The following is a 57671-nucleotide window of genomic DNA, read 5'->3' as shown; positions in this document are numbered from 1 at the left end:
CTCCAGCGCCGCAGTCAGTCGCGCGGCGATCCGCGCCTCCAGCTCGTCCATGCCTGCACCGTACGTGCAGCCCACCCTCACCGGTACGCCCGCTGACCGCGCGTACCCTTGTGCACGGCGGTCAGTTGTAGCGGCTGGCCGCCGCCCCTGACCGCTACCAGGGACGTGATAAGCCGTGGCCGCCGACTTCGCCGAGCAGCTCCGCCGGCTCCGCAAGGAGCGCGGCCTCTCGCTGCGCGAGCTCGCCCGCGAGGCGCTGCAGAACCACAACTACATCCACCAGCTGGAGCAGGGCAAGAGGACCGCGCCCGGCCCCGACGTCGTCGAGCGCCTCGACCGCGCCCTCGACGCGGGCGGCCGGCTCATCTCCGCCGCCAGGGGTGCGGACAGCATCCGCACCCTCGACGACGAGCCGGACGCCGAGATCGAGGCCCTGGAGCTGGTCCGCCGGGTGACCGCCTCCGACGTGAGCCCGGAGACGCTCGACCAGCTTGAGCGCGCCGCCGACCGCATGGCGATGGCCTACGCCACCACCCCACCCGATCGGCTGCTGCCGCGCGTCCGCCGCCACCTCACGTACGCCAGCTCGCTGCTCGACGCCCGCAAGACCCTCGCCCAGCACCGGCGCCTCATCGTGGTCGGCGGCTGGCTGTCGCTGCTGCGCGCCACCCTGCACATCGACCTGCGCCAGGCCGACGCCGCCGACGCTCACCTCGACACGGCTACGTCGTTGGCTGGGCAGGCCGAACACACCGAGATCGCCGCGTGGGCGCTGGAGACGCAGGCGTGGGACGTCCTGACCTCCGGCGACTACCGGCGGGCGCTGTCGCTGTCGCAGCGGGCGCAGGCCACCGCGCCGGCGGGCAGCTCCGCCTACATGCAGGCGACCGCCCAGGAGGGCAGGGCATGGGCGCGCCTCGGCGACCGGGTGCAGACCGGCAAGGTGCTCACCCGCCTGGAGCGCATGGCCGGCAAGCGACCGGAGCCCGACCGGCCCGAGCACCACTATCAGTACGACCCGGCGAAGGCGCACTCGTACGCGGCGACGACCCTCGCGTGGGCCGGTGACCCTGCGGCCGCCCGCGTCGCACGCGAGGTGCTCGCCGAGCTTGAGGTCGACGGTGCTCGCCCCCGCCGGATCGCGTCTGCCCGCCTGGACCTCAGCCTGGCGCTGCTGACCAGCGGCTCGGCCGACGAGGCAGCCGCTGAGGCGCAGGCCGCGATCGGCACCGGCCGGATCGTCCCGTCGAACTGGTGGCGTGCCACCGAGGTGCTGACCGCCGTCGAGGACGCGGGGGCGCCTGAAGCCGCAGACCTCCGCGAGGTCTACGAGCTACACCGCCCGACCGCTGGCTGATCCTTGTCCGCCAGCCAGCGGACAGCGAGCGTGATCAGCGGACAGCGCCTTACTTCACTCGGCGTGCTCACTCGATAACGATCGAGGCAACGGCGGCGGTCGAGCTTCCAGCAGGGCCCGGCCGCCGCCGCTGCGAGGGGCGGCTACTCACCGACGAGATCCTCGCCCATCGGCAGGAGGGGCGCAGATGAGCGGACAGCGGTTCAAGGTCAACGACATGGTGACGCTGGAAAACCCACGCCTCACCGACCCGTACTTCATCCAGTTCCAGCGAACGGTACGGGTCCTCGATGTCATCCCCGGCGAGGACGGCGACCAGCTGCGGGTGTTCCACCGGCCGGCGCCCAACAACCCGCAGGAGTACGTGATGCCGGCCGACCGGTTCAAGCCGGCCCGGAAGGTCGCGCGGTGAGCGCGCTACCCAAGCGCGGCGACCGGATCACCATCGAGTGGCCCGGCGGCCCGCACAACTTCGTGATCAAGTTCGAGAAGCAGGTCACGGCCGAGCCACCACCCAGCCCCGGCCCGAACGGCGACGGCTGGGCCGGCTGGGTCTTTCTCCAAGGCCAGCAGCTGGAGCCGGATCAGCCCGGCCAGGAGTACTGGCGGGACCTGTTCGGCGACGACGCCGGCCCGACCCGGGTGTTCTTCGCCGAGCCGGCCGAGGACGGCACCTGGCGGATGCTGCCGATGGTGTCGGCGCGCCCGGCCTAGAGCACGCTGGCTGACGTCAGCTTGCAGGTGATCGAGCCGCTCGACGCGTCGAGGTTCGTGAGTTCCTCGGAGCGCGCGGTGTCGCCGGGAGCGATGTCCCGCACGTACGCGGTGTCGGTGTCCACGCGGGCGCCGGCAGAGTCGCGGAACTCGATGCCGATCTTGGCGGTGACCTTCTGCTTGCTGTTGTTCTTGACCGTGATCCCGACGCGGGCGTTGCCGAACTGGCTGGCGTTGCAGCTGGTCAGGTTGACGTCGAGGTCGTCGCCATCAGGGCCGGGGTTGATCATCGGCAGCAGGAAGAGGACGGCGATGCCGGCGACGACGATCCCGACGATGGTCATGGCGCCGGGGAAGGTCTGCCAGAACGTCGGCTTCGGCTTGGGCGCCGGCGGCGGGGTCGGGTATCCGGTCGGCGGCACGTTGTACGGCTGGCCTGGGACGTGGGGCGCGGTCATGTCGATGATCCTTTCGGGACTTGGGGCGGTGCGCCCGCGAGGGCGAGTGTGGTCTCCGGCCAGCGATCTAGCAACGCTGCGTCCCCGATCCGATACGTACGGGTGAGCGTGACGCGTAGATCGGCTGGTCTACCTAGGACGCTTGAGGATCGGTCAGACCGTGAACCCGACGTGTTTTCGCATTCACGCCCTGTTAGCTAGATCCCTTGCGCGTTGCGTGCGAACTGCGGGTTTCACCGAAGCCCCCCGGTTGGAGATACAGGAGAGACGGAGGAACCCTGTTGGAACCGCAGCAAGACAAGGCAGTGATCTTTACGCCCGCCGGCGGCGACGTCGCCCGGCATGTGGCGACGTGCCTGGAGGCATGTGAGCGCGAGGGCATCGATGTCGTCGGCGTCGCACCGCCGGGCGACTGGGTAGCCTGCGCCCGGCTGTTCGCCGAGCGGCAGGCCAACGTCATGGTCGTCGTCCGCCGCGACCACATCCCGGATGACGCCCCGCGGATCCTGGTCGTCAACGAGCTCGGGCCGCAGGACGCGCGGCGGCGCCACCGCAACGCTGGGGCGGGGCGCCCGCGCGACCGCCGCCCGAACCGGCTCTAGCCGGCCACCGGCAGTCCGGCCACCGCGCGCTCCATGCCGGCCCGGCCGGGCTGCACGTAGATCTGGGTGGTACTCGGGCTAGCGTGGCCGAGAAGCTCCTGGGCGGCGAGGATGTCGTTGCCGGACGCCTTGTACGCCTCGGTACCGAACCACTTCCGTAGCCGGTGCATGTGCACCCCGGGTAGGCCGAGCGTGTGGTGCAGGTACCAGTTGCCGGTGTTGCTGACGTGCTGCCGGGTGGCCCGCTGGCCGTTGGCGCGCCGGCACACCAGGCCAGCCTCCGCCTGGACGGCGGCCCAGATGGCGGGGTGGGTGGGGACGGCCCGGACCTTGGCGCCCTTGCCGTTGATCAGCATCTCGTGCTCGGTGATGTCGGCGCGCTTGAGTCCGGCCACCTCGACGCAACGCAGCCCGGCGTACGCGGCGACCAGGAACCACCTTCGATAGGGCATGGCGGCGCGGGCCAGGACGTCGAACAGGGTGGCGGTCTCGACCGGCCGCACCCGAGTGCCGCCCGGGTCGGCGAGCCGGGGCAGGAGGGCGGCCGGGTTGAAGTCGAGGACGGGGTCGGCCGGGTCGCACAGGAAGGCGAAGTAGCCGCGGGCGATGGTCGCGTAGTGCGCCCGGGTACGCCGGTCGCGGGGAGTCCCGTCCGGGGCGGGCTGACTGATCCACGCCTGGAGCTCTTCGGCGCACGCCCGGTTGAGCCCGGCGGGCAGCTCGGCATCCATGCGGGCGAGGATCTCTTCGTAGTGTTCGACGGTGCTCTCGGCGCGGTCGAGGTCGTCGTCGAGGTGGGTGAGGTAGTCGCCGAGCAGGGGGTTTGATCTGGTCCCTGCCGTGGTGGTAGTTGTCGTAGTCACGGTCGCAGGCTCCTTCTGCGTCCTGGCCCCTGGGCTGGTGTGAGCGCACCGTTTGCCTGGGGGCCGTCTCTGTCTGGGCAGTCGATGGTTGTCGCGTGGCACGCCGGGCCACGATCGGGTGACTCACCGATGGGCGTCGCTTGATCGGCTTCCGCCGGAGGTACCTGCACGGTGTGATTACGCGGCAACCGGCCGTGAGGGTGGGCGGATGCTGACCGGGCGGCGGCGCTTCGGATCAACCGGCGACTTGGGGTGGGCCGAATCGCGGCGGGTCGTGACGGCCGGGCGATCGGGCGTCGTCCGGACGACGTGCCCGGGTCGGGCGAACTCCGGGCTGGATGAATGACAGATCAGCCGGTTCCTCAGGACCGATAGGTGCAGGTAGCGTCCGCGACGTGCGCCACCTCCGATCGATCCTGTACGCCCTCGTCCTCGCTCCCGCCGTGTGGGTGCTGTGCGGGCTCGGGCTCGGCGGGGCGCGTTCGGATCCCGGGTGGCTGCTGCTCGCCGGCGCGGCCTACGCCTTCCTGCTTCTGTCGCCCATCTCCCCCGCCGGCCCCGTGCTGGCCGGCGGTCTCTTTCTCGCGCTGAGCGCGTGGTCGGCGCTTCTTCCCGATTCGTACGGTTCGGGGGTGCTGTTCAGGCCCGGGTACGCGGTGGCGGCCCTGCTCGCGATCCCGCTGCTGGGGACGGCGCTCAACGGGCGACGTTGGGCGCGCCACGAGCCGTTCACATTCCCCTTCCTGGGTACGGTGGGCCGCTCACCCAGCGCCTCCACTCCCGCGGGAACCTTCGCCCCGCCGGCCGCCCACCCTTACGCCGCCACGAACCCCTCCGCCGGTCATCCCCACGCCGCCGGCTACCCACCTTCAGCCGGCGTCCCCGCCGGCACGCCCACCGAGGGCGACGAGCCAACCACCTTCTTCCCGGCGCAGCCGAACGCCACCTTCCAGACGCCCGGCGCCTTCCAGCGACCCGCTGCATTCCAGGGCCCGACCACCACACCGCGGCCGAACGCATCCCATCCACCTGCCGCGTCGCCGTCGCCCACCACGTCGCCGCCGCCCACCACGTCGCCGCCGCCCACCACGTCGGAGCGATCCGCCCCGATGCAGCCTGCCTCGCCAGAGCGGCCAACCGACTCGGCGAGGCGGCCGGCCAGGCAGGGCCAGCCGAACGACCCGGCCCAGCGACCTCCCGGAACCGGGGTCCGCCCGTTCGTCACGGCCGGCAAGAAGGACGAACCGACCGACCGAGTCGTCGCCGTGCAGGAGCCGCCAGGTGCCGCGGCGACCAGCAAGGACGCAGACGACCCCACCCTCGCGGCACACGCTGATGAACCAACCCTCGCGGCGGACCCGGGCGAACCGACCGCGGTGATCACCGGCGAAGAGCCCACAGCCAGCCAGCCGGAGCGAATCTTCGTCACGCATCCAAACGGTGTCTCCGAGGAACACCCCGCCGAGGAGTTGACGGCTTCCCACCAGCCCACCGACCAACCGACCGCCGCCGAGGCGGGCGAACCCGCGAGTGGTCAAGCCGAACAACCGGTCCCCGCGGCCGGGGTGGGCGACTCCGCCGGCGCCGAGGGCGAGACGCCGGCCGAGGAGGATGACGCGGAGACCGTCATACCGGCCGCGTTGGCCACTGAGAAGGACGGCGAGAAGACGCAGGTCATCCGGGCTCCGAAGGATCGGGAGGTGGGTGCCGGGCCGACTCGGGACTTCCGGGGTGGGGGCAAGACCTACCTGGACGGGCCCGGGGAGCAGACGCAGGTGATCTACCTGCTGGAGCCGACCAACGCGGAGCATGCCGCTCAGCAGGCGGCCAAGGCCCGCGTCGCTGAGCAGGAAGCTCGGGATCGGGCTGCTCAGGAACGGGCACGGCAGGCGTTCCGGGATCGCGCGGCTCTCGAACGGGCGCGGCAGGCGTTCAACGAACGAGCAGCCGCCGAAGCCCGCAGCGTCGGCGAGGAAACGCAGATCATCAAACTCCCCTTCCTGGGCAAGCAAGGCCCCGCAGACCGGGACCACGGCAGTGAGGATCTCGGCGGCGAAGGTCGAGATCGCGGAGATCAAGGCAGCGAAAACGACGGTAAGACGGCGGTGCCGGTCACGCCGGGTGATGATGACCAGACGACATCACTGGGCCCGCGGGGCAGTGACGACCAGACGGCGTCACTCGTCGCACCAGGCGATGACGACAAGACGACTCTGCTCACCGCGCCCGGCGACGACGGTCAGACAACAACATTGATCAGGCCGGACAGCGACGACCAGACCACGCCGCAGGGTGGACGCGGGAGCAGCGAAGGGACAACGTCCGTCGTCACACCAAGCGACGACGACAAGACGACCCTGCTCGCGACGGCCGGGACTGACGACAGGACGACGTCGTCGATCACTCCAGGTGATGATGACCAGACGACATCATTGGGCACGCGGGGCAGTGACGAGCAGACAACCTTGCTTGTCACGCCGGGGAGTGATGAGGATGAGCAGACGACACCGCTGAGCAGGGTTGATGACGGCGGGGGCGAGAACACCACGCTCTTGCGGCACGCGACGGTTATGCCGGCGCTGGTTGATGGGGTGGGTGGGGAGCGGCGGGCTCGGTCCATCGTGGATCAGGAGCGGCCCGATCCGGCGGCCGATCCGACCACGCGACTGATCCCGGTGCAGCGGGACCCGGTACCAAACCAGCAGCGGGGGCCGGCGCAAGACCAGCAGCGAGGGCTGGCGCGAGACGAAAAGCATGAACCGGCGGGAGACCGAGAGCGGGACCCGGCGCAGGACAGAGACCGGGACCAGCAGGGGGAATCGGAGCGAGACCTGGAGCGTCAGCAACCAGCGCGTCCGCGCAGCCTGATGGACATGGAACGGCCGGCCGACGAAGGATGAGCAGGTCAGATCGCTTCTCGTCGGCTCAGCGAGACCGGCCGGTCAGGGAGGGCGCGGCCAGAAGCCCGGCCGATCAGGGTGGCGCAGTCAGAGGCACGCCGCGGTCAAAGGCCGAGGCAAAGAGGCCGGCTAGCGCCAGTCGGCCCAAGAACGGATCGGTGGGCCCACCCGGCTGCCCCAGACGAGGCCCCAACGGATTCGGACGACGCCCCATGACCAGCCGGTGTCTGTGACATCTCCGCCCCACAGCATGGCCGATCACCCCACCAATCTGTTAGAGCGGCAGCCGGTCCCGCGGTCACGTCGCCCGATCGCGACCGCGGAACCGACCGGTCGAAGGCCGGGACGCCCGCACGACGTCAGGCCGGTGGCCCGCCAGCCACCGGCCTCCCCCGCAACCGGGGGCCCTGGTCCGGGGCCCGGAACGGGGGACCGGGCCGGTGAACCTGGGCCCCTGGGGGTCGGGTGTCGGCCCGTCCAGGGTGTTCGTTGAGCCTTGCCGTTTTCTTGACGCCGACCGGCCTCAGTAGACTCGGCCCGATGCTGGAGGTTCGGCTCCTGGGCGCGGTCGAGATCGTGATCGCGGGTGAGCCTGTCGAGATGCGGCGCCCGCAGTCACGCGCGGTGCTGGCGGCGCTTGCCGTCGATCTGGGTCGGCCCGTGTCCGCGGCCACCCTGATCGACCGGGTCTGGGATGACGAACCGCCGAAGGGCGCCCAGAGTGTGCTCTATTCCCACATCACCCGGCTGCGGGCCGCGCTGCAGACCGAAGACACCGCGAATCCGCTGGTACGCCGCCCGGCCGGCTATGTCCTCGACCTTGATCCGGACGCGATCGACCTGCACCGGTTCCGCCGCCTGACCACCTTGCCGGCCTCGACGGCCGAGTTGCGGGAAGCGCTCGACCTGTGGCGCGGTGAGCCGCTGGCGGGCATCCGGGGGCGCTGGGCCGACAACGTCCGGGTGACGTGGCGTCAGCAGCGGCTGGACGCCGCGGTGGCCTGGGCGTCGGCGGCGGGCAACGATGCCTCGGTGGTGCCGGGGATCCGGGCCCTGTTGGACGAATATCCGCTGGCCGAGCCGCTGGCGGCGGCGCTGATGCGGGTGCTGGCGGCGACCGGGCGTACGGCGGAGGCGTTGGCGGGTTTCGCCGAGCTCAAGGTGCGGCTGCGTGACGAGCTGGGCGCCGACCCGGGCGCCGAACTGCAGAAGATCCATGTGGCGACGCTGCAGGCCGGCGGGGCCGCGACCGAGACCCGGGCACCGATCCGCCAGCTGCCGACCCCGGTGGCCGGTTTCACGGGCCGGGAAACCGCTCTCGCGACCCTCGACTCCATGATCGACGAACCGGCCCGGACCGCGGTCATCTCGGCCATCTCCGGTACGGCGGGCATCGGGAAGACCGCCTTGGCCGTGTACTGGGCGCAGCGGGTGGCCGAGCGGTTCCCGGACGGTCAGCTCTACGTGAACCTGAACGGCTTCGACCCGGGTGGGCAGGCGCTCGACCCGACCGTGGCGCTGCGGCAGTTCTTGGGGGCGCTGGGTACGAAGGCCGAGCAGATTCCGGACGACCGCGCCTCGATGGCCGCCCTCTACCGCAGCCTGCTGGCCGGGCGGCGGATGCTGGTGCTGCTCGACAACGCTCGCGACCCCGAGCAGGTGCGCCCGCTGCTGCCCGGCGCGTCGTCCACGTTCACGGTGGTGACCAGCCGCAACTGGCTGACGTCGCTGGTCGCGGCCGAGGGCGCCACCCCGGTGACGCTCGACCTGATGACCGCCGACGAGGCGCGGGGGCTGCTCGAGCGCCGGCTCGGCAAGGAGCGGGTGGCCGCCGAGCCGGAGGCGGTCGACCGCATCATCGAGCGGTGCGCCCGCCTTCCGCTGGCCTTGAGCATCGCCGCCGCCCGGGCGTTGCAGTCGGGGGCGCCGCTGCGGAGCCTGATCGACGAGCTGGAACAGCAGCCGTGGGACACCTTGGACGCCGGCGACCCGCTGACCCAGGTCCGGGTGGTGTTCTCCTGGTCCTACCGGGCGTTGAGCCGGCCGGCGGCGCGGCTCTTCCGGCTCCTGGGCCTGCATCCGGGCCCGGACATCTCGGTGGCCGCCGCCGACGCGCTGATCATGGGCGACGCCCAGCCGCTGCTGACCGAATTGTCCGCGGCGAGCCTCACCACCGAGCACCGCCCGGGCCGCTACATCCTGCACGACCTGTTGAGCGCCTACGCCGCCGAACTCAGCGAGACCGCCACGGAGCCGGCCGCGCCGAGCGAGATCGCCGGGGAGCAGGGTGAATTCAGTGAGATCGAGGGCGACGGCGAGACCAAGGGCGAGACCGAACAGCAGGTCCTGGCCCGCCTGCTCGACCACTACCTCGCCATCGCCTACGCGGCCGACAAGCAGCTCGACCCGGTCCGCGACCCGATCACGTTCCCGATCGACAAGGTGCATGAGGGCACACCGCCGAAGGACTGGTTCGAGCAGGAACATCGCGTCCTGCTGTCGCTGCAGGCCCGCGCCGCCGAGACCGGCCACCGGCGCGAGGCGTGGCAGCTGGCCTGGTGCCTGGACAACTTCCTGCACTTCAACGGCCTGTGGCACGACCGCGTGCACGCGTGGCAGGTGGCCGTCGACCACCCCGAGGACACGAACGCGGCCGCTCACGCGTACCTCAACCTGGGCCGGGTGGACAACCGCCTGAAGCGGCACGCGGACGCCGAGAACCACCTCGGCCGGGCCCTCGCGCTCTTCGAGGAACGCGGGGACGCGATCGGCCAGGCGCACGCCCACCGCGCCCTGAGCTGGGTGAGCGAGGCGCACGGCGATCTGCGGGGCGCGCTCGATCAGGACCGGCTGGCGCTCGCGTTGTTCGAGGAGGCCGGCAACCGGCAGGGCATGGCCGACGCGTTGAACTCGGTGGGCTGGGACCAGTGCCTGGTCGGCGAGCACGAGGCGGCGCTGGAGACCTGCGAGCGGGCCCGGACGATCCACCGCGCGATCGGCGACCGCTGGGGCGAGGCGTCCAGCCTGGACAGCCTCGGCTTCGCCAACCACCACCTGGGCCGGTACGCCGAGGCCGTGGACCGGTACGAGCAGACCCTCGCGGTGGTCCGTGACCTCGGCGACCGCTACTTCGAGGCGGACACGCTGACCCGGCTCGGCGAGACCCACCGCGCCGCCGGCGACGTGCCCGCGGCCCGGAAGGCCTGGCAGCGCGCGCTCGACATCCTCACCGAGCTGGGCCACGACGAGGCTGACGACGTCCGCACCAAGATCAACGACTTGCGTTAGAAAACGCGAGCGGGTTGCGCAACGTCCCGATCAGCTGGAGCGCCTCCGACGGGTCGGCCAGGTTGACCATCTGCTGGTTGTTGCGCAGCTGGAGCCGGTTGAGGCAGGACAGCGCGAACTCGGGCTGGAAGATGTCGTAGCGATCGGCCAGGTGCGGCACCGTCGCCAGGTAGTCGGCGACGCACTCGGACACCACCCGCCAGAAGTCGTCGGTCGGCAGGACCGGTTCGAGGCGTACGGCGAGGAAGCGGAAGAAGCAGTCGAACACGTCGGTGTAGATCGACAGCATCCGCATCTCGTAGGGAACGTCGGCCCGGATCCGGGCGGCGGATTCCGGCACCTCGGTGAAGTCGGACATCACCACGATCTCCTCGGCGATGTCCTTGAAGATCACCCGCTCGACCGCGTGGTCCTTCAGGACCATGATCACGTTCTCGCCGTGCGGCATGAACGCCAGGTCGTACGCGTAGATGCTGTGCAGCAACGGCGTCAGATAGGCGTCCAGGTAGCGCCGCAGCCAGACCGCCGGGTCGAGCCCGCTGCGCCGCACCAGCTCGGCCGCGAACGAGCCGCCGGCCCGGTCGACGTGCAGCAGCGAGGCCATGGTGGCGAGGCGACGCCCGGGCTCGAGGCCGGTGACCGGGCTCTCCCGCCACAGAGCGGCAAGCATTTTCCGGTACGGGGAGTAGCGATCGGTCGCGGCCTCGTAGGCGGCCGGGTGGTACCCGATGGCGGCCTGCTCCCGCAGGATCGTCAGGCCGGTTCCCTTGAGCACCTCGTCCGAGGAGATCAGGCCGGCCAGCCAGTCGTTGATGGCCGGCGTGGCCGCCATGTAGGCCGCCGACAGCCCGCGCGTGAAACCCATGTTGAGCACGCTGATCGCCGTCTTGACGTAGGGCCGCGCCGGCTGGGACAGGTTGAAGAAGGTGCGGATCGACTGCTGGGCCAGATGCTCGTCCGGACCTTCGCCGAGGTGGATGAGCCGGCCGGTGGCGAGCTCCGCGGCGAAGGTGACGGACAGTTTGTTGTCCCACTGCCACGGATGCACCGGGAACAGGTGGTAGTCGTCGGGAAGATCGCCGGCGAAGAAGGCGAGCTCGGGCGCCAGCAGGTCGGCGTAGGACGTGTCCTCGCACGAGGTGAACGTCGAGTGGTCGCGATGCGCCGCGAGCCAGACCAGCCGGACCGGCCGCGCGGCCTCCGGCGCGTACCGGTGGTAGTCCTCGAGGCCGAAGCCGAGCCGCCCGTTGTTGGCGACGAAGCACGGGTGCCCCTCGGTCATCGACGTCTCGATCGTCTGGAAGCCGGCGTCGACCAGCTCGGCGACCGGGATGTCGGGCTTGGCGTCCTTGAAGGCCATGCCGGCCAGGCTGGAGCTCAGCTCTTCGAGGTAGACCGGGAGCACGGCGTCACTGATCTCCAGCGCCTCCCGCGTGTCCAGCACGAACTGCAAGGCGTCGGGCACGGCCGCCGGGTGACGCACGATCGACCCGGGGTCGACGGTCCAGTGGTCGAGCGGGCCGTGCGTCGCGGCGAAGCGGTAGACCACCGGGCCGGCCACGATCTCGAACCGGCCGTTGGCGTAGCGAGGGGTGAACAGTCTCTCGTGGGTGAACTCGGCGATCGCCTTGGCGATGAGGCGGCGGTTCACCTCTTCCCAGGCTTCTTGGTGCAGATGTGAGATCACGCCGCCGCTCCGATCCGGGTCAGGAATTGTTCGCGGGTGCACGTACTCAGCAAGGCCTTCTTCTCCGGTTTCTGAATCTCGCGGACCACCTCGAAGCCGACCGCGGCGTTGAGCGCGTGCACCGCGGTGTTGCCGACGTCGGGCTCGACCACGACGCGACGCACCGCCGGATCGTCGAAGAGCCAGGCCATCACCGTGGTGATCACACCGAGGGTGAAGCCGTGCAGCGGTTGCGAGGCCGGCGCGCAGAGGAAATGCATCCCGACGTCCCCGTCGGCCGCGTCGAACAGTCCCGGCAGTTCCACGAACCGCGGGTCATAACGTTCGGCCAGGAAAGCCGGCGTCCCGTCCCGGAAACCGAGGAAGGCATCGTGATGGGGATCGTCGGCGATGCGGCGGTATTCGGTGGCGACGTCATCGACCGACGAGTCGAGCATCATCCAGTACGCCGCCTTGGGATGCGTGACCCACGAATGCAGCAGCTCGACATCGGCCTCCAGGGAAAGCGGCCGCAACGAGAAGGTGCCGAGATTCTCGTCAGCGCGGGCATAGGAACTCATGAGGCAACCCCGAATTCCTGGAAAGCGATGCTCTTCTCGATCGGATAGACCTCCCGGCCGAGCATCTCGCGGATGATCCACGAGTTCCGGTAGGCGCCCATGCCCAGGTCGGGCGAGGTCAGGCTGTGCGCGTGGGTGGCCGCGTTCTGCAGGAAGATCTCCCGGCCGTCGTGGTCGATCGAGTAGTTGCGGGCCACATCGAACCGGCCGTGCCCGTCCCAGCGGATCCGGTCGCGGATCGGCGCCAGGAACGCCGGCACGTCGTATTTGTAGCCGGTGGCCAGCACCAGTCCCTCGGTGTCCAGCGAATAGTCCCGGTCCTGCTCGACATGCCGCAATCCGAGCGTGTAGACGCCATCGGCATAGGCGGCGGTCAGCAGCTCGGAATTGGTGAGCAGCCGGGTCGGCACCGGCCCCTCGATGCTTTTCGCGTAGAGGGTGTCGTAGATGTCGTTGATCAGGTCGGCGTTGATCCCCTTGTACAACCCCTTCTGCCCGGCCTCGAGCTCGTAGCGGCGCTGCTCGGGCAGGGCGTGGAAGTAGTCGATGTAGTCCGGGGAGGTCATCTCGAGCGTGAGCTTGGTGTATTCCAGCGGGAAGAACCGCGGCGACCGGGTCACCCAGTTCAGCCGATAGCCGTAGGCGCCGATGTCACCGAGCAGGTCGGCGTAGATCTCGGCGGCGCTCTGCCCACTGCCGAGCACCGTGATGCTGCGCTTGGAGCGCAAGGCCTGACGGTGGTCCAGGTAGGACGAATTGTGCAGCAGGTCGCCGTCCAGGCCGCGGAGAGGCTCGGGTACGTACGGCGGGGTGCCCGTGCCGAGGACCAGCCGGCGCGCGCGGTGTTCGGTGCTTCCCACCCGTACCCGATAGCCCTGACCGTCGTGGGTGATCTCCGTGACGCGCTGCCCGAAGCGCAGGTTGGGCAGCTTGGCCGCGGCCCATCGGCAGTAGTCGCTGAACTCGCCGCGCAGCGGGTAGAAGCTCTCCCGGATGTAGAACGAGTACATCCGGCCGGACTCCTTGAGGTAGCTCAGGAAGGAGTACGGCGAGGTCGGGTCGGCCAGGGTGACCAGGTCGGCCAGGAACGGCGTCTGGAGCCGGGTGCCGTCCAGCATCATGCCCGGGTGCCAGCTCACGTCGGTGCGGGCCTCCAGGAACAGCCCATCCAGGTCTTCGATCGGCGCGGTCAGGCAGGCCAGGCCCAGGTTGTACGGGCCCAGCCCGATCGCGATGAAGTCGTACATGGATGCTCCCTTCAGCCGAGCAGGACCGGCGTCGTCCGGCTGGCGGCGTGCTCGGCGATCCGCTCCAGCACGTACTCGATGTCTTCCCTGGTGGTCAGCGGATTGAGCAGGGTGAACTTGAGGAACTGGCGGCCGTCCACGGTGGTGCCGGCGATGAGCGCCTCGCCGGAGGCGGCGAGCGCCTCCCGGGCGTACAGGTTGACCAGGTCGGCCCGGTCGGAGTCGGCGGGCAGGTAGCGGAACACCACCGTGCTCAGGTCGGACCGGGTGACCACCTCGAAGCGCGGGTCCTCGGCCAGCAGCTCGTACGCCTCGGCGGCCCGGTCGACGACCTCGTCGAAGAGCGCGCCGATCGCGTCCGCGCCCATGATCCGCAGCGTCATCCAGAGCTTCAGCGCGTCGAACCGGCGAGTGGTCTGCAGGCTCTTGTCGACCTGGTTCGGGATGCGCGCCTCGGCCATCCGCTTCGGGTTCAGGTAGTCGGCGTAGTAGGTGGCGTGCCGCAGGGTGGCGCCGTCCCGGACCAGCAGGGCGCTGCTGCTGACCGGCTGGAAGAACGACTTGTGGTAGTCGACGGTCACCGAGTCGGCCCGTTCGATGCCGGCCAGCAGGTGCCGCCGGGTGGGCGAGGCGAGCAGGCCGCAGCCGTACGCGGCGTCGACGTGCAGCCAGGTCTTGAAGGTCTCGCACAGGTCGGCGATGCGTGGCAGCGGGTCGATGGTGCCGAAGTCGGTGGTGCCGGCGGTGGCCACCACGGCCATCACGGTGTCACCGCGCCGGTGGCAGCGGACCAGTTCACCGGCCAGCGCGCTGACCGACATCCGGCGCTGGTCGTCGGTGGGCACCACGATCACCGCGTCCGCGTCCAGGCCGAGCAGCTTGGCCGCCTTCTGCACGCTGAAGTGAGCGGCGGCGGATGCGATGATCCTCTTCCGGCCCGGGCCGGCCTTTCCCCGGGCCGCTTCCCGGGCCTCTCCCCGAGCCTCTTCGCGGGCCTCTCCCCGGGCCTCTTCGCGGGCCAGGAGCAGGGCGTGCAGGTTCGACTGGGTGCCGCCGCTGGTGAAGACACCGTCCGCGGCCGGGCCGAACCCGATCCGGCCGGCCGTCCAGTCGATCAGCCGCCGCTCGATCAGCGTGCCGCCGGCGCTCTGGTCCCAGGTGTCCAGCGAGGAGTTGACCGCGCTCAGCACCGCCTCGCCGAGCAGCGCCGGGATCACCACCGGGCAGTTCAGGTGGGCCAGGTACCGCGGGTGGTGGAAGTACACCGCGTCGCGCAGGTAGACGTTCTCCAGCTCGTCCAGGGCCGCGGCCGGACTGCCGAGGGGACGGTCCAGGTCGACGCCGGCCACGTCGGCCGTCAGTTCCTCCGGCGTGACGCCGGTGAACGGCGCCGTGGTGCCGGCCACGCGGTACGCCACCCGGTCGACGCCCTGAACCACTACCTCTCGATAGACGTCGGCCGAGCCGTTGGTGAGCAGATGGTCGCGGGGATCACCCGGGATACTCATGGCGGGTCCTCAATGGTCGATTGTGGACGGTGGTGGCACGGGCGCCGGTGGCCGTGCCGCGTCGGGCTAGCCCAGGTTCCTCATCGAGCGGCCGTCCAGTAGGCCAGCGACCTGACCCGGTGCTTGTCGACCGCCAGGTCGCGCCGGATGTGCTTGGCGATCGCCCGGGTGCTGCCCGCCTCGCAGGCCACCCAGTAGAACGCGTCGTCGCGGCGCGGCAGCTCGGCGGTCACGGTCTCGACGAGCAGCTGCCCGTCGCGCTCGCGCGGCACCCAGGTGACCGCCTGGTCCGGACGGTTGCGCAGCGGCAGGGACTTCTCGTCGTCGTTGGCGTACTCCAGCCAGACCGTGGCCGGCAGCTCCGCGGACGCGTCGAAGATGCTGTTGACGGCCGGGATCGCGGTGGCGTCGCCGACCACGAGGAGATGGGCCGGGCTCGGGTCGGGCAGCTTCCAGTCGCTGCCCAGCAGGGTCGCCTCGATCGTGTCGCCCGGCTTCGCGGCCCGCGCCCACCCGGCCGCGGTGCTGTCGTGCAGCACGAACTCGAGATGGAACCGCCCGGTCGACGGGTCGGGGTCGACCAGCGTGAACGCCCGCTGATGGGGCTTGCCGTCGAGCTCGAACCAGAGCCGGAGCCACATCGTCGGGTGCACGTCGCAGGCCTGGAGGAGGTCACCGCCGTCGATGTGCAGGCGGTGATAGTGGTCGTTGACGGACTCGGCGCCGAGTACGGTCAACCGGAAGTCACGCCCGCCGAAGGCCTTGATGACAAGACCTTCCCAACCTTTCTTCACGCCACCCTCCCCAGCGACCGTTGCTTAGGTGAGGGTAACCTAACCATCTCGACAAGCAAGAGGACCATGACGAGCTTCATCAACCGCGACGAATGGGGTATCCCACACCTCGTCGCCGACTCCGTGCTCGACCTGGCGTTTCTTCAGGGCCGAGCGGCCGCGCGTGATCGGGCGTGGCAGATCGAGGTCGAGCGGCGGAGATCCGAGGGGCGCTTGGCCGAGTGGATCGGCGCGGCCGAGGTGGGGTGGGACCGCTTCGCCCGCCGGGTACGCCTGGACGACACCGCCCGGCGCTCGTTCGAGAAGCTCGACGACACCACGAAGCAGTGGCTCCGGTCCTACGTGGACGGTGTGAACAGCGAGCTGCCGGCGGCCGAGGCGCCGGAGTTCGTGGCGTACGGCGTGCGCCCGTCGCCGTGGCGACCCTGGACTCCGCTGGGCATCTTCCTGGTGCAGCACATCCTCTTCGGCACGTTCCCCAGCAAGATGTGGCGGGCCCACGTCGAGTCCACGATCGGCTCGCTCCCGGTCGTCGGTGATCCGTCGTCCGGCAGCAACGCGTGGGCCGTCGCCGGCTCGTACATCGCCGGCGACCCGCACCGGATCCTCGAACTACCCGGCGTCTACCAGCAGGTGCGGCTGACCTGCCCGGAGTTCGACGTGGCCGGTTTCGCCTTCCCGGGCGTCCCGGGGGTGCCCCACTTCGGCCACGCCGGGTCGGTGGCCTGGGCGATCACCAACGCGATGTCCGACTACCAGGACCTCTACCAGGAGGAGCTGCGCCGGTCGGCCGGCTCGGTGCAGGCCCGGTCGGCCTCCGGGTGGGAGGAGGTGTCGCGGCACGTCGAGACCATTGCGGTACGCGATGAGCCCGCCGTCGAGGTCGAGGTGATCGAGACGCCCCGCGGTCCGATCATCGACCGCGACCTGGCGCTGCGGGTGCCGGCCCGGGTCGAGTTCGACCTCGGCTTCGGCGCGCTGCTGCCGCTGCTCCGGGCCAAGACGGTCGACGACGTGGTGGCCGCGCTGGCGGGCTGGGTCGAGCCGGTCAACTCGGTGATCGCCATGGACTCCGGCGGCACGCTGGTCAGCTTCGTCGCCGGGAAGGTGCCGCTGCGCGACGATCGGGTGCGGCAGGTGCCGGTGCCGGCCTGGGAGCCGCGGTACGAATGGCAGGGTTACGCCCCGCTCCCCCGGTCGGTTCGCGAGGTGGTGGTCAACGCCAACGACGCGCGCCCCGGCGACACGGCCGAACTGGGCAACGACTTCGCGCCGCCGGCCCGGGCCGACCGCATCGCCGCGCTGCTCCTGGCCGCGACGCCACCGGCCGAGATCCACACCGATGTGCTGGCCGACCCCCGGCTCTTCGACGTGCTCGCCCGGGTGTCCGCCCACCCCGCGGCCCGCCGGCTGCTCGACTGGGACCGGCGGATGGACGCCGATTCGCTCGACGCGGGCCTCTTCGCCGCGTGGCGGCACGCGGCGACCCGGCTGATCGTGGCGTCGCTGCCGGCGTTGCTGACCGAGACCGGGTACGACCCGCTGTTCGCGCCGTGGCTCGACCCCTACCAGCGGGTCGGGCGAGCCCTGCCGACCCTGCTCACCGACGAGATCGCCGTCGCCGCCCTCGCCGGCCTTTCAGCACGGCCCTGGGGTGAGACGCACGTGCTCACACCAGTTGTCGTCGTTCCGGAGACCGCGCTCGACCAGGTCGTACCGCTGCCCGGCGACAACGACTGCGTGCGCTCCACCTCGAGCATGGTGGGCGTGACCGATGCCTGCTGGAAGGGGTCGGTCGCGCGGTACGTGTGGGACCTGTCTGATCGGTCGGCGTCGCGGTGGGTGGTGCCGTTCGGCGCCTCGGGCCGGCCGGGCGACCAGCACTTCGCCGACCAGCTGCCGCTCTGGGTGGCCGGCGACCTGGTGCCGGTCTTCCCCGATCAGCTGACGGTCGAGGAGACCCTCCAGCCGGCGGCGAACGCGGACGGCTCCAGCGGCGGCGAGTAGAGGAAGCCCTGGGCCCGCCGATAGCCCAGGTCGCGCAGCACCTCCGCCTGCTCCGTCGACTCCACGCCCTCGGCCACCGTGGTCAGGTCGAGGGCCCGGGCGATCTGGCTGACCGCGGTCGCCACCGCGGTCGGCCGGGAGTCGATGCCCAGCCGCTCGACGAACGACCGGTCCAGCTTGAGACCGGACATCGGGCAGGTGAGCAGCAGGCCCAGCGACGACGCGGCGGTGCCGAAGTCGTCCAGGGCCAGGTCGAGGCCGAGCCCGCGGAGGCCGTGCAGCGCGGCCAGGACCATCGGCTCGTCCAGCGTCGCCGACTCGGTGATCTCGATGACCAGGCGGTCGGGCGGGATGTCGTGCTCGGCCAGCAACGCCGCCACCTCGTCGACGAAGCCGGGCGCCTGGAGCTGGCGGCCGGCCACGTTCACGGCCATGGCCAGGTCCCGGGCCGCCGGATGGTCCCGCCGCCACTCGGCGAGCTGGCGGCACGCCTCGCGCAGGATCCACCGGCCCAGGCGCACGATCTCGCCCGTACGCTCCGCGGTCGGGATGAACTCGGCCGGCGAGATCTCGTCCCGGCCCGGCGGATGCCACCGGACCAGCGCCTCCGCGCCGGTCACGCGGCCGGTGGCCATCTCCACCACCGGCTGGTAGACCAGGCCGAACTGGTCGGTGCCGACCGCCTCCCGCAACCGGGTGCCGAGCTCGACCGTCTCCATGATGCGGGCGCCCATGTCGGCCGCGTACTGCTGGATGCCGCCCTTGCCGGCGTCCTTGGCCGCGTACATCGCGATGTCCGCGTTGCGCATCAGGCCCTCGGCGTCATCACCGGGCGCGGCCGGCGCGACCCCGATGCTGGCCTTGACCACGAGCATGTGGCCGTCGACCCGGGCGGGCTGCACCACGTCGGCCAGGATCCGGTCGGCCATCGCGGCCGCCTCCGGCTCGCTCACCCCGCGCAGCAGCACCGCGAACTCGTCGCCGCCCAGCCGGGACACCAGGTCCTCGGCCCGGACCGCGTTGCGCAGCCGATCGGCGACCGTGGTCAGCAACCCGTCGCCGACACCGTGGCCGAGGGTGTCGTTGACCGCCTTGAAGTCATCCAGGTCGATCAGCAGGACGGCCAGCCCGCGGGCCACGGCACGGGGGTCGGCCAGGTCGGCCGCCACCGCCTCGGCGAACGAGGTCCGGTTGGCCAGCCGGGTCAGGCCGTCCCGGGTGGCCTGCTCGTGCAGCATCGCCTGGTGGCCGCGCAGGTCGAGCAGGGTGGCGTCGAGCTTGTTGATCAGGTCGAAGTTGTCCAGGAAGGCGAGCAGCTGCCGGATCACCACGATCGCGGTCACCGCGATCACACCGACCACCCCGCCCCACGCCCGGTAGCCCAGGTCGCGCGGCATCACGGCGAGGAAGGTGGCGAAGGTCGCGGCGACGGCCAGGTACGGCAGCACGTTGTACGGCCGGCGCCGGTGCTCCCGGCGGAAGTCCGGCCGTACCCTCGTCTGCAGTTCCTGCACCCGGGGACCGACCGCGAACAGCGCCGCCGCCAGGATCCGCAGCGCCATCAGCACCGGATGCAGCCGGCCGTCGGATCCGAGGATCGGCACCGCGGTGGTGAGCGCCAGCAGGCCGGCGGCCACGATCATCGGGATCGAGCCGCCCTTGGTCATCGGCGCCGTCCCGCTGAGCACCATCCGCACCGCGGCGAACGCGGCCAGCAGCAGCACGCTGGCCGCGATCAGCGTGCTGATCAGCTCCAGCCCGGCCACGCTCTGCGAGTTGAGACTGAAACACCAGGCCATCACGCCGCCGCCGAGCAGCACGGCGAGGGCGTCCAGGTAGAACCGGAGCCGTTCGCCGCGCGAGCCGCCCGGCGACTTGTGGCTGAGCATCCGCCCGACCACCAGCGAACAACCGGCCAGGTACATGACGGTCGGCACCACACCGCCGTTGATCTCGGCCACCACCGGCCACCCGATCGACCGCACGAACTGGTAACCGTCCCCGATCAGGAACGCGACCGCGGTCCCCGACAGCGTGAGCATGTAGCTCCGGACGATCCGATCGACCCCCGGCACCCGAGCCGCCCGCAGGCAGAACCACCCGAGCAGCACATCCAGGGGCACCTGCGCACCCCAGATGAACCGGAGCTTGAAGACGGTGTCCCCGACATCGACCAGCGGCACCAGCGAGGCGAGCAACGCGAACCCGAGCGTCCCGGCCACGCCAGGATCCCGCAGCACCTTCCAGGCGCTACGCCACCACCCGCTGACCAGGCTCACGGCCGAAGAATCGGCACCGGCCCACCCGACTCAACGACTTCAGGGCAACTTCAGTTCGTCCCCCGCCCCGCGCCGATCCAGCTCCAGCTGCGCGAACCGCACATCCTCGGGCACCTTGAGCGGCGAGTACCCGTCACGATCCAGCCGCGACCCGAGCCGCACATCACACCGGCCCAGCAGGTAGAGCAGCCCGTTGAGCGGCTGCCCGAGCTGCCGCACCGGCCGAGGCGCCCCGTCCACCAGCACCGTCTTGTCCTCGGCATACACCGGCAGCTCGGCGATCATCCGCCGGATCGCCGCCACCCGGTCGCTACCGCCCAGCAACCTCTTGACGGCGTCCACCCGCAGGTAGAGGCGGTTGGTGCTGTACATCGCGTCGGCGACCCAGGCGCCTTCGGCCACGGCGAGCCGGCCGCCCCGGATCCGCAGGGCGCCACCGCGGTCGTACCGCCGGAGCTCCGCCGGAGCTCGTCGCGGCGAGCGGACGCCCCCGCTGATCCGACGACCAGCCCTCCGCGTCCGCGCGAACGGTCCCTTCACCCTCACCCGCCGAGTACGCCCACGGCACGGCATGCACCACCGCATCAACCGTCGCATGGCGCTCGAGATGGCCGATCGTCCCCGGGTCGAGCCGGAACAGCACATCATCGGCGTTGGCCATGACCAGATACTTGACGCCGGCGTCGGCCCACCGGTCGAACAGCCCGGAGATGATCGACGCGGTGAACAGGCCCATGCTCCCGTGTGGTTTCCGGCTCGGCACACCCCGCTCGTCCCGGACGATCGCGTCCACCCACCGCCGCGGGTCGCCGGCCAGCAGGTCCCGGTCCACCCGATAGACGCCGTGCTGCCGGAATAGATGCGTCGAGCTCCGGTACGGCTCGTCCAGCCCGTCCCACCAGGCGTGCAGGGCGTCGGCCCCGGTGGCCGAGCCCATCACCGCGACCGGCATCCGGGCGTCCCAGTGGCGGACGTTGGCCATCCGGATGTCCAGCGCGCTCACCGGCCGGCCGGCCAGCCGCAGCACCTTGGTCAGCGCCTTCTGCCGCCGGGGGTCGTGCTCCGGCAAGTCGTACCCGCCGAACCGGCCACCGGTGCCACCGGCCGGAACCAGCACCGCCACCTCGCCTCCGGCCAGCGCCTTCCGCCCTGCCAGCCGATCGGCGTCGTCCGGCGTGATGAGGGCGGCCCACGGCCGCGTCACGCTGGACAGTTCAAGAGGCTGGTGCCGAAACACGCTGTCCAGCAGCGCCAGCGTCACACCGTCGGCGTGGCCGTTGGCGCTCCCGAAAACCGGCGGCACGTACCGGAGGATCGTTTCGACGGTCTCCGCCAGGCTCAGCCCCCTGGTCACGTCGGACAGGTGACCGTTCGGCTCGCCGTGCCGGACCCGCGGGTCGGCCGCCACGATCAGCTCGATCTCGTCCTCGGTGAGACCAGCCGCGAGAAGTTCGGTGGCCAGCTGGTCCGGGCCGGCAGCAAGGCGTGGACCTCGGTCCGCCCGGCGAGCAGTCCATCGCTGCGCGGAGATCGGCGTTGACGAGAGCCTCAAGGCTTCCTCTCAATCCGGTGCCGTAGCTACTCAATGCCGTCCGGATCCGCTTCCTGGCCTCGAGCGGCAGTGGAGTCGTCCGCATCGGATCGAACAACCGGCGGCTCGCTGATCACCAATGTGATCGCCAGGCGTCCTGAACTCTCATCGCGCAATTTGCCCGCGACAAACGCCTTCAGCACGAATCTTCTGTTCCGCTCCTTCAAGAGCACGGGCAGGACGCCGAAGAACTTCACCAGCACGACACTGATGGCACTGATCAGGCTCGCCCACGGCATTGTCGCAAAGAGGATCTTGAATAGGTCCTCGGACACATCGGTCACCCGCCTCAGTGCGTCGCATCAGCGCATCCATGCGCAGCCGCGCCCCATGTGCAGAGTGTGGTGCTCATTCGCACATCAGTCAATCCTGAACGTTTGGCAAGACCCGAAGGGCTTGGTTTGCGCTAGCATGGGCAAATGTGCGGAAGTCCTGCACAACAGCACAGGAGCGGGGGCCAGACAATGCCCGAGGCGGACGGCCCGGATCTCCACGCCAGCCGGCTACGCACCGAGATTCGCGATCTCATCCGGAGCACCCGCCGAGACCGCAACATCAGTCAAGCCGAACTCGGTTCGATGCTCGGTTCCAATCGATTCTTGATCATCCGGATCGAGAAAGGCGAGCGGGACGTCACCCTGGATGAGGCAAGAAGCCTTGACCAAGCTCTTGATCTGGACAAGCTCGCCGACCTGGTCGCGCAACTGCACGAGGCCACTGGGGACACCGGCAATCAGCGTGATCATGTCGTGCGGGAACTACTGCAAACGCCTGCGCTGGAGTCGGTGACCATCGTCGTCGCCGATGATCTCAATGTTTTCGGCATCCTGTTCGACAAGGACGCCGAGGCGATGCGGCTCGACGCTCGTGAGATCCGTGTCGTGTTCCCCACCTTCGAGCGTGAGCGTGTGTTGTTCGGCGGCAGTCCGCTCTGGGGCTTCTGGGAGCAGCAGATCAAGCGCCTCGCCGCACTCCAGGCTTGGCGAAGCGGCCATGCCGGAGCGTTCCAGGTGTACGAATCAGACGAGGTGACCTGCTCGATCGTCACAGCCGACACCCGCACGGGCACTCAGACGGCGTTCTGGCCCTCAGTTCCTGTCGTCGGTCCCCGAGGAGCGATGCGGATCGAGGGAAGCCGGTTGCCCGTGGTGACGGCGGCCGACACCGAGACGATCGGACGCCTTCGAGCACATGTCGAGCACCTGCTGGCCGGGCGTGAACACCTGCGCACCAACGAAGCGCTGTGCCGGTTCGACAACAACTCGCCCGACCCGACCTTCACTCGCTACTTCGCGCAGGGAATAGACGAGGAAGAGGACGTGGCCGAGAACGAAGGACTCGCCGTCTCCCTGGTGCTGGCTACGGCGCGTTGCCCCCGCAAGCACTACGGCGTCGGCCGGCGGGTGGTCGTGTACAAGCGACCGAGCTCCCGGCACGACCGCGGCATGGTCTCCCTGTTCAGTAATCCGGTCGATGACTCCGACATCGATGCCGCGCGCGCGAAGCGACTGGGTCTGGCGCGGGAACGAGGGCGCTCCACCCGCGGCGCGCTGGCGGCCACCTTGGACACCGACACGTTCTTGTCGCCCGCCGGCGGCGTGATCCCCGACCTGGCCTTCCAGATCTCCGCGGCGCGAGAACTCGCGATGTTCGGGCTGGTCGTCGAGCCCGAGCGGCTGAGGGAGGTGAAGCTGCCGTCGGAGCTGAGGCTGGTTCGCAAACCGGACAAGAACGGTCAACGCCGTGCTGCGATCGCTCCGAAACTCTTCATTCTCGAATTGGAGCCGGCCGGTCCGACGACCGAGTTGGACGTGCTCTTCGACGCCGGCGACAGCGAGGTGGTCGGCATCGAGGACATCGCCGAAAGCGACCAGCTCAACGGCTTCCTGGCCGCGGCCAGGACCAACGGATTCCTGATCGACCTGTTGGAGAGGTTGGGGGTGGCGCGACGATGATGACTGCCGGTGCTCCAGGGACATGGTGGCGGTTCGGTGTATCGGCGCCCGGCCCGGCGACCTGGGGCGGGGCACGGCTGCTGCCCGGGCTCTACCGGCCGCTCGTGGTCTATCAGCCGGTGCTCGCGCTCACCGTGCTACGGCACGCTACGAACCGGCCCGAGATCGTGGTCGGCGTACGCGATCCCGGGTCGAACCGCTACCACCAGAACGTGGCCAGCGTGCCGACCCGGCGGGTGCCGCACGCGATCGCCCGGCACTGGCTGCGCGCGCTGCGGACCGGGCGACAGACGTCAGCCGCCACTCGGGCCGACCTCCGGGACGAGGTGGCCAACATCTTCAGCCGCAAGCTAGGTCTGGCCGACCGGCAGGAGCGCGCCGAGATCGGCTTCCATGTGGAGTCGCTGAGCGCCGCCCAGGGCATCAGCGTCATCGGTGAACACGAGGACGGGCGCCCGCGAACCGAGAGCCTGACCATGTTCAACGCGGTGGTCTGGGTCGAGAAGGGCGACGAGCACCTGCCGCCCGAGACGGCGTCCTACAGGCCTCTGGTCTGGGCCGACGTGGAAAACTTCGTGGCCATGTCGGAACACCGGGACACCGGCCGCCTGGAGAAGGGCTTCGAGCGCTCCTTCTTCTGCGCTTACGGCCTGTGCCTGGAGACCAGCGTCCGAGCCCTGCGCAAGATGCAACTCTGAAGGGGTGGACGTCGAGCACCTATCGGCTGACTGCCCTACGCCGCCAGAACGCGTGGCCCGCGCGTCTCCTGTGGCACCACTATCTCTCGGCGCGCCCCCGCCGCCGGTGACGCCGGTCAGCGCATTCGGGTCAGGGCGCCGCGCACCCGCTCCTGGGTTCGGCGGCGGGACTCGTTGGTGGCGCCCAGCACCAGCAGGACGGCGCCCAGGGGCACCAGGATCAGCCATGGGCCCCACGCGCCGACCAGGGTCGTCGCGAAGTGGACGGCCGCGATGACCGTGACCGCGCCGCCGACGACCACCGGGGCCTGCTGCTTGAACTGGGCGCCGACGATCAGGGTGCCGACCGCGCCGCAGAGGAGCAGGACCTCGCGCAGGGCGCCGCCGTCGGTGGTCAGGACGATGCCGACCGTGGGGACGAAGGCGGCCAGCAGCGCCGGGCCGTAGGCCGACCAGCTGCTCAGGTCGGGGCGGTTGCGGGCCTCGATGATGCCCACCACCAGGGCCAGGGCGGCGAACGGCAGGGTGTACGCCTCGGGCAGCACCACGTCGGACAGTGTCATGAACAGCCACCAGCCGACCACCTCGAAGATGACCGCCAGCCAGAACAGGTTGCGCCGCTGGCGGTGCGAGCGGTCGGGCCGGGTCGCGGTCAGGCCGAGCACCGCGCCCCAGGCGGCGAACAACGCGGCCAGGTGTTCCGGCGAGTCGAAGGCCAGCAGGCCGGCCAGGACGGCCGACGCGTAGCCGCTCCACTCGACGGTCAGCGCCTCGCGCCGATATTGCGGCAGCCCCAGGCGGGGCATCGACGCCTCGAGCATGAGCAGGCCGGCACCCACCGCCAGCACGCCGAACGACGCCCAGGCCCGCTCGAGGCCGGCCGCCGCCGCCGCGGTCAGCACGAAGCCCTGGCCCATCGACACGGTGAACAGCCAGCCCAGGATGCGGGCGTGGGCGGAACGCCCGGCGAGCGCCGCCACCAGGCCGACGCCCACCGCGGCGCCGAGCGTGAACAGCGTCAGCGGCTTGGTGGCCAGGCTGCCGGCGAGGCCGGCGCCCCCGGCCATCAGACCGATCACGAAGACCGCGACGCGGGTGGCCCGCAGCAGCGGGGCGCGGGTGGCGACCGGCGGCGGGGTGAGCGCCAGGCCCAGCATCGCCACCGTGAACACCACCAGCGCCGCGCTGGTCGAGGCCGGCCAGGCCAGGTCGAGACCGATCGGCGCCACCAGCAGGGTGATCGCCAGGCCGGGCAGGATCACCGGCACCGACTCGGCCGCCTTGCCGCCGAAGCCGAGCGCGGCCAGCGCCGCCGCCACGGTCAGCAGCAGGGCCGCCAGCACGCTGGTGCCGTCGACCCCGGCCGCCGGTGTGGTCAGTTCCGCCACCGGGCCCTGCCAGATGGCCGAGAGCTGGGCGAACGGGTCGGTCAGGGCGCCGGCCAGGGCCGGGCCCAGGGAGACCAGGGCGAGCAGGGTGGGCACGATGGCGACGATGACCGCGCCGGTGGCCGGGTCGACCAGCCAGCGGCCGCGCAGGCCGCTCGGGCGCAGTTCGGTCCAGCGGCGGCGCTCGACCCAGTAGCGGTCGGGCGAGATGGTCAGGCCGGGCGCCTGGGTGGCGCCGCGCATCAGCTCGGAGATCACCCCGAGCAGGGCGGCCGCGGCGGCGTAGAGGGCCGTCGGGTAGTCGGACGGGATGGAGGCGATCGCGGTCACCGTGGCCCCGGCCACCAGGCCGAACGTGGCCCAGGGCAGGTACTGCGGTATCCACTTGCCGGTCGCGCAGACCACGGCCAGGCTGAGCGCCGAGGCGGCCAGCGCGGCGGTCAGCACGATCTCGGCGTTGCGCCCCCCGCCGGCGGCCAGGGCGGCGAAGATGCCGGGCAGCGCGAGCAGCACCCCGAGGGTGGCCGCGCCGCCGATCAGCGCCCGGTGCCGTGGCATGCCGGTGTCGTCCCGGGCCTGCATGGTGGCGTCGGCGTCGGTCTCCTGGGCGGGCGGGAAGGCCGGGCCGCCGGTGCGGCTGAAGACCGCGACGAGCAGGCCGGTCAGCACGATCAGCAGCATGGCCATCGCGGTCGACCACGGCCGGGCCAGGCCGACCGCGGTGAAGTGCAGGGCCACGACAACGGCAACCGCGGTTCGGGCGTACGCGGCTCGCGGGTCCCAGGCGGTGACGGCGGCCACCGCGTACCCCAGCATCACCGCGCCGCCGACCAGCAAGGGTGACCACCAGGGCAGGCCGAAGGCCGCCGGCGCGCCGATCGTGGCCAGCGTCGCGCAGACCGCGCCCACGTCGTAGGAGAAGGGCGGCGGGAGCGCGGCCGCCGCGGCGATGGCCACGAACAGCAGCGCGAGCGGCGCCTGCCAGGCCATCTCGGGCACGTTGCCCGGGTAACCGCTCAGGTCGGCCGACCAGATCGAGCCGGGCGCGGCGAGGATGCGCAGCCCGGCGCTCAGGGCCAGCCAGGCGGCGATCAGCCCGACGACCAGGCCGGCCACGGCGAGACCCCGGACCGGGCCGCGGCGCCAGTCGTCCGGCAGCGCGCGTACGCCCAGAGCCACCGCGAGAATCACGATCCCGGCGACCACCAGCGGCGCGTTCGGGAACGCGAGCGCGGCGACCCGGGCGAGCGCGCCGCAGATCGCGACCGTGGCGCCCGCGGCGGCGATGTCCGGGCCGTCCAGCATCCGGTCGGCGCGGCGGCCGTTGTCCAGCGACTTGGCGAAGAAGAGCAGACCGGCCGAGGCGAGCAGGAGGGCGCCGACCCAGATGTCCGGCGCGGTGGCGCCCGGTGACAGCAGCGCGGCCAGCGCCATCGCGACCGCGCCCAGGCCGGCCCCGGCGGTCAGCGGGAGGCTGATCTCGCGGCGGGCCACCTGGAACACCGCGGCGTAGGTGAGCGTGCCGGCCACCGCGAGGAAACCGACGGCCAGCGCCGGCACCGTGACGTCCTCGGTGGGCGGCGGTCCCCCGCCCTGGTCGGCGACGGCGAGCACGGCGATGACCGCGGCCCCGGGCAGGGCCAGCGCGGCCGCGCCGGACGCCCAGTCGCCGATCACCCAGCTGTAGATCTTGGCCGGGATCTGGCGGGCGGCGATCGCCACCATCACCCCGGCGCCGGCGATCGCGGTCAGCACGGCCGCGGTCAGCCAGGTCGCGCTCAGCGCGGCGCCCGCCCCGAAGAGGCCGACCACCCCGGCCGCGCCGACGTGGAAGTAGGCCGCCCGCAGCGACGGCGCCCGCATGCCGTAGCCGCCGATGCCGATCGCGGCGATGACCAGCGGCCACGGCGCGGTCGACCAGGGCAGCCCGAAAGATGCGGGTACGGCCAGCGCGGTCAGCGCCACGCCGACGACGGCGCCCTCGTGCCGGTATTCCGCCGGAAGGGCCAGCGCGGCGGCGATGGTGAGCAGCAGCGCGCTGACCGCGAGCAGCCAGCCGGACGGGCCGGCGGCCTCGGCCAGGCGCCCGGCGTACGCGGCGGTGTCGGCGTTCCAGACCGGCCGCGCCGCCTGCACCGGGGCCAGCGCCGCCCGCAGCGCGTCGACCGCGACGAGCAGGCCGATCAGGGTGAGCGCGGCGGCCGAGGCAAGTTGCGGGCCGCGCCGGTCCTCGGCCGGCATCAGGCCGACCACGGCGCCGGTGCAGGCGACCGCGGCGGCGGCGACCATCAGCGTCCAGCCCGGGTCGGCGACCGCGGCGATCCGGGCGCTGGCCCCGATGACGGCCAGGGTGAGGACGGCGCCGGCGATGTTGCGGGCGGTGATGTTCTTCAGCATCCAGGCGGCGGCGTACGCGATCGACGCGGCGAGCACCAGGAGCAGACCGGAGCGTACGGCGTGGTAGACCGCGTCGGCGCCGATCAGCGCGCCGCCCGCGTACAGCAGCGAGCCGGCCACCGCCGCGCAGAGCAGCGCGAAGGTCAGCTCGCGCAGCCAGTCGGCGGACGGCGGGGAGACCGGCGGCCGCAGCGGGACGGTGCCGGCCGCGGGGGCGCCGGCCGGACGCGGGCCGGGGAAGATCCGGGTCGGCAGCCAGCGCCGCCGCCGGCCGGCCAGTCCGGAGATGATCAGGTCGGGTTCCTCGGGCGCCGTCTCGGGCCGGGCCGGGGTGAGCTCGGGGTCGAGGTCGCGCTCGTCGAAGTCCCGCCGGCCGGCCTCCTGGGCGTCCGCCTCGGCCATCCCCTCGCGGTCGCCCGGGCCCGGTCGCCGCAGCGGCCAGCGCGGGACCAGCCGTCCGGTGCGGATCACGGTGGTGAGCAGCAGCAGGTCGAGGAGGGCCACCGCGGCGAGCGCGAGGCCCCAGCCGGCCGGGCCTTCGATCAGGGGGTACGCGAGCAGCGGCGGAACCGGCTGCACGGCGATGATGGTGGCGTACCGCGGCGCGTTCAGCCGGGTGAACCCGGCGTAGAGGAAGCCGGCCACGGCCGTGATCAGCAGCGTGACGCCGAGGAAGACGGCGCTGTTGACGTTCACGCTCAGCGAGTAGAGCGACATCGGCAGCAGCACCAGGCCGACCGCGGACACCGTCTCGGCGGTCGACGACAGGTCGCGCCTGGCGATCCACGGGGCGCTGACCAGCGCGATCGTCGTGAACAGGGCGAGCACGACGGCCCGGGCGGCCGGGTTGGTGACCGCGACCGTGGCGAACACGACGGCCGCCACGCCGATCAGCAGCGCGCCCAGCACCAGCAGGACGTTCTGCACCGACTGGGAAGAGGCCTCGGGCGGGTGGGGCTGGTGGGCCGGCGGCGGTGGCGCGGAGGGCGGGCGGCGCGGCGGTGGCGGCTTCTCGACCGGCGGCGGGTCGTCGACCAGCAGCGTGTTGCCGTCGGTGGCCACGCCGCGCCCGGCCGGCGTGGCCGGCGCCGCCCAGGGTGGCGCGGACGCACCCGGCGGCGGGGGTGGAGGCGGCGGCGCCGTTGCCGGCTCGGGCGGGCGCGGGCGACGCGCCTTCGGACCCTTGGCCTTCTTCTGGGTATTCGCGTGGGCCAGGATGTCGCGCTGGAACTGCGCCGCCTGGATCTTGCTGGCGATCTCGCCGCGCGTCTTGGCGGCCCGCATGTCCTGGATCTTCAGTTCCGCGATCGAGGCATCGATGCGGGCAAGCTCGTCGGCGTAGCTGTCGGGCTCGTTCGCCTGCGCCACGGGACCTCCTCGACCGCTGCGGGGCCTGTCCCCTATTTGAGCATGCCGGTTAGACACCTCATTAGAACAGGCTCACCGCGGACGAGATCACCGGAAACAGGCGCCAACCCCATCAAACCGACGGGTTCGGCCGGCCCATCCCGCGGTACTCCCAGCCCGCCCGGACCCAGAGCGTAGCGTCCAGACAGTTCCGTCCGTCGATGACACGCCTGGCTCCCGCCAGTTCGCCCAGCGTCACCGGGTCGGCGTTGCGGAACTCGGCCCACTCGGTCAGCACACACACCAGATCGGCGCCGGTGACCGCGGCGGACATCGACTCTTCGTAGTGCAGCGCCGGCATGGCGAGCCGGGCGTTGGCCATACCCTGCGGGTCGTAGACGCGCACGTCGGCGCCGGCCTTGGCCAGCGTCGCGGCGATGGCCAGGCTGGGCGAATCGCGGACGTCGTCGGAGTTCGGCTTGAACGCCGCGCCGAGCACCGCGACGCGGGTGCCGGCCAGATCGGGGCCGGCCGGGCCGGGCAGCCGCCCGAGCAGCTCGGTCGCCAACTGGATGACCCGGGTGCGGCGGCGCTGGTTGACCAGGTCGACCTCGTGCAGGAAGCGCAGCGCCTCGCCGGCGCCCAGCTCCTGCGCCCGGGCCTGGAACGCGCGGATGTCCTTGGGCAGGCAGCCGCCACCGAAGCCGACGCCGGCCTGCAGGAAGCGGTTGCCGATCCGGGGGTCGTACCCGATCGCCTTGGAGAGCTGGGTCACATCGCCGCCGGCCACCTCGCAGACCTCGGCCATCGCGTTGATGAAGCTGATCTTGGTGGCCAGGAACGCGTTGGCCGCGACCTTGACCAGCTCGGCCGTGGCGAAGTCGGTGACCACCAGCGGCACCTCGCGGTCCTCGGTGGCAGCCAGGTCGAAGACGCCCTTGTGAGCGGCGTAGAGCATGCCGTTGGCCCAGTCGGTCTTCACGCCGACCACGATCCGGTTCGGCCGCAGCACGTCCTCGACCGCGAAGCCCTCCTGCAGGAACTCGGGCGACCAGGCCACCTCGACCTCGAGCGCCGGGTCGGTGTGCTTCGCGACCAGCTGTTCCACCCACTCGGCGGTGCCGACGGGCACGGTGCTCTTGCCCACGATCAGCGCCCGGCGGCTGAGGTGCTTGGCCAGGTTCGACACCGAGGTCTCCACGTACGTGAGATCGGCGCCCATGCCGTCCGCGCGCTGCGGGGTGCCCACGCAGATGAAGTGCACGTCGGCGAAATCGGCCACCTCCGCGTACGACGTGGTGAACCGCAGCCGGCCCGAGGCCAGGTTGGCGCGCAGCAGCTCGTCGAGGCCGGCCTCGTGGAACGGGACCTGACCGGCGGCCAGTTTGGCTATCTTGACCTCGTCGACGTCGAAGCCCAGGACTTCGTAGCCGAGCTCGGCGAAGCAGATCGCGTAGGTCGCGCCGAGATAGCCGGTGCCGAGGAAGGCGAGCCGGGGGCGGGGGGCGCCCGACGGCGGCCGCACGGCGGGGAAGGCCATGGGCGACGGCTGGGTCGGATAGGGGATCGTCACGGAGATGGTCTCCAGTCGGACGGGGCCGGACGGGGTGCTTCACCTTCTCATGCGTCGTTCACGGCGGATGACAGGCGTACCCTACGCGTCAGTAACATGGGGGTGCGAACCACCTGGAGGGGATTGCGGATGAGCGAATTCGACGTCTATGAGCTGCCCGAGGACCACCAGATCATCCGCGCCGCGGTGCGCGAGGTGTGTGACGCGCGGGTGGCGCCGAACGCCACCGAGGCCGACGAGACGGCCACCTTCCCGAAAGCCAGCTACGACGCGCTCCGGGCGGCCGACTTCCACGCCCCGCACATCCCCGAGGAGTACGGCGGCGCCGGGGCCGACGCCCTGGCCACGGCCATCGTGATCGAGGAGGTGGCCCGGGCCTGCGCCTCGTCCTCGCTGATCCCGGCGGTGAACAAGCTGGGCACGATGCCGCTGCTGCTGTCCGCCTCGCCCGAGCTCAAGGACCGTTACCTGCGCCCGGTCGCGGCCGGCGAGGCGATGTTCTCGTACTGCCTCTCCGAGCCCGAGGCCGGCAGCGACGCCGCCTCGATGACCACCCGGGCCGTCCGCGACGGCGACCACTGGGTGCTCAACGGAGTGAAGCGCTGGATCACCAACGCCGGCGTGTCCGAGTACTACACGGTGTTCGCGGTCACCGACCCGGCCGCCCGCAGCCGCGGCATCTCGGCCTTCGTGGTGGAGAAGGCCGACGAAGGTGTCAGCTTCGGCGCGCCCGAGAAGAAACTGGGCATCAAGGGCAGCCCGACCTGCGAGGTCTACTTCGACAACGTGCGGATCCCGGCCGACCGGATGATCGGCGACGAGGGCACCGGCTTCGCCACCGCGATGAAGACCCTCGACCACACCCGGGTCACGATCGCGGCGCAGGCGCTGGGCATCGCGCAGGGCGCGCTCGACTTCGCCCTCGGGTACGTCAAGGAGCGCAAGCAGTTCGGCCAGCCGGTGGCCGACTTCCAGGGCGTGCAGTTCATGCTGGCCGACATGGGCATGAAGCTCGAGGCGGCCCGCCAGCTGACCTACGCGGCGGCCGGCAAGAGCGAGCGCGGCGACGCCGACCTGACCTACTTCGGCGCGGCCGCCAAATGCTTCGCCTCCGACGCCGCCATGGAGATCACCACCGACGCCGTCCAGCTCCTCGGCGGCTACGGCTACACCCGCGACTACCCGGTCGAGCGGATGATGCGCGACGCCAAGATCACCCAGATCTACGAGGGCACGAACCAGGTCCAGCGCATCGTCATGGCCCGCCAGCTGCTCAACGGCTGACGACTCCTTCGCGCTTCTTTTGTTGAATGGCCGGGCTCATCGCCCGGCCATTCTGCTGCCATCTCCCCGATTCGTGCCATGACGGATTGCTGACGGTCGATGACGGCAACCATCGCGGCCGGGTGAGCGTCTTGGGTGGCGACATTGCTTCACAGCCACCTTCGCCACGACCGAACGGGGAACCCGCGGGTGATTTCCGCCGAGGAGGAGTTCGACTGTTTTGTTCGCGCCCGGACGCACGCTCTGCTGCGTTCGGCCTATCTGTTGACCGGTGATCAGCAGCACGCCGAAGACCTGGTGCAGTCGGCGCTGGCCAAGACCCACCAGTCCTGGAAGCGGCTGGCCGACACCGGCAACGCCGAGGCGTACGCCCGTCGCACCATGTACCACCTGCAGGTCTCCTGGTGGCGCCGGCGCAAGCCGCCCGCGTCGCCTCGGTCGGACCCGCCCGGACCGGCCGTCCCCGACCGGCTCATCTACCTCGACCACAAGGAACTCCAGCGGCTCAACGCCGACCGGACGACCGACCCCCTGTTCGAGGCGCGCACCGAGTCCTGCGGGCTGGTCGTCTCGCCCGACCGTGGCCACATCGCCTACGTCGTCTCGGACGGCGGCGGCGCCACCGGCGACCTGATCGTGGGCCGCGGCCTGACCGGTGAGAGCCCGAAGACGATCCTGCGCAACGTCTCGTGCATGGGCGGCACCAGCCCGGTGTGGGCCGGCCGCAGCGGCAAGCTCGTCGTCAAGCAGGGCAACGCCGGCCGGCGGGTGACGGTCGACGTGACCGGCCGGATCGGGGCGACCCCGTTCACGAACGTCGAGGGCTACCTGGCCTTCTCGCCGAACGGACAGCACGTCGCCTATCGCGACCAGAACGGCCAGATCGTGGTCGCCGGGCCGGACGGCGCCCTGGAGCGCAGCTTCGACCACAAGGACGAGAGCCCGACCGGCGGGTTCAGCGTGCAGGGCGTCTCGGACGACGGCAAGCGCGTGGTGGTCGGCCTGCTGAACACCGACCCGGACATCGTGCGGACCGGCTTCCGGCTGGTCGACGCGCAGACCGGCCGCGACATCGACCTGCCGCCGGCGGTGACCGGCCCGAACCCCAAGGCCGCCGACATCACCTTCATGTCCGGCAGCGACCTGCTGCTGCGGGCGAACGGCAAGCTGCACCGGCTCACCCGCGACGGCGCCGAGATCCTCGACACCCGCACCGAACCGGGCGGCCTGAACGGCGCCCAGCTCCTCGGCTGGTACTGATCCGGCGATGATGGGCCGGCGGGCGAACCGTCAGCCCATCAGCTTGGCGCGCAGCGCGGCGTCCTTCTCGGTGACCATCTGCTCGAGGCCGGTCTGGAAGTCGGTCATCCGCTTGCGGATCACCGGGTCGGACGCGCCGAGGATGCGCGCCGCCAGCAGGCCCGCGTTGCGCGCGCCGCCGATCGACACCGTCGCCACGGGTACGCCGGCCGGCATCTGCACGATCGACAGCAGCGAGTCCATGCCGTCCAAGTATTTCAAGGGGACCGGTACGCCGATCACCGGCAGCGGGGTCATCGACGCGACCATGCCCGGCAGGTGCGCGGCGCCACCCGCCCCCGTGACGATCACCCGGAGACCCCGGTCGGCCGCCGAGGTGGCGTAGTCGACCATCTTGCGGACCGTACGGTGGGCCGACACCACGCCCACCTCGAACGGGATCTCGAACTCGGCCAGCGCCACCGCGGCGGCCTCCATCGTGGACCAGTCCGAGTCGCTGCCCATGATGATGCCGACGACCGGGTTCATCACTCGCCCTCCTGCAACCAGCGGGCGGCCCGGGCGGCCCGCGCCCGTACCGAAGAAAGATCGTCACCCAGCACGGTCACGTGACCGATCTTGCGGCCGGGCCGGACCTGCTTGCCGTAGAGGTGCACCCGCGCTCCCGGGTCCTCCGCGAACAGGTGGTGCAGCCGCTCGTCGATCGAGATGCCACCCGGAGCGCCGCCGAGCACGTTGGCCATCACGACGACCGGGGCGGTCAGTGCGGTCTCGCCCATCGGATAGTCGAGCACCGCGCGCAGATGCTGTTCGAACTGCGAGGTACGAGCGCCCTCGATCGTCCAGTGCCCCGAGTTGTGCGGCCGCATGGCGAGCTCGTTGACGACCAGTCCGGCGTCGGTCTCGAACAGCTCCACCGCCAGCAGCCCCACCACGCCGAGCGAGGTGGCCAGGTCGATGGCGAGCTGCTGCGCCTCGAGCGCCCGCTGGTCGGACAGCCCCGGCGCCGGCGCGATCACCTCGACACAGATGCCGTCCTGCTGCACGGTCTCGACCACCGGATAGGCCGCCACCTGCCCGAACGGCGACCGCGCGACCAGTGCCGCCAACTCCCGCCGCAGGGGCACGCGCTCTTCGAGCACAATGTCCTTGCCGATCAGCGGTTCCGCGTCCTCGAGGCTGTGCAACATCCAGACGCCGCGCCCGTCGTACCCGCCGCGTGCGGCCTTGGCCACCACCGGCCAGCCGTGCCGTTCCGACATTTCCGAAATGTCGGTCAGGTGGGTCAGGCGCCGCCAGTTCGGAATCGGCGCGCCCAGCGCGGCCAGCCGCTCCCGCATTCGCCCCTTGTCCTGGGCGAAGATCAGCGCGTCGGCCGACGGATAGACCTTGAACCCGTCCTTCTCCAACGCCCGGATATGTTCACCCGGCACATGCTCATGGTCGAACGTGACCGCGTCACACCCGTCGGCGAACTCCCGCAACGCCGCAAGGTCAAGATGCGACCCGAGCCGCACATCCGCGGCCACCAGAGCCGCCCCGTCATCGGCCGACTCCGCCAGCACCCGCAGCGACTGCCCCAAAGCGATAGCAGCCTGATGCGTCATACGCGCCAGCTGCCCGCCACCAACCATGCCCACAACGGGCAACCCAGTTCGACCATCCATGACCCGAACAGCCTAGCGACCCGCCCCAGCTCAACCCCCACCCCACCCAACCCAACCTCCACCCGCCGCGCTCTTCGCCCGCCGCACCTGAATCGCGCGGCCCACCGCCCGACGAAACGCCGCGATCCCTGCCTGGAGACCAGCCACCCCGCCAGCCGCCACGCCCCAGCCAACGTCTCCTCGCCCCTTTGCTCTGAGCGCGTATAGGCACCACTTGGATGGGCGCGACATCCAGATACCGCCAACATCGAAGTGGTGCCTATATGCGCTCAGAGCAAAGCGCCCATGAAGGGGTCTGGCGCGGAGCGGCTGGGCAGAGCAGAGGGGCTGGGCGCAAAGCGGAGCGGCTCGGCGCAAAGCGGCCGGGAACGGCAAGGCCCGGAACGGCGAGACGGGGGTGCGGTTGGGCGCGGAGCGCCCGGAGGGGTGACCACTTACGCAGAACGAAGGGTGCGCGGCTCTGTTCTGGCCGGCCACGGCCTTGGAGCCGCGCGCCCGGCCTCGGCGGGAGCTGCGGTCAGCACACCCCACCCAGCTACGACATCAAGCTCTTGATCTTGATCTGGGGTGGCAGGCCGGCAATTGCGCCTCGGCGGAAGCCGCTCCGGATCTCGAATTGGCGAGCCGGAGAAAGCGCCTCGGCAAAAGCGGAAGCCGCTCTGGATCTTGAAATGGGGCAGCCGGACGAAGCAGGCATGAAGGTGTCAATGAGGCGACTCTTGCGTTGCCCTGGCTGCGCGAACCGGGTGAGAGTGAGGTAAATCCGTCGATGTGGGAGGGGGGTATGCGGTGAACGGCAACGGTCTGGGCGGCATCTGATCATGCGACTGATCACCCCGACGCGAGCGCGGGCGCCCGGCGGCGGACGGGCGGGCCCAGCGGTCACGGGTTCAGGCGGGCCAGGAGGTCGGGGACCGTGGTGGCGGGGCGGTCGCAGACGAAGCCGCGGCAGACGTAGGCGGTGGTCGCGCCGTTCTGCAAGGGGCGTTCGGCCAGCAGGGGCACACCGGGGCGGTCGGGGGCGCCGGCCACGATCACGGCACCGGGCGGGGCGTGCTTCCGCGCCGCGGTGAGCAATTCATCATTCTCGGCCAGAGCCACGGCGATCTCGTACGGGCCGGACAGCGCCGCCTCGGCGACCGTGGCCGCGTAGCCGGCGAAGCGCGGGTGACCGCCGATCAGCGGGCCCACCGTCGCCAGGGCCGCGTCGGCCGCCGCCCGGTAGCGCTCCTCGCCGCTCAGCGCCGCGAACGACACCAGCGCCGCGCAGACCGCGGACAACCCGGACGGCGTGGCGTTGTCGGTCGGGTCGGCGGGCCGGGTGACCAGCCGTTCCGCGTCGTCGGCGGTGTCGTAGAACCCGCCTGAGCCGGTGGTGAACCGGGTGAGCGCCACGTCGAGCAGCGAGCGTGCGAGGGTCAGCCACTTCCCGTCGCCGGTGAGCTGGTGCACGGCGCAGAACGCCTCGGCCACGCAGCCGTAGTCGTCGAGCACCCCGGCGGGGGCGCCGACCACGCCGCCGCGGGAGACGCGACGCAGGCGGCCGTCCACGATGTGCCGCTCGGCGAGTACCGACGCGAGGGCCACCGCCTCGTCCCCGAACAAACCGGTGAGCTGGGCATACTCGACCAGCGCGGTGATCGCCAGCCCGTTCCAGGCGGCGACCACCTTGTCGTCGCGGGCGGGTTGCGGCCGCTGGGCTCGCGCGTCGAGGAGCCGCGCCCGGACGTCCCGCCAGCGGGCGACCAGCTCAGGCGAGGCCGCGTCGATGTCCCGGGCCAGCACCAGCACGCTGCTGCCGTGCTCGAACGTGCCCCCGGCGGTCACGCCGAACAGGTCAGCGGCCCACTCGCCGTCAGATGGCCCCAGCGCGGAGGAAAGCTGGGCCGGCGTCCAGGCGTAGGTCAGGCCCTCGACACCGTCGGTGTCCGCGTCGAGCGCCGACGCCAGCCCGCCCTCGGGCGTTCCCAGGTCACGCAGCAGGAACTCGGCGGTCTCGTCGGCGACGCGTCGCGCGAACGGGTCGTCGGTCAGGCGCCAGAGCTGGGTGTACGCCCGGAGCAGCAGCGCGTTGTCGTACAGCATCTTCTCGAAGTGCGGCACCGTCCACGTCGCGTCGACCGCGTACCGGGCGAACCCGCCGGCCAGCTGGTCGTAGATGCCACCGCGGCCCATCTGCTCGGCGGTGTGCCGGACCACCTCGAGGGCGGCGTCGGAGCCGGTGCGCTGGAAGCGTCGCAGCAGGGCGAGCAGGTTCATGTGCGGCGGGAACTTGGGCGCCCCGCCGAAGCCGCCGCGCTGGGTGTCATGCTCGGCGATCAGCCCGGCCGCGGCCTGGTCGAGCAGTTCGGCCGAGATCGGCGCGGTCGGCCCGCCGACGAGTTGCGCGCCGCCGATCGCCTGGACGACGGCCGCGCCCTGCGTCACGACCTGCTCCCGCTGATCGCGCCAGGCCGTGCCGACGGACTGCAGCAGCCGCGTGAAGTTCACCTTGGGGAAGTACGTGCCACAGAAGAACGGGTCACCCTCGGGGGTGGCGAACACGGTCATCGGCCAGCCGCCCTGCCCGGTCATCGCCTGGGTGGCGGTCATGTAGACGGCGTCCACATCGGGCCGTTCCTCGCGGTCGACCTTGATCGCCACGAAGCCGTCGTTGATCAGCTTGGCGACCGCCTCGTCCTCGAACGACTCGTGCGCCATCACGTGACACCAGTGGCACGCCGCGTACCCGACCGAGATGAGCACCGGCACGTCCCGCCGCCGCGCCTCGGCGAACGCCTCCTCCGACCAGGGCCACCAATCGACCGGGTTGTCCGCGTGCTGAAGCAGATAAGGGCTGGTCGCATCCGAAAGCCGGGCCATACGTTCACCGTATCCCGCCACCGACGATCAACTTCACCAGACGGAGGTACGCCAGACCACTCCTTGCCTCCCGCACCGGGGTGACCAATGACGACCAGGTCGCATCCCCGCCGCGGACACCACGTTGAGCACCGCATGGACCACTTCAAGCTGATCGCATCCGCCCTGGTCAGCGTGGCAACGTTCATCCTGCTGAGAACCTTCCGGGCCCCGACCACCGCCGCGCTCATCCTGGCCGTGGCCGCCGGTGCCGTGGCGGCGACGGTGCTCTACCTGATGTCCCGCCGCGAGCGGGGCCGAACCTAGGCCGCGTTGAGCAGCGTTCGCACCCGGGTCAGCAGCTCGTTCGGGCTGAACGGCTTGGTCAGGTAGTCGTCGGCGCCGACCGCCAGGCCCAGGTCGATGTCGTACGGCATGGCCCGGGCGCTGACGATGAGCACCGGCACGTCGGCCATCCCGTCCTGGCGGTGCACCTGGGTGCACACGGCCAGGCCGTCCATGCCCGGCATCGAGACGTCGAGGATCATCAGGTCGGGCCGCTCACGGGCCGCCAATTCCAGCGCGGCATCGCCGTCGGACGCGGTCAGCGTGCGGTAGCCGGCCGCCCGCAACTTGATCGCGAGCAGGTCGCGGATGTCGTCGTCGTCGTCCACCACGACGATGCACGGCGCCGTCGGCGGGCGGGTGATCTCGCCGTCCGGGTGGGAACGGGACCGGAACAGGGCGGGCGCGGCGGGGGCATTGCTCAGCACGGGAAGCTCCTCTCGACTAAGACTGTCATCGGCCGCCCACCGATGATCCGGAGCACAACGCGGGTTGCGAACCGGGTGCGAGAGCATACGACCCTTACCGAAACTCGTTCTTCTGGTGGTTGTCACCACTCTGATTGATCTGAACCGCCTGCCAGTTACGCATGTCGTACGGTCCGGATCCGCCGAACCCCGGCCCGGGGTCGCGACGGTCCGCGGCGGCGGGCGGCCGGGCCGGCATGAGGTACGGGCCGAGCAGCGCGGCGAGCGCGATGAACCCGCCACCGATGGCGGCCAGGGTCTTGGCCTTCTCCAGCCCTACGGTGTAGAGGTAGGCGGCCAGGACGGCCAGCACGAGGAGGGCGACGACCCGCCCTGCTTTGACGGCGGTCCGGTTGTCACGAGCCATGGCGAGGTTCCTGTCAGGAGATCGTGTAGCGGGCGTTGTTCCACTTGATGCTGCTGTTGCCGCTCGCCGTCACGGTGCACTGGCCCTGCGGGCAGAACGTGTCCGGCGGAATGGTGATGCGGGTCGAGAAGGAACCCTCGCTGTTCGCGGTCACCACCGCGGCCTCGTACATGTGGACCTCGATCGAGACGGATTCGCCGGGCTCGAAGTTGCGGCCGGAGACCTTGATCCGCGCGCCCTTCGGGCCGCTCGACGGGCTGAGGCTCACCTCGGCGCGGGCCGGCTGCTTGAACGCGGGCGGCGCCCAGCCGCCGCTCTTCTCCTTCGTGCCGGGCGTGGGGTCGTCCGTCACGTCGGCGGTGATCGCCGACCACACTTCGCTCGCGGCCGCGGGAATCGAACTTCCGAAGAGCAGGAGAGCGGTGATGATCACCCCCGCGACAGCGAGAGATCCGAAACCGACGACAACGGTCTTCGACTTGAAGATGTTCTGCATGAAGTTGTCGCCGTGCTTGTTCGACTGATACGGCATGGGGCGCCTCGACGGGGTGAGAGCCAGGTCTGATCGGCGCGAGATGTCCGAGCCACACCGGTAAACGACCGCGGTCCGCCCCGGACACGCGAACGACCCCGGCACCTGGCCGGGGTCGCTCGTTCGTGCGGTCAGACGATGGCCAGGCGCTGCCAGGGGTTCTGGATCTCGAACTGGCCGGCGATCGAGAGCAGGAGCACCTCGGAGTCGGGCGGGCCGACCAGCTGGACGGCCAGCGGCAGGCCGTCGGGGCGGGTGCCCACCGGGACCACGATGGCGGGCAGGCCGGCGAAGTTCCAGGGCGCGCTGTACGGCGCGTACTGGGCGCTGGCCTGGAAGCTCTTGCGCCAGCTGCCGGTCGCCCAGCCCTCGGCCGGCGGGGGCGGGCCGGCCAGGGCCGGCGTGAGCAGCACGTCCACCTTGCGGTCGGCGAAGAACGCGATCGCCCGCTCGCGCCAGGCGTCGCGCTGCTCCTGGCGTACCCATCCTCGGTTGTGGATGAATTTGCCCAGCCTGGCGTGCATGCGGCTGCGGGGCTGGAGGGTCGACAGGTCGACGCCCATCGCCTCGGCCTCGCGGTGGGCCGAGGCCAGCCAGGTCGCCACGGCCTGGGGCCCCAGCTTGACGCCGTAGCCGGGCTCGGCCGTCAGGGTGCTGTGGCCGGCGTCGACCAGGAGCTTGGCCGCCGTGCCGACGGCGTTGCGGTTGGGCTCGTCGGCCTTGCTGCCGGCCACCGGTGACCGCAATGACACGCCCACCCGCAGGCGGGACGGCTCGGTCAGCTTCACCGGGCGGCGGCCGGCGAGCACGCTGAAGCCGACGGCGGCGTCGCCGACCGTGGTGGTCAGCACGCCGTTCTCGGCCATCCCGTACCAGCCGTCGATGCCCAGGTCGCAGGGGACGACGCCGCGGCCCGGTTTGAGCCCGACCAGCCCGCAGCAGGCCGCCGGGATGCGGATCGAGCCCAAGCCGTCGTTGGCGGTCGCCATCGGCACCAGGCCGGAGGCGACGGCCGCGGCGGAACCACCCGACGAGCCGCCGGGCGTGCGGTCGAGCGCCCACGGGTTGCGGGTGGCGTGGTCCTCGTCGTCGGTGAACGGCCACAGGCTCAGCTCGGGCGCCCGGGTCACGCCGACCACGACGGCGCCCGCCCCGCGCAGCCGACGGACCACCTCGTGGTCCTCCTCGGCCACGGCGGTGCGGACCGCGGCCGAGCCGTTCCAGGTCGGCAGGCCGGCCACCGCGGTGTTCTCCTTCACCGCCACCGGCACCCCGGCCAGCGGCAGGTTGGAGAGGTCGTCCTGGTCGTCGACCTTCTCGGCCTCGGTCATCGCCTCGCCGCCGCGCACCACCCGGAACGCGTGCAGTTCCGGATCGCTGATCGCGACCTGCTCCAGGTGGTCGGCGACCACCTGGGTGGCCGTGGTGTCGCCGCGGCGGACGGCCCGCGCGATCTGCTTCGCGGTGGCGCCCACCAACGTGGTCGGTACGTATTCCATCGCGTATCCCGTTCTCGCCGGAATGAGCCTCAGGAGGCGCCCAGAGCCTGGTCCAGATCGGCCAGCAGGTCCTCAAGTGTCTCGATGCCGACAGACAGTCGCACGAGATCCGAGGGGACTTCAAGCGCAGAGCCCGCAGCACTGAGGTGTGTCATCTGTCCCGGGTGCTCGATCAGCGACTCCACGCCGCCCAGCGACTCGGCGAGAATGAACAGCTTCGTCCGGTTGCACACGTCGATGGCCTGCTCAGCGCCACCGGCGAGGCGGAACGACACCATGCCGCCGAAGCGGCTCATCTGCTTGGCGGCGGTTTCGTGTCCGGGATGCGACTCGAGACCCGGATACAGAACTTCCGCGACCGCGCGGTGCGAGAGGAGGTACTGCGCGATCCGCTCGGCGTTGTCGCAGTGCCGGTCCATGCGTACGCCCAGAGTCTTGATGCCGCGCATGGTGAGCCAGGCGTCGAACGGCCCGCCGACCGCGCCCATGGCGTTCTGGTAGAAGGTCAGTTCGTCGCCGAGCCCGTCGTCGGCCGCGACCAGGGCGCCGCCGATCACGTCGGAGTGGCCGCCCAGGTACTTGGTGGTGGAGTGCACGACGACGTCGGCGCCCAGCGCGATCGGCTGCTGCAGGTAGGGCGAGGCGAACGTGTTGTCGACCACGAGCATGGCGTCGTACTCGTGGGCCAGGCCGGACAGCGCCGGGATGTCGGCGATGTTCAGCAGCGGGTTGGTCGGCGTCTCGGCCCAGATCAGCCGGGTGTGGCCGGGGCGGAAGGCGGCCCGGACCGCGTCCAGGTCGTCGAGCGGCACCGCGGTCCAGTCGAGGCCCCAGGTCTCGGCGACCTTCGCGAAGAGCCGGAAGGTGCCGCCGTACGCGTCGCCGGGGATCACCACGTGGTCACCCGGCCGGCAGACCGCCCGCAGCAGGGTGTCCTCGGCGGCGAGCCCGCTGGCGAAGGCCAGGCCGCGGCGGCCGCCCTCGAGCGCGGCCAGGCATTCCTGCAGCGCGTCGCGGGTCGGGTTGCCGGACCGGCTGTACTCGTAGCCCAGCCGCGGGGAGCCGACCGCATCCTGCGCATATGTGCTGGTCTGGTAGATGGGCGGGACGACCGCCCCGGTCCGCGGGTCCGGCTCCTGCCCGGCGTGAATCGCGAGGGTGTCGAATCCGTGCTGATCGGCGCTCATGACCGGCAAGGCTAGTCTTCACCCGTGGCGGCTTGCCTGTTCTGTGGGATCGTGGCGGGAGATGTGCCCGCCTTCCGGGTGGTCGAGCGTCCTTCGGGCGTGGCGTTTCTCGACATCCGCCCGGTGTTCAAGGGGCATGTGTTGATCGTGCCGCGTCCGCACGTACCCCAGCTCATTGATCTTGATCCTGATCTTCTGCCCGGTTTCTTCGCGTTTGTGCAAGAGGTGGCGACGGCCGTGCCCGCGGCCCTGGGCGCGCAGGGGACGTTCGTGGCGATGAACAACGTCGTGTCACAGTCGGTGCCACATCTGCACGCACACGTCGTACCCCGGACAAAGGGTGACGGACTACGCGGATTCTTCTGGCCGCGGACCAAGTACGCGTCCGACGACGAGGCTGCTGAGTACGCCGGGCGCATCGGTAAGGAACTGGGCGCCGCCGGCGTTACACCTGCCGGATGAAGGGAGTGACCGTGTTCCTACGGCACAAGAAGCTCGACCTGCCCACCGCCGAGACCGCCCTCGCCGGCCGCCTGCTGGGGATGCCGGTGGCCGACAAGCACACCGAGTTGGGCACCCCGCTGCAGGGCCCGTGGCCGGACGGCTTCGGGGTCGCGGTCTTCGGGATGGGCTGCTTCTGGGGTGCGGAGCGGATCTTCTGGCGGCTGCCGGGCGTGTACTCGACCTCGGTCGGCTACGCCGGCGGCAGCACACCGAACCCGACCTACGAGGAGACCTGCTCGGGGCGGACCGGCCACGCCGAGGTCGTCCAGGTGGTGCACGACCCGGCCAAGATCAGCTACGAGCGCCTGCTCAAGGAGTTCTGGGAGAACCACGACCCGACCCAGGGCATGCGCCAGGGCAACGACGTCGGCACCCAGTACCGCTCGGCGATCTACACCACCAGTGACGAGCAGGCGCGCATCGCGCAGGCGTCGCTGGCGGCCTTCCAGCCGGTGGTGACCAAGGCCGGCCACGGCGAGATCACCACCGAGATCGCGGCGCTGGGCCAGTACTACTACGCCGAGGACTATCACCAGCAGTACCTGTCCGACGCGAAGAACCCGTACGGCTACTGCAACCACGGCCCCAACGGCATGACCTGCCCGGTCGGGGTGGCGTCGACCGACGCGTAAGTGATCCACGAGACTGCACCGATCGTGCGTGTTCTGCGACGATCGGTGCATGTCTGCCCTTGATCTTTTGCGGCTGGAAGACATCGAGAAGGCCCGTGACCTGCTCTCCGGCGTCGTCCTCCGGACCCCGCTGGAGGAGTCCCGGCTGCTGACCTCGATGCTGGGCGTCCCCACCTACCTCAAGTGCGAGAACCAGCAGCGGGCCGGGTCGTACAAGGTGCGCGGCGCCTACACCCGGATCGCCCGGCTCAGCGAGGCGGAACGGGCCCGCGGGGTGGTCGCGGCCAGCGCCGGCAACCACGCCCAGGGGGTCGCGCTGGCCGCCGGGATGCTCGGCGCCCACGCCACCGTCTTCATGCCCGAGGGCGCGCCGCTCCCCAAGGTCAGCGCGACCAAGGGATACGGCGCTTCGATCGAGTACGCCGGACACACCGTCGACGACTCGCTGGTGGCGGCGACCGCCTTCGCCGAGCGGACCGGCGCGGTGCTGATCCACCCGTTCGACCATCCGGACGTGATCGCCGGGCAGGGCACGGTCGGCCTGGAGATCCTCGAGCAGTGCCCCGAGGCCGGCACGATCATCACCGCCGTCGGCGGCGGCGGGCTGGTCTCCGGCGTGGCGGTGGCGGCCAAGGCGCTGCGGCCGGACATCCGGATCATCGGGGTGCAGGCGGCGGGCGCGGCGGCGTACCCGCCCTCACTGGCCGCCGGCGCGCCCCAGAAGCTGGCCGCCTCCGACACCATCGCCGACGGCATCGCCGTGCTGCGGCCCGGCGATCTCACCTTCGCCCACGTCAGCAAGCTGGTCGACGAGATCGTCACGGTCACCGACGACGACCTGTCGGCGGCGCTGCTGATGTTGCTGGAACGGCACAAGATGGTGGTCGAGCCGGCCGGCGCGGCCGCGGTGGCCGCCCTTCGTACGCATCGGCCGGCGACACCCGGGCCGGTGGTGGCGATCCTCTCCGGCGGCAACATCGACCCGATGCTGCTGCTCCGGGTGATCGAGCACGGTCTCGCGGCGGCCGGCCGCTTCCTGCGGCTCACGGTGCGCTGCGGCGACCAGCCCGGCGAGCTGGCCGGGGTGCTGTCGAAGATCGCCCAGCACCGGGCGAACGTGGTCGATGTGGAGCACTCGCGACAGAACCCGCGGCTCGCCTTCGGCCAGGTCGAGGTGGCCCTGTCCGTGGAGACCCGCGGACCGGACCACTCGAAGGCGCTGATCGGGGCGCTGCGGGACAGCGGTTATCAGATCACCATGCTGCCCGGGCAGCACCCCGCCATGCAGTACTCGGTGCCGTAGGTCCTAGCCGCCGTACGGCTCGGACTTGACCACGGTGACCTTGATGTCGGAGCCGCTGGGCGCGGTGTAGGTCACGGTCTGACCCTCGGAGGCGCCGAGGATCGCCGTGCCCAGCGCCGATTCCGGGCTGTAGACGGTCAGGTCGGTGGTCGCGGCGATCTCACGCGAGCCGAGCAGGAACGTCTCGGTGTCGCTCTGGTCGTCGTCGAAGTAGATGGTGACCACGCTGCCCGGCGCGACGTTGCCGGACGCCGGCGGCTCGCCGACCTCGGCCGTGCGCAGCAGTTCCTTGAGATAGAGGATGCGGCCCTCGGCCTTGCCCTGTTCCTCACGGGCGGCGTGGTAGCCGCCGTTCTCACGAAGATCGCCCTCCTCGCGGCGGGCGTTGATCTCGGCCGCGATCGCCGGACGAGCAGCGATCGCCTCGTCGAGCTCGGCCTGCAACCGGTCGTAAGCCTCCTGCGAGAGCCAGGTCTTCGAGGCCTCTGAACTGGACACGGTCGATCTCCTCGGTGAAGGGCACGGAATGTAGCGAATCCCAAACTCTACCAGCGTCACGCGCACCGAGCTCAGCTCGAAGCGCGGCACCGGACCACGTCGCCGTGCGACGCGCGAGCCCTGGTCGGGACGTCTTCGCGGGCCGTGATCGGCCCTTCCGCCCCCGGGTTGGCCACCCGCACCTCGCGCCGGCCGACCTCGGCGCCGTCGTACGAGCGCGCACGCAGGACGCACGTCGCCGCCCCGCCGGCCGGGACCCGGACCTCGAACTCGACGGTCAACCGGGTGTCCGAGTCCTTGCTCCAGCCGACGATGCGCGACTGGTAGTCGGTCTGCCCGTACCGGCCGTAGAGCTGGACGGTGAGCAGCACCGAGGCGACCAGGACGAGGACGCCGAAAACGATCGGCACGATCCGGCGGCGGGCGCCGGGCGTGCGGCGATGGCCGTACCGGCCCGACGGGAAGACCGGGTTTGTGGCGCGCGTCTCGTTCACCTGGGGCGCCTCTCGTGCGATTTCTGTCCTAGCGATCGGCCAGAATGGCAGGTGTTCATTCTTCCAGGGCGTCGATTCAGTCTCGACGGCCGGTCTGAGGGGTCTTTGCGGTGACGGAGCAGTTGCGGTTGATGGCGGTGCACGCGCACCCGGACGACGAGTCGAGCAAGGGCGCGGCGACGATGGCGCGGTACATCGCCGAGGGTGTCGACGTGCATGTGGCGACCTGCACCGGTGGCGAGCGCGGCAGCGTGCTCAACCCCAAGATGGACCGGCCCGAGGTGCTGGCCGACATCACCAACATCCGCCGCGCCGAGATGGACCGGGCGCGCGAGATTCTCGGCGTCAAGCAGGACTGGCTCGGCTTCGTCGACTCCGGCCTGCCCGAGGGCGACCCGCTGCCGCCGTTGCCCGAGGGCTGCTTCGGCCTCCAGGAGCCCAAGGAGGCGGCGCTGGCCCTGGTCAAGCTGATCCGCGAGTTCCGGCCCCACGTCATGACCACCTATGACGAGAACGGCGGCTACCCCCACCCCGACCACATCATGTGCCACAAGATCTCGGTGGTGGCCTTCGACGTGGCCGGCGACCCCGAGGCCCACCCCGAGCTGGGCGCGCCGTGGCAGCCGCTGAAGCTCTACTACAACTCCGGCTGGATCAAGGCGCGCATGCTGGCCATGCACGAGGGCATGATCGAGCAGGGGTTCGAGTCCCCGTACGGCGAGATGCTCGAGAAGTGGGTCGACCGCGACGACCGGGGCGACAAGATCACCACGCGGATCGAGTGCGGGGAATACTTCGGCGTCCGCGACGACGCGTTGCGCGCCCACGCCACCCAGGTCGACCCGGACGGCTTCTGGTTCAAGGTGCCGCTCGACCTGCAACAGAAGGTCTGGCCGACCGAAGACTTCGAACTGGCCCGCTCGCTGGTCGACAGCCCGGTCCCCGAGTCCGACCTGTTCGCGGGCATCCGGGGCACCGCGTTCGCCACCAGATAAACAGGGTTACTCTCAGTACGTGGACTTCGTAGCGGTCAACAACTTCGGCGATACCCGCGAGGGCGGCCTGGCCGGCCCGATGGGCGCCTTCATCATTGTGCTGATGGCCATAGCGACTGTTCTGCTGATTCGCAACATGAACAAGCGCCTGCGTCGGCTTCCCGACAGTTTCGACAACGTCGATGCATCGAAGCGGAAGCCCGGCGCGGCCGAACCGGCGGCCGGCGAGCCTGGCGACGAGAACGTCGAAACGGCTCCGTCCGCTGACGATGATCGATCGCGTTCGACCATCGTAGAGACAGAACCGCAGGTCAGAGGCGTCGAGCCGGACGACCGACCGGCCGCATCGGACGGCGGGGCGAAGTAGCGACGACGGGGTGATCAGCCGTCCACAGTGGCCGGACGGCCTTCATGGACGGTCATCACCCTCCGTTACACAGCGGAGATCGACGATCACATTCCGCCGACCCCTGTTGTCTTCCCGAGGATTGGCTTAGCCTTCCGCCGGGGGCTTGAATGCCCCGGGACCCTGTGCGGAAGGGGGCGCCGATGTCGACCACATTCCGCCCGCCGCTTCCTCCACTGCAGATGCACGTGCATCCGCGAGTGCCGATGTTGATCAGCACTCCGGAGCAGGTGGTCGGGGGGCTCCGATGGTGATGTCCTCCCTGACCAATACGGCTCCGGCGGCCGATCGGTTCGGTCTCGCCGGCCGGCCGCGACAGGTTCTCGCGCTGTACGCGACCGTCCTCATCGCCGCGATCACCCTCATCGCCACCGGGCTCCTCACGACCGGCCCGGCGCCCGACGGCGCACCGATGTCGGCGTTCGGCGGGCTCGGTGTCGCCGCCGCCGTCGTCGCCGGCGGACAACTCGCGCGGCTCCGGTTCCGGCTCGGCCGCGGCACGGTGAGTGTCTCCTGGGGCGAGGCCGCGTTCATCATCGGCTCGGCTCTGGTGCCGTCCGGCTGGCTGCCGCTGGCCACCTTCGTCGGCGCGGCCGGGGCCTGGCTCCTGATCTCCTGGCTCAGCGACCACCGCTCGATCGCCGACATCGTCCACCTGGCCGCCTCGCTCACCGTCGGCGCGGCCGGCGCGGCGCTGGTGTCCACCCTGGTCGGCGCCGGGGCCGGGCTCGACGACACCCGCCAGCTGGTCGGCATGGTCGCGGGCGCCTGCACCTACCTGGTCATCACCCTCGGCCTGGCCACCCTGACCCTGGCCCTGCACCGCGACGCCTCGGCCGGCCAGATCCTCGGCCGGGCCCTCAACGCCAAGATCCCGATGCTGGTCGGCAACGTGCTGATCGCCCTGCTCGGGCTCTGGGTGCTGCTCCACGAGCCGCTCTGGCTGCTCGCCTTCCCGCCCGCGCTGTGGCTGCTCCAGCGCACCTACCGGCACCACCTGGTCGCCGAGGAGGAGCGCCGGGTCTGGGCCGCGTTCGCCAAGGCCACCGCCGCGCTGCCCGGCCTGGTCGAGGCCGACGTGGTGGCGGCCGGGCTGAGCGGGGCGATGGACGTGTTCGGCGCCCGGCGGGTCGAGATCGAGCTGCGGCGGCCCGGCGGCGGGCTGCGCCGCTACTACGACGACGCCCCCGGCCAGGACGTGGCCGCCTCCGGCCTGCCCGGCCCGGTGATCACCCGGACCATGATGGTGGCCGGCGCCACCGTCGGCGAACTCACCGTCTGGCTGTCCGAGCCCACCCTGCCGGTGACCCGGGACGAGCTGGCGGTGTCCGCGTACGGCGACGCGCTGGCCGGCGCCCTGCACGACGCCGCCTCCCACGAGCGCCTGACCCAGCTCGAGGCGCGGGTCGCCCGCGACGACGTCCGCGACCAGCTCACCGGCCTGCTCAACCGGTCGGCGCTGCTCGGCGACGGCGACCGCGCGCTGCGGGCCGTCGCCCGCGAACGGCACGTCGCCCTGATGCTGCTCGACCTGCGGCGCTTCCGCGAGGTCAACGACACCCTCGGGCACCGCTCCGGCGACGAGGTGCTCACCGTCATCGCCGAGCGGATCACCGACCTGGCCCGCGAGGGCGAGCTGGTGGCCCGGGTCGGCGACGACGAGTTCGCGGTGCTGATGCCGGCGCTGCTGGCCCTCACCGACTCGGCGTCCCGGCTCCAGGAGGCGCCCAACCCGCTGCCCCAGGTCGTCCGCCGGGCCCGTGACCTGGCCGAACAGATCGCCCAGCCGATGGAGGTGGCGGGCGTACGCCTCTCCGTCGAAGCCACCATCGGCGTGGTCGTCACTCCCGCCGGCCTCGGTGACGCGGCCGAGCTGATCCGCCGCTCCGGCCTGGCCCTGCAACACGCCAAGGAGCTCGGGCTGACCGTTGGCACCTACGACAGCGCCCGCGACCTCGGCTCCACCGACCGCCTGGCCCTGCTCGCCGACCTCCGCGACGCCCTCCAGGCCACCGACCAGATCGTGCTGGCCCTCCAGCCGGCCGTCGACCTGGAAAGCGGCGCGCCCACCGGCGTCGAGGCGCTGACCCGCTGGAAGCACCCCCGGCGCGGCCACCTCTCCCCCAACGACTTCATCCCCATGGTCGAACGCAGCGAGCTGCTCGGGGCGTTCACCCGCTATGTCCTCGACCGCTCGCTGGCGGCCGCCGCGAGCTGGGCGCGGGCCGGCTTCGACCTGCCCGTCTCGGTCAACATCTCGGCCCGCAGCCTGCTCGACCCGACCCTGCCGGCCCAGGTGTCCGACCTGCTCCGCCGCAACCACACGCCGCCCGGCCAGCTGGTCCTGGAGATCACCGAGTCGGTGGCGGTCAGCGACCAGGAGGTCGTCGACGAGGTGCTTGCCGGCCTGCGGGACCTCGGGGTGCAGCTCTCGGTCGACGACTTCGGCACCGGCTACTCGTCCCTGACCTTCCTCACCCGGGTCTGCGTCGACGAACTCAAGATCGACCGCTCCTTCGTCGACGGCATGATCGACTCCCCGGCGGCCGAGGCGGCGGTACGCGGCGCGGTCGAACTGGGCGGCCGGCTCGGCGCCCGGGTGGTCGCCGAGGGCGTGGAGACGGCCGAACAGCGGGTGGCACTGCTCGAACTGGGCTGCACGGTGGCGCAGGGCTACCACTTCTGCCAGCCGCTGCCGGCCGACAAGATCGTCTACGCGCTCCGCCAGCTGACCGAGGCCGCACCCGCCAAGATCGTCCCGCTGCGCGCCGACGACGCCAGCTGAGCGCCTTCCGGGGCGCCGGCTGACGTGGGTGCCGCCGTGAGGGTCGGCCTGCGTCAGGCGGCCCCGCACGGGGTGGTGTGGCGGGTTACGCGCCCTGCTCGGCTGGCGCTGCTGCGTCGCGGCAGGCTTTGCGGGCGTTGGGCGTACCCGGAGAAGGTTTTGACCCTTGTGGGGGTAAAAGATCGACATGTGCGGACATCGCGATGAGACTTGGGATGGAGAGAACGGACGACCGGGGGGGTGCGATATGCCCGGGTTTCACAATGATGACGAGCGGGTCGCCTGGGCGATTGCGGAGTCGCTGCTGGAGAAGGCGCGGGCGATGATGCGGCAGGCTGAGTCCGCGCTGGAGCGGTTCAAACGAGGGAAAGAGATCAACCGGCAGGTCTGTGCGCGGCGCGGTATCAACGAGACCGACGCCGAGATCCGGTGGGCGGCTGACGCCCGGGCCAAGAACGCGCTGACCGACAACTCGTTTCACACCGGCCTCGCGACGATGTACTTCGGGGCCGCCAACGCCTACTACGCACGGGCGCTCTACCTGCGCAGCCGCAGCAACCTGCCGGTCTGAGACCTGCGCGCCAAGAGCAATCTGGCGGTCTGAGGGGGACGCAAAGCGCCGCTCCGGCCGGGGCGGCGGTCGGAGCGGCGCTCGTGTGAGCCTCGGGGCCGCCTGGCACGCACGGGGGACGGCCGGCCGACCCCGAGGGGTCTGTGTCCAAGGATGCGAGCGATAACTGTGATTCCGCTGAGGGCCACCGGACGAACAACTGAGAAATTGGGATGGGCTGTGCCGCGCCCGGCGCGGCGGGCAACATTGACAGGATGCAGATCAGTACGGAGACCGAGCGGAAGTACGACGTGCCGGCCGACTTCGTGCTGCCGGACCTGCCGGGGGCGGGGGACGGCGCGACGCACGAGCTGGACGCAACCTACTTCGACACGGCCGACCTGCGGCTCGCCCACCATGAGCGCACGTTGCGGCGGCGCACCGGCGGGTCGGACGCGGGCTGGCATCTGAAGACGCCGGGCCACGGCTCGTCGCGCACCGAACATCGGCTGCCGCTGGGGCGGAGCGCCGACGATGTGCCCACCGACCTGCTCAAGGAGGTCCGGGCGCTGGTCCGGGACAATCCGCTGCGGCCGGTCGCGCGGCTGCGTACCCATCGCCTCGAGACGCCCGTGCGCGACGACAAGGGCCGCACCCGCGCCCTGATCGCGCAGGACACGGTGACCGCGGAGACCGACGGGGTGGCCCAGACCTGGCAGGAGGTCGAGGTCGAGCTCACCGAGCAGGGCGACCGCAAGCTCCTCGACGAGATGGAGCGCCTCCTGCTCGCGGCCGGCGCCTCACCCGCCGACGGCCCGTCCAAGCTGGCGCGGGCGCTGGCCGGGCGCCTCAAGGCCACGACGCAACGCAAGAAGATCAAGCCGAACCCGGTTCTCGGGTACGTACGGGAGCAGCGCGAAGCCATCCTGGAACATGATCCGGGTGTCCGCCGCGGCGACGCCGAGGCCGTGCACAAGATGCGGGTCGGCACCCGCCGCCTGCGCAGCACCCTGAAGACGTTCAAGCGTTCGTTCCCGCCGGACTCCGTCGAGTTCCTCAAGGGCGAGCTGAAGTGGCTGGCCGGGTCGCTCGGCGAGGTTCGCGACGGGCAGGTGCTGGAGGGCAAGCTACTGGCCGCGGTCGAGGCCGAGGGCGAGGAGTTCGCCCCGGTGGCCGAGCGGGTCCGCGACCATCTCGACACCAAGATCGCCGAGGGCCGGCGGCAGCTCGACGACGACCTGAACGGCGAGCGCTACTACCGGCTGCTGGACGCGATCGACGGGCTCATCGCCGGCTGGGACGGCGGCGAGTCCAAGCCGATCCGCCGGGTCGGCCAGGCGCTGGACAAGGCCGACCGGCTGCTCGACGAGGCCACCCTCAACGGCCAGGACGAGCCGCTGCACGAGGCGCGGAAGGCGTACAAGCAGGCCCGCTACGCGGTCGAGGTGTTCGCACCGGGCGCCGGGAAGCCGGGCAAGCGACTGGTGAAGCGGCTGACCGACCTGCAGGACGTGCTCGGCAACCACCAGGACTCGGTGGTGGCCCGGGAGATTCTGCGCGACCTCGGCGACACCTTCGAGTACGGGGTGCTCTGGGCGCGGCAGGAACGGATTGGGTACGACACCCTGGGCGAGCTGCCGTACGTGACCCGCCTGTCCCGGAAGCGCTCGCTGCGCTCCTGGCTGGGCTAGTTAACCTCCAGGCCACCTTCCGGTCGGCGTGCGGTCGCCACGACTGGGTAGGAACCGGGTATGCAGGCGGAGGCGGAAGACAACGGCACCGAGATTCCGGACGACGGGACCACCGAGCCCTACCACGGTGCGAACAAGGCGCTCGGCGGCTACCGGGTGGCCGACGACGACGATGACGACCCGGTGCTGCTGAACGCGGACGGCACCCCGGTCGACACCTGGCGCGAGGACTACCCGTACGACGAGCGCCTCGCCCGCCACCACTACGACCACGACAAGCGCCTGCTCCAGATCGAGCTGCTCAAGCTGCAGAACTGGTTCAAGGAGACCGGCGAGCGTCTGGTGGTCCTCTTCGAGGGCCGGGACGCCGCCGGTAAGGGCGGCACGATCAAGCGCTTCATGGAACACCTCAACCCGCGTGGCGCCTCGGTGGTCGCCCTGGCCAAGCCCAGCGAGCGCGAGAGCACCCAGTGGTACTTCCAGCGCTACATCAGCCACCTGCCCGCGGCCGGCGAGATCGTGCTGTTCGACCGGTCCTGGTACAACCGGGCCGGCGTGGAGCGCGTGATGGGGTTCTGCACCCGCCAGGAATACCTGGAGTTCATGCGGCAGGCCCCGGAGCTCGAGCGGATGCTCGTCCGCTCGGGCGTCAACCTGGTCAAGTTCTGGTTCTCGGTGGCGCAGAGCGAGCAGCGGACCCGGTTCGCGATCCGCCAGGTCGACCCGGTCCGGCAGTGGAAGCTGTCACCCATGGACCTCGCCTCGCTGGACAAGTGGGACGACTACACCGAGGCCAAGGAGGCGATGTTCTTCTACACGGACACCGCCGACGCCCCGTGGACCGTGGTGAAGAGCAACGACAAGAAGCGCGCCCGCCTCGAGGCGATGCGTTACGTGCTGAACCGCTTCGACTACACCGGCAAGGATCACGAGGTGGTCGGCACCCCCGACCCGCAGCTCGTCGGCCCGGCGGCGATGGCGGTCGAGGGCGGCGACATGTCTCCCCGCGCATTCCCGCGGCTTTAGTGGTCCTAAAGACGTTGTCGGAACGCCTCTCGGGTGGTTAACGTGGCCGTACACGTGAAGGGAGGTGGTCCGAAGTTGTATAGCAACGGGACTCGTGAGGTGGCTGTCCGTTAGCCGCTGTCCTTGACAGCTTCGTCGGCTGCTTTCTGGCAGCCTGTAGTGCGTCGAGACCGTGTGGCAGCGGTGCGGCGAATTCAAGATAGCCACCCGACCCCTGGGGATCCGGCCTAGTCCGACCGGACCATGCTGCGGCGTGGAAGTCCCCAGGGGTCGCTTCTATGTCCGGTCCGGATCGGGGTGCCATGCGCGAGCTCGTCGTCCTCGGCACCGCCAGCCAGGTGCCGACCCGCTACCGCAACCACAACGGGTACGTGCTGCGCTGGGACGACGAGATCATCCTGTTCGACCCGGGCGAGGGCACCCAGCGGCAGATGTTGCACGCCGGCCTGGCCGTCACCCCGCTCACCCGGATCTGCGTCACCCACTTCCACGGCGACCACAGCCTCGGCCTGCCCGGCGTCATCCAGCGCATCTCGCTCGACCGCGTCCCACACCCGGTGGCCGTGCACTTCCCGGCCGGCGGACGGGTGTTCTTCGACCGGCTGCGGCACGCCACCAGCTTCTACGACCAGGCCGATCTGCTGGTCGAGCCGGTCGACGCGGGCTTCGCGGTGGAGACCCGGGCCGGGCGGCTCACGGCTCTGCCGCTCCGGCACGTCATCGACACGTACGGGTACCGCCTGCAGGAACCGGACTCGCGGCGGATGATCCCGGCGCTGCTGGACGCGTACAACATCCGTGGCCCGGCGATCGGCGAGCTCCAGCGCACCGGCCGGCTGGGGGCCGTGCACCTCGACGACGTGAGCGCCCCGCGCCCCGGTCAGAGCTTCGCGTTCATCATGGACACCGGCCTGTGCGACGCCGTCTACGAACTCGCCGAGGGCGTCGACCTGCTGGTCATCGAGTCGACCTTCCTCGCCGAGGACGCCACCCTGGCCGCCCAGGTCGGTCACCTGACGGCCGGGCAGGCGGGCGCGGTGGCGCGTGAGGCGGGCGTACGCACGCTGGTCCTGACCCATTTCTCGCAGCGCTACACCGAGCCGGCCGCCTTCCTCGACGAGGCCGCCGAGCAGTTCGACGGCACCATCGTGGTGGCCGACGACCTGATGCGGGTCCCGGTTCCGGCGCGGCTAGTTTCGAACGATGACGAACGTGCAGCTGCGAGCCGGACGGAACTCTGACCTCGCCGGGGTCGGCGACCTGCACTACCGCTCCCGCGCCGCCGCCTACCGCGACATCCTCCGCCCCGAGACGCTGACCTTCGGCGGCGACGGCCGTCTGAGCGAGTGGTGGACCGAACGCTGGAAATGGGAGCAGACCACCCACCGCCTGACCGTGGCCACCGCCGACGACGAGCTGGTCGGCTTCACCTACATCGGCCCGACCCACGACGACGGCGTCCTCGAGCTGTACGCCATCCACGTCGACCCGGCTCACGTCGGCACCGGCGTCGGCCGTCTGCTGATGGAGGACGCCCTGACCCACCTGGGCCCCCACGCCGTCCTCTGGGTCCTGCCCCGCAACACGCGGGCCCGCCGCTTCTACGAACAGGGCGGCTGGCACCCCGACGGCGCCTCCCGAGTGGAAACGATGGGCAACGAAAAGGTCGAACACATCCGCTACACCTTGCGCCGCCCCTAGCGGGGCCGGCAGCGGGCCGGAAGTTTTGATGGCGGGGGCGCGTGACCGTGAATGCGGGGGAACCTGGTCACGCGTCCCCGCCAACCGTGCCCGCCCAAACCGGGGGTTGCGCCTGGCCGGAGGCGCGGACCGGCGGAGGCGTGCCGGTCGTATCCGTTGTGGGCGGGTCTGGGTGCGGGAGGCCGTTGTGCTGGCGGGGCACAACGGCTTCACCGCCGTTGGACGGGGTCCCGGGGCCGAAAGGGTTCGGTCCTTGCCGGGGGACGGTCAAGCATCCCCGGGACGGTCCGTCCGCGGACTCTGGTGTGGAGTTGTGTCAGCGGAAAGAGCCTCGGTTGCGCCGGTGGCGGGTGTCGTCCACGCCGGGCATGGCGCGGATGCTGTTCAGGTCGTGCCGCAGGGTCCAGGCCTCGCGCCACGGGCGCCGGGACGCCGCCGCCGCGCGTTCGGCCAGGCGGCGTGGTGCGCAGGGCCACCGCCATCCGCACCAGACGCAGGTGCCGTCCGGGTCGGGCTCCTGGTGCCGGCCGAGCATCTGCTGCGCGTCCTGCCACAGCAGAGGGTCCACCACATCGGCCGGTGCGAGCTCAGTCCGGTCGGCTGTGACCATTCCTCCCCCTCCGTAGTTCAACGGTCGTGGCGACTTCCGTCACGACACATACAACCGCCGCCGCCCCCGCACCGATCGGACTTTCTGTGCGATTGTCCCCACGGACCGTAACTAGGCCCGTTCGCCCAGGGCGTACGGCCAGGCGACATGGACGCCGGTCAGCGCGGCGTTGACTCCGAACATGGACACCGAAGAGGCCCTCGACGCCTACAGCCGCGTGGTGACCGGTGTCGCCACCAGCCTCCTGCCGTCCGTCGCCGCCCTGTCCGTGCGTACCCCTCGCGGGGGTGGCGCCGGGTCGGCGGTCACCTTCGACGACGGCTTCCTGCTCACCAATGCTCACGTCGTCAGCGGCAGCAACGGCGGCACGGCCGCGTTCGCCGACGGCACCGACTCCCGCTTCGACCTGGTCGGCGCGGATCCCCTCTCCGACCTGGCCGTGGTCCGGGTGCATCACCCGGGCGCACCGGCCGCCCCGCTCGGCGACGCCGACAAGCTGCGCATCGGCCAGCTGGTCGTCGCCGTCGGCAACCCGATGGGCCTGGCCGGCTCGGTCACCGCGGGCGTGGTCTCCGGCCTGGGCCGGTCGCTGCCCGCCCGGGACGGCCGCCGGCTGCGGATCATCGACAACGTCATCCAGACCGACGCCGCCCTCAACCCGGGCAATTCGGGTGGCGCGCTCGCCGACTCGGCCGGCCAGGTGGTCGGTGTCAACACCGCGGTCGCCGGGTACGGGCTGGGCCTGGCCGTGCCGATCAACGAGCCGACCAGGCACATCATCGGCGAACTGCTCGCACACGGCCGGGTCCGCCGGGCCTGGCTGGGCGTCGCCGGGGTGCCGGTCCCGCTGCCGCCACCGCTGGCCGAACGCCTCGGCCAGAAGCACGGCCTGCGGGTCGTCGAGGTGGTTCCGGGCAGCCCAGCCGGCCTGGCCGGGATCTACCTGGGCGACGTGTTGGTCACCGCGGGCGGCCGCCCGACCGGCACGGTGCAGGCGCTGCAGCGGCTGATGCTGGGCCCGGCCATCGGCGCCGACCTCCCGATCACCGTCCTCCGCCGCAACGCCTTCGTCGACGTGGTCGCGATCCCCCAGGAGCTTCCATGATCACGATCGGTGGTCGCTCGCCGGAGCGTTCATAAATCAAGATCAAGAGCTGGGGATCGTAGCTGGGTGGTGGGTACGGACCGTCGCTCCCGGTACCCCTTTGTCAAGGGGTGCTGGGAGTGTGGGGTGGTTTAGGCTTGGGGTGGCGGGTTCGGGTTGTGACTTGTCCGAAGTGTCGATTTCGGGGTTGAGTCGGCCGCGCTGGATTTCAGAGTCGCCCCCGGGTGTCCTCCCGGGCCCGTCCGGGGTTGTGTCGTTGGGTGTGGTTTTGGTGGTGTCGGTGGTCATCTGTCGCCAGACGAGGTCGGACAGGCGTCGTTTGAGGGCGCGGGTGGCTTCTTTGGGTGTTTTGCCTTGGGCGAGTTTGCGTTGGTAGTAGTCGCGTCCTTCGCTGTTGTGGCGGATTTGGGCGAGGGCGGCGATGTGCAGGACCCGGTTGAGGCGGCGGTTGCCTTTGCGGGACAGGCGGTGGCGGATGTTGTCGCCGGAGGACGCGTCGATGGGTGCGGTGCCGTTGTAGGAGGCGAAGTGTCCGCGGCTGGCGAAGCGGCTGATGTCGGTGACGTCGGCGAGTAGCCGGGCGGCGCCGAGCGGGCCGATCCCGCGGAGGTTCTGCAGTCGGCTGCCGGTGCCGGCCAGGACGGCGGACAGTTGTTTCTCCGCGGTTTTCATCTTGGTGTCCAGTGTGGTGATCTCGTCGAGCAGGTCT

The 57671-nt window shown here is 70.9% G+C and carries 49 protein-coding genes and 1 pseudogene (1 of these 50 running past the window's edge); 24 read left to right on the top strand and 26 right to left on the bottom strand.

Translation table 11 applies throughout. From position 1 onward, the window contains the following. A protein-coding gene (locus tag AB0M54_RS24235) for a hypothetical protein (RefSeq protein ID WP_364473845.1) crosses the window boundary here: on the bottom strand, positions 1-51 show its 5' portion. 141 nt of this gene lie to the left of the window's left edge; only the first 51 of its 192 coding nucleotides appear in the window; the start codon lies at positions 49-51; its stop codon lies beyond the left edge, outside the window. A 124-nt stretch (positions 52-175) separates the two neighbouring features. On the opposite strand from AB0M54_RS24235, the gene AB0M54_RS24230 reads away from it, so the two are divergent. From AB0M54_RS24230 to AB0M54_RS24220, 3 genes are all read left to right on the top strand, one after another. Beyond that, complete coding sequence (locus tag AB0M54_RS24230) at positions 176-1357, top strand: helix-turn-helix transcriptional regulator (protein WP_364473843.1); 1182 nt, start codon at positions 176-178, stop codon at positions 1355-1357. Between the two features lie 187 nt (positions 1358-1544). After that, positions 1545-1769 carry a hypothetical protein gene (locus AB0M54_RS24225; protein ID WP_364473841.1) on the top strand — a complete coding sequence of 75 codons (225 nt, stop codon included), beginning with the start codon at positions 1545-1547 and terminating at the stop codon, positions 1767-1769. Next, complete coding sequence (locus tag AB0M54_RS24220; RefSeq protein WP_364473839.1) at positions 1766-2071, top strand: hypothetical protein; 306 nt, start codon at positions 1766-1768, stop codon at positions 2069-2071. The genes AB0M54_RS24225 and AB0M54_RS24220 overlap by 4 nt, the downstream gene beginning before the upstream one ends. Here the strand turns inward: AB0M54_RS24220 and AB0M54_RS24215 are convergent. Then, the gene (locus AB0M54_RS24215) at positions 2068-2529 is read right to left on the bottom strand and encodes an FxLYD domain-containing protein (protein WP_364473837.1); all 462 of its coding nucleotides are present in this window, start codon (positions 2527-2529) and stop codon (positions 2068-2070) included. The genes AB0M54_RS24220 and AB0M54_RS24215 overlap by 4 nt on opposite strands. Before the next feature lie 281 nt (positions 2530-2810). Here AB0M54_RS24215 and AB0M54_RS24210 point away from each other — a divergent pair, with 281 nt between their 5' ends. After that, positions 2811-3131 carry a hypothetical protein gene (locus tag AB0M54_RS24210; protein ID WP_364473835.1) on the top strand — a complete coding sequence of 107 codons (321 nt, stop codon included), beginning with the start codon at positions 2811-2813 and terminating at the stop codon, positions 3129-3131. Here AB0M54_RS24210 and AB0M54_RS24205 read toward each other — a convergent pair. After that, positions 3128-3994 (bottom strand): site-specific integrase, encoded by an 867-nt coding sequence (locus tag AB0M54_RS24205; protein ID WP_364473833.1) that lies wholly within the window; start codon positions 3992-3994, stop codon positions 3128-3130. The genes AB0M54_RS24210 and AB0M54_RS24205 overlap by 4 nt on opposite strands. A gap of 395 nt (positions 3995-4389) precedes the next feature. On the opposite strand from AB0M54_RS24205, the gene AB0M54_RS24200 reads away from it, so the two are divergent. Together AB0M54_RS24200 and AB0M54_RS24195 are read left to right on the top strand one after the other, a co-directional pair. Beyond that, the gene (locus AB0M54_RS24200; RefSeq protein ID WP_364473832.1) at positions 4390-6894 is read left to right on the top strand and encodes a hypothetical protein; all 2505 of its coding nucleotides are present in this window, start codon (positions 4390-4392) and stop codon (positions 6892-6894) included. A 540-nt stretch (positions 6895-7434) separates the two neighbouring features. Continuing rightward, a complete protein-coding gene (locus AB0M54_RS24195; RefSeq protein WP_364473830.1) occupies positions 7435-10182 on the top strand; it encodes a tetratricopeptide repeat protein in 2748 nt (915 codons plus the stop codon). Here the strand turns inward: AB0M54_RS24195 and AB0M54_RS24190 are convergent. The 5 genes from AB0M54_RS24190 to AB0M54_RS24170 form a co-directional block, all read right to left on the bottom strand. Beyond that, positions 10166-11869: an IucA/IucC family protein gene (locus AB0M54_RS24190; protein ID WP_364473828.1), complete on the bottom strand. Its 1704-nt coding sequence runs from the start codon at positions 11867-11869 to the stop codon at positions 10166-10168. The genes AB0M54_RS24195 and AB0M54_RS24190 overlap by 17 nt on opposite strands. Then, positions 11866-12429, bottom strand: coding sequence for a GNAT family N-acetyltransferase (locus tag AB0M54_RS24185; RefSeq protein ID WP_364473826.1), 564 nt, complete (start codon positions 12427-12429; stop codon positions 11866-11868). The genes AB0M54_RS24190 and AB0M54_RS24185 overlap by 4 nt, the downstream gene beginning before the upstream one ends. Next, on the bottom strand, positions 12426-13676 hold the full coding sequence (locus AB0M54_RS24180) for a SidA/IucD/PvdA family monooxygenase (RefSeq protein WP_364473824.1): 1251 nt from the start codon (positions 13674-13676) through the stop codon (positions 12426-12428). The genes AB0M54_RS24185 and AB0M54_RS24180 overlap by 4 nt, the downstream gene beginning before the upstream one ends. An 11-nt stretch (positions 13677-13687) precedes the next feature. Continuing rightward, positions 13688-15184, bottom strand: coding sequence for an aspartate aminotransferase family protein (locus AB0M54_RS24175; RefSeq protein WP_364318872.1), 1497 nt, complete (start codon positions 15182-15184; stop codon positions 13688-13690). 80 nt (positions 15185-15264) lie between these two features. Continuing rightward, a complete protein-coding gene (locus tag AB0M54_RS24170; RefSeq protein WP_364318870.1) occupies positions 15265-15978 on the bottom strand; it encodes a siderophore-interacting protein in 714 nt (237 codons plus the stop codon). Between the two features lie 66 nt (positions 15979-16044). On the opposite strand from AB0M54_RS24170, the gene AB0M54_RS24165 reads away from it, so the two are divergent. Next, positions 16045-17985, top strand: coding sequence for a penicillin acylase family protein (locus AB0M54_RS24165; RefSeq protein WP_364473822.1), 1941 nt, complete (start codon positions 16045-16047; stop codon positions 17983-17985). Here AB0M54_RS24165 and AB0M54_RS24160 read toward each other — a convergent pair. Genes AB0M54_RS24160 through AB0M54_RS24145 form a run of 4 tightly spaced genes read right to left on the bottom strand, consistent with a single transcriptional unit; the run spans position 17919 to position 22139 of the window. Next, on the bottom strand, positions 17919-20264 hold the full coding sequence (locus AB0M54_RS24160; RefSeq protein ID WP_364473821.1) for an EAL domain-containing protein: 2346 nt from the start codon (positions 20262-20264) through the stop codon (positions 17919-17921). The genes AB0M54_RS24165 and AB0M54_RS24160 overlap by 67 nt on opposite strands. A gap of 39 nt (positions 20265-20303) precedes the next feature. Beyond that, positions 20304-20636: a hypothetical protein gene (locus AB0M54_RS24155; protein WP_364473819.1), complete on the bottom strand. Its 333-nt coding sequence runs from the start codon at positions 20634-20636 to the stop codon at positions 20304-20306. Then, positions 20575-21816, bottom strand: a complete 1242-nt coding sequence (locus AB0M54_RS24150) for a hypothetical protein (RefSeq protein ID WP_364473817.1) — start codon at positions 21814-21816, stop codon at positions 20575-20577. The genes AB0M54_RS24155 and AB0M54_RS24150 overlap by 62 nt, the downstream gene beginning before the upstream one ends. Before the next feature lie 26 nt (positions 21817-21842). Then, positions 21843-22139, bottom strand: coding sequence for a hypothetical protein (locus tag AB0M54_RS24145; protein WP_364318860.1), 297 nt, complete (start codon positions 22137-22139; stop codon positions 21843-21845). A gap of 180 nt (positions 22140-22319) precedes the next feature. On the opposite strand from AB0M54_RS24145, the gene AB0M54_RS24140 reads away from it, so the two are divergent. Continuing rightward, entirely contained in the window at positions 22320-23810 is a 1491-nt protein-coding gene (locus AB0M54_RS24140; RefSeq protein WP_364473815.1) for a helix-turn-helix transcriptional regulator, read from the top strand. Next, on the top strand, positions 23807-24508 hold the full coding sequence (locus AB0M54_RS24135; RefSeq protein ID WP_364473813.1) for a hypothetical protein: 702 nt from the start codon (positions 23807-23809) through the stop codon (positions 24506-24508). Before AB0M54_RS24140 ends, AB0M54_RS24135 begins: the two co-directional genes overlap by 4 nt. A gap of 116 nt (positions 24509-24624) precedes the next feature. Here the strand turns inward: AB0M54_RS24135 and AB0M54_RS24130 are convergent, their stop codons facing one another. Both AB0M54_RS24130 and AB0M54_RS24125 read right to left on the bottom strand, forming a co-directional pair. Further along, positions 24625-29661 carry a hypothetical protein gene (locus AB0M54_RS24130; RefSeq protein WP_364473812.1) on the bottom strand — a complete coding sequence of 1679 codons (5037 nt, stop codon included), beginning with the start codon at positions 29659-29661 and terminating at the stop codon, positions 24625-24627. 112 nt (positions 29662-29773) lie between these two features. Continuing rightward, on the bottom strand, positions 29774-31213 hold the full coding sequence (locus AB0M54_RS24125; protein ID WP_364473810.1) for a UDP-glucose/GDP-mannose dehydrogenase family protein: 1440 nt from the start codon (positions 31211-31213) through the stop codon (positions 29774-29776). 129 nt (positions 31214-31342) lie between these two features. Here AB0M54_RS24125 and AB0M54_RS24120 point away from each other — a divergent pair, with 129 nt between their 5' ends. After that, positions 31343-32497 carry an acyl-CoA dehydrogenase family protein gene (locus tag AB0M54_RS24120; RefSeq protein WP_364318854.1) on the top strand — a complete coding sequence of 385 codons (1155 nt, stop codon included), beginning with the start codon at positions 31343-31345 and terminating at the stop codon, positions 32495-32497. A gap of 189 nt (positions 32498-32686) precedes the next feature. Further along, positions 32687-32917 (top strand): annotated as a pseudogene (locus AB0M54_RS24115) (sigma factor); the annotation flags it as partial. An 870-nt stretch (positions 32918-33787) separates the two neighbouring features. On the opposite strand, the gene purE reads toward AB0M54_RS24115, so the two are convergent. The 3 genes from purE to AB0M54_RS24100 form a co-directional block, all read right to left on the bottom strand. Further along, entirely contained in the window at positions 33788-34285 is a 498-nt protein-coding gene (purE, locus tag AB0M54_RS24110; protein ID WP_364318852.1) for a 5-(carboxyamino)imidazole ribonucleotide mutase, read from the bottom strand. Beyond that, positions 34285-35424: a 5-(carboxyamino)imidazole ribonucleotide synthase gene (locus AB0M54_RS24105; RefSeq protein ID WP_364473808.1), complete on the bottom strand. Its 1140-nt coding sequence runs from the start codon at positions 35422-35424 to the stop codon at positions 34285-34287. Before AB0M54_RS24105 ends, purE begins: the two co-directional genes overlap by 1 nt. Positions 35425-36306: 882 nt before the next feature. After that, positions 36307-38286, bottom strand: coding sequence for a thioredoxin domain-containing protein (locus AB0M54_RS24100; protein ID WP_364473806.1), 1980 nt, complete (start codon positions 38284-38286; stop codon positions 36307-36309). 135 nt (positions 38287-38421) lie between these two features. Here AB0M54_RS24100 and AB0M54_RS24095 point away from each other — a divergent pair, with 135 nt between their 5' ends. Beyond that, complete coding sequence (locus AB0M54_RS24095; RefSeq protein WP_364318847.1) at positions 38422-38592, top strand: hypothetical protein; 171 nt, start codon at positions 38422-38424, stop codon at positions 38590-38592. Here the strand turns inward: AB0M54_RS24095 and AB0M54_RS24090 are convergent. The 5 genes from AB0M54_RS24090 to AB0M54_RS24070 form a co-directional block, all read right to left on the bottom strand. Continuing rightward, on the bottom strand, positions 38589-39038 hold the full coding sequence (locus AB0M54_RS24090; RefSeq protein ID WP_364318845.1) for a response regulator: 450 nt from the start codon (positions 39036-39038) through the stop codon (positions 38589-38591). The two genes, AB0M54_RS24095 and AB0M54_RS24090, sit on opposite strands and share 4 nt — an antisense overlap. Positions 39039-39132: 94 nt before the next feature. Continuing rightward, positions 39133-39444, bottom strand: a complete 312-nt coding sequence (locus AB0M54_RS24085; protein ID WP_364473804.1) for a hypothetical protein — start codon at positions 39442-39444, stop codon at positions 39133-39135. A 13-nt stretch (positions 39445-39457) separates the two neighbouring features. Beyond that, positions 39458-39976 carry a hypothetical protein gene (locus tag AB0M54_RS24080; protein ID WP_364473802.1) on the bottom strand — a complete coding sequence of 173 codons (519 nt, stop codon included), beginning with the start codon at positions 39974-39976 and terminating at the stop codon, positions 39458-39460. Between the two features lie 131 nt (positions 39977-40107). Continuing rightward, the gene (locus tag AB0M54_RS24075; RefSeq protein ID WP_364318839.1) at positions 40108-41475 is read right to left on the bottom strand and encodes an amidase family protein; all 1368 of its coding nucleotides are present in this window, start codon (positions 41473-41475) and stop codon (positions 40108-40110) included. A 29-nt stretch (positions 41476-41504) separates the two neighbouring features. Further along, entirely contained in the window at positions 41505-42662 is a 1158-nt protein-coding gene (locus AB0M54_RS24070; protein ID WP_364473800.1) for a cystathionine gamma-synthase, read from the bottom strand. A gap of 24 nt (positions 42663-42686) precedes the next feature. On the opposite strand from AB0M54_RS24070, the gene AB0M54_RS24065 reads away from it, so the two are divergent. From AB0M54_RS24065 to ilvA, 3 genes are read left to right on the top strand one after another with little or no spacing between them, the layout of a single operon-like run. Beyond that, a complete protein-coding gene (locus tag AB0M54_RS24065; protein ID WP_364473798.1) occupies positions 42687-43124 on the top strand; it encodes an HIT family protein in 438 nt (145 codons plus the stop codon). An 11-nt stretch (positions 43125-43135) separates the two neighbouring features. Further along, positions 43136-43798, top strand: a complete 663-nt coding sequence (msrA, locus tag AB0M54_RS24060) for a peptide-methionine (S)-S-oxide reductase MsrA (protein ID WP_364473796.1) — start codon at positions 43136-43138, stop codon at positions 43796-43798. A gap of 49 nt (positions 43799-43847) precedes the next feature. After that, on the top strand, positions 43848-45101 hold the full coding sequence (ilvA, locus tag AB0M54_RS24055; protein WP_364318831.1) for a threonine ammonia-lyase: 1254 nt from the start codon (positions 43848-43850) through the stop codon (positions 45099-45101). A 3-nt stretch (positions 45102-45104) separates the two neighbouring features. On the opposite strand, the gene greA is transcribed toward ilvA, so the two are convergent. Then, entirely contained in the window at positions 45105-45599 is a 495-nt protein-coding gene (gene greA, locus AB0M54_RS24050; RefSeq protein WP_364318829.1) for a transcription elongation factor GreA, read from the bottom strand. Between the two features lie 71 nt (positions 45600-45670). Then, a complete protein-coding gene (locus AB0M54_RS24045) occupies positions 45671-46093 on the bottom strand; it encodes a DUF4307 domain-containing protein (protein WP_364473795.1) in 423 nt (140 codons plus the stop codon). A gap of 110 nt (positions 46094-46203) precedes the next feature. Between AB0M54_RS24045 and mca the strand changes: the two genes are divergently transcribed. The 8 genes from mca to AB0M54_RS24005 all read left to right on the top strand — a co-directional run bounded on the left by mca (position 46204) and on the right by AB0M54_RS24005 (position 55247). Further along, on the top strand, positions 46204-47088 hold the full coding sequence (mca, locus tag AB0M54_RS24040) for a mycothiol conjugate amidase Mca (RefSeq protein ID WP_364473793.1): 885 nt from the start codon (positions 46204-46206) through the stop codon (positions 47086-47088). Positions 47089-47167: 79 nt separating this feature from the next. Next, positions 47168-47455 (top strand): hypothetical protein, encoded by a 288-nt coding sequence (locus AB0M54_RS24035; protein ID WP_364474089.1) that lies wholly within the window; start codon positions 47168-47170, stop codon positions 47453-47455. Positions 47456-47741: 286 nt separating this feature from the next. Then, positions 47742-50279: a bifunctional diguanylate cyclase/phosphodiesterase gene (locus tag AB0M54_RS24030; RefSeq protein ID WP_364473791.1), complete on the top strand. Its 2538-nt coding sequence runs from the start codon at positions 47742-47744 to the stop codon at positions 50277-50279. A gap of 247 nt (positions 50280-50526) precedes the next feature. After that, positions 50527-50850, top strand: coding sequence for a hypothetical protein (locus AB0M54_RS24025; protein WP_364318821.1), 324 nt, complete (start codon positions 50527-50529; stop codon positions 50848-50850). A 254-nt stretch (positions 50851-51104) separates the two neighbouring features. Further along, a complete protein-coding gene (locus AB0M54_RS24020; protein WP_364473789.1) occupies positions 51105-52520 on the top strand; it encodes a CYTH and CHAD domain-containing protein in 1416 nt (471 codons plus the stop codon). Between the two features lie 60 nt (positions 52521-52580). Beyond that, positions 52581-53546, top strand: coding sequence for a polyphosphate kinase 2 (ppk2, locus tag AB0M54_RS24015; RefSeq protein ID WP_364473787.1), 966 nt, complete (start codon positions 52581-52583; stop codon positions 53544-53546). A 302-nt stretch (positions 53547-53848) separates the two neighbouring features. Then, positions 53849-54787 (top strand): ribonuclease Z, encoded by a 939-nt coding sequence (locus AB0M54_RS24010; RefSeq protein WP_364318815.1) that lies wholly within the window; start codon positions 53849-53851, stop codon positions 54785-54787. Further along, positions 54750-55247, top strand: coding sequence for a GNAT family N-acetyltransferase (locus AB0M54_RS24005; RefSeq protein ID WP_364318813.1), 498 nt, complete (start codon positions 54750-54752; stop codon positions 55245-55247). The genes AB0M54_RS24010 and AB0M54_RS24005 overlap by 38 nt, the downstream gene beginning before the upstream one ends. Before the next feature lie 316 nt (positions 55248-55563). Here AB0M54_RS24005 and AB0M54_RS24000 read toward each other — a convergent pair whose 3' ends face one another. After that, positions 55564-55857 carry a hypothetical protein gene (locus AB0M54_RS24000; protein ID WP_364318811.1) on the bottom strand — a complete coding sequence of 98 codons (294 nt, stop codon included), beginning with the start codon at positions 55855-55857 and terminating at the stop codon, positions 55564-55566. A 181-nt stretch (positions 55858-56038) separates the two neighbouring features. Between AB0M54_RS24000 and AB0M54_RS23995 the strand changes: the two genes are divergently transcribed. Next, positions 56039-56962 (top strand): trypsin-like peptidase domain-containing protein, encoded by a 924-nt coding sequence (locus AB0M54_RS23995; RefSeq protein WP_364473786.1) that lies wholly within the window; start codon positions 56039-56041, stop codon positions 56960-56962. A 42-nt stretch (positions 56963-57004) separates the two neighbouring features. Here AB0M54_RS23995 and AB0M54_RS23990 read toward each other — a convergent pair. Continuing rightward, positions 57005-57671, bottom strand: a 667-nt coding sequence (locus AB0M54_RS23990) for a transposase (protein ID WP_364473784.1), incomplete at its 5' end; no start/stop codon positions are given.

Origin of the sequence: Actinoplanes sp. NPDC051470 (genome assembly GCF_040682035.1) — a bacterium.
In the GTDB taxonomy this organism is placed as follows: domain Bacteria; phylum Actinomycetota; class Actinomycetes; order Mycobacteriales; family Micromonosporaceae; genus Actinoplanes.
Note: the sequence above shows the minus strand (reverse complement) of the source record. Positions and strands in the feature narration are given on the sequence as shown.

Coding starts and splice junctions, on each gene's coding strand:
- AB0M54_RS24225 (WP_364473841.1), top strand. CDS start 1,545: ATGAGCGGACAGCGGTTCAAGGTCAACGACATGGTGACGCTGGAAAAC.
- AB0M54_RS24215 (WP_364473837.1), bottom strand. CDS start 2,529: ATGACCGCGCCCCACGTCCCAGGCCAGCCGTACAACGTGCCGCCGACC.
- AB0M54_RS24195 (WP_364473830.1), top strand. CDS start 7,435: ATGCTGGAGGTTCGGCTCCTGGGCGCGGTCGAGATCGTGATCGCGGGT.
- AB0M54_RS24185 (WP_364473826.1), bottom strand. CDS start 12,429: ATGAGTTCCTATGCCCGCGCTGACGAGAATCTCGGCACCTTCTCGTTG.
- AB0M54_RS24180 (WP_364473824.1), bottom strand. CDS start 13,676: ATGTACGACTTCATCGCGATCGGGCTGGGCCCGTACAACCTGGGCCTG.
- AB0M54_RS24175 (WP_364318872.1), bottom strand. CDS start 15,184: ATGAGTATCCCGGGTGATCCCCGCGACCATCTGCTCACCAACGGCTCG.
- AB0M54_RS24165 (WP_364473822.1), top strand. CDS start 16,045: ATGACGAGCTTCATCAACCGCGACGAATGGGGTATCCCACACCTCGTC.
- AB0M54_RS24155 (WP_364473819.1), bottom strand. CDS start 20,636: ATGTACAGCACCAACCGCCTCTACCTGCGGGTGGACGCCGTCAAGAGG.
- AB0M54_RS24140 (WP_364473815.1), top strand. CDS start 22,320: ATGCCCGAGGCGGACGGCCCGGATCTCCACGCCAGCCGGCTACGCACC.
- AB0M54_RS24135 (WP_364473813.1), top strand. CDS start 23,807: ATGATGACTGCCGGTGCTCCAGGGACATGGTGGCGGTTCGGTGTATCG.
- AB0M54_RS24120 (WP_364318854.1), top strand. CDS start 31,343: ATGAGCGAATTCGACGTCTATGAGCTGCCCGAGGACCACCAGATCATC.
- purE (WP_364318852.1), bottom strand. CDS start 34,285: ATGAACCCGGTCGTCGGCATCATCATGGGCAGCGACTCGGACTGGTCC.
- AB0M54_RS24105 (WP_364473808.1), bottom strand. CDS start 35,424: ATGGATGGTCGAACTGGGTTGCCCGTTGTGGGCATGGTTGGTGGCGGG.
- AB0M54_RS24100 (WP_364473806.1), bottom strand. CDS start 38,286: ATGGCCCGGCTTTCGGATGCGACCAGCCCTTATCTGCTTCAGCACGCG.
- AB0M54_RS24095 (WP_364318847.1), top strand. CDS start 38,422: ATGGACCACTTCAAGCTGATCGCATCCGCCCTGGTCAGCGTGGCAACG.
- AB0M54_RS24085 (WP_364473804.1), bottom strand. CDS start 39,444: ATGGCTCGTGACAACCGGACCGCCGTCAAAGCAGGGCGGGTCGTCGCC.
- AB0M54_RS24080 (WP_364473802.1), bottom strand. CDS start 39,976: ATGCCGTATCAGTCGAACAAGCACGGCGACAACTTCATGCAGAACATC.
- AB0M54_RS24075 (WP_364318839.1), bottom strand. CDS start 41,475: ATGGAATACGTACCGACCACGTTGGTGGGCGCCACCGCGAAGCAGATC.
- AB0M54_RS24070 (WP_364473800.1), bottom strand. CDS start 42,662: ATGAGCGCCGATCAGCACGGATTCGACACCCTCGCGATTCACGCCGGG.
- ilvA (WP_364318831.1), top strand. CDS start 43,848: ATGTCTGCCCTTGATCTTTTGCGGCTGGAAGACATCGAGAAGGCCCGT.
- AB0M54_RS24035 (WP_364474089.1), top strand. CDS start 47,168: ATGGGCGCCTTCATCATTGTGCTGATGGCCATAGCGACTGTTCTGCTG.
- AB0M54_RS24030 (WP_364473791.1), top strand. CDS start 47,742: ATGGTGATGTCCTCCCTGACCAATACGGCTCCGGCGGCCGATCGGTTC.
- AB0M54_RS24025 (WP_364318821.1), top strand. CDS start 50,527: ATGCCCGGGTTTCACAATGATGACGAGCGGGTCGCCTGGGCGATTGCG.
- AB0M54_RS24020 (WP_364473789.1), top strand. CDS start 51,105: ATGCAGATCAGTACGGAGACCGAGCGGAAGTACGACGTGCCGGCCGAC.
- ppk2 (WP_364473787.1), top strand. CDS start 52,581: ATGCAGGCGGAGGCGGAAGACAACGGCACCGAGATTCCGGACGACGGG.
- AB0M54_RS24010 (WP_364318815.1), top strand. CDS start 53,849: ATGCGCGAGCTCGTCGTCCTCGGCACCGCCAGCCAGGTGCCGACCCGC.
- AB0M54_RS24005 (WP_364318813.1), top strand. CDS start 54,750: ATGACGAACGTGCAGCTGCGAGCCGGACGGAACTCTGACCTCGCCGGG.
- AB0M54_RS24000 (WP_364318811.1), bottom strand. CDS start 55,857: ATGGTCACAGCCGACCGGACTGAGCTCGCACCGGCCGATGTGGTGGAC.
- AB0M54_RS23995 (WP_364473786.1), top strand. CDS start 56,039: ATGGACACCGAAGAGGCCCTCGACGCCTACAGCCGCGTGGTGACCGGT.